Source organism: Lysinibacillus sp. 10T31, from assembly GCF_056394365.1.
Map to the genome: position 1 here is coordinate 1 of NZ_JBFTHS010000009.1, position 57671 is coordinate 57671.

At 36.5% G+C, this 57671-nt stretch carries 61 protein-coding genes and 2 pseudogenes (1 of these 63 running past the window's edge); 24 read left to right on the forward strand and 39 right to left on the reverse strand.

The window, feature by feature from the left end:
* The 10 genes from AC1DCY_RS06990 to AC1DCY_RS07035 all read right to left on the reverse strand — a co-directional run.
* Positions 1 to 1267, reverse strand: a 1267-nt coding sequence (locus AC1DCY_RS06990; RefSeq protein ID WP_477348669.1) for a methyl-accepting chemotaxis protein, incomplete at its 3' end; no start/stop codon positions are given.
* A 284-nt stretch (positions 1268 to 1551) separates the two neighbouring features.
* Positions 1552 to 3231 (reverse strand): methyl-accepting chemotaxis protein, encoded by a 1680-nt coding sequence (locus AC1DCY_RS06995; RefSeq protein ID WP_477348671.1) that lies wholly within the window; start codon positions 3229 to 3231, stop codon positions 1552 to 1554.
* Between the two features lie 465 nt (positions 3232 to 3696).
* Positions 3697 to 4236 carry a DUF1572 family protein gene (locus tag AC1DCY_RS07000; RefSeq protein WP_477348673.1) on the reverse strand — a complete coding sequence of 180 codons (540 nt, stop codon included), beginning with the start codon at positions 4234 to 4236 and terminating at the stop codon, positions 3697 to 3699.
* A 127-nt stretch (positions 4237 to 4363) separates the two neighbouring features.
* A complete protein-coding gene (locus AC1DCY_RS07005) occupies positions 4364 to 5278 on the reverse strand; it encodes a hypothetical protein (RefSeq protein ID WP_477348675.1) in 915 nt (304 codons plus the stop codon).
* On the reverse strand, positions 5271 to 5456 hold the full coding sequence (locus AC1DCY_RS07010) for an RNA polymerase sigma factor (protein ID WP_477348677.1): 186 nt from the start codon (positions 5454 to 5456) through the stop codon (positions 5271 to 5273). The genes AC1DCY_RS07005 and AC1DCY_RS07010 overlap by 8 nt, the downstream gene beginning before the upstream one ends.
* Positions 5457 to 5463: 7 nt before the next feature.
* The gene (locus AC1DCY_RS07015; protein WP_477348679.1) at positions 5464 to 5790 is read right to left on the reverse strand and encodes an RNA polymerase sigma factor; all 327 of its coding nucleotides are present in this window, start codon (positions 5788 to 5790) and stop codon (positions 5464 to 5466) included.
* Positions 5791 to 5899: 109 nt separating this feature from the next.
* Complete coding sequence (locus AC1DCY_RS07020; protein WP_477348681.1) at positions 5900 to 6508, reverse strand: SCO family protein; 609 nt, start codon at positions 6506 to 6508, stop codon at positions 5900 to 5902.
* Positions 6509 to 6612: 104 nt separating this feature from the next.
* The gene (locus tag AC1DCY_RS07025; RefSeq protein ID WP_082337366.1) at positions 6613 to 6735 is read right to left on the reverse strand and encodes a YvrJ family protein; all 123 of its coding nucleotides are present in this window, start codon (positions 6733 to 6735) and stop codon (positions 6613 to 6615) included.
* 85 nt (positions 6736 to 6820) lie between these two features.
* Positions 6821 to 7045, reverse strand: a complete 225-nt coding sequence (locus tag AC1DCY_RS07030; protein ID WP_477348683.1) for a DUF2922 domain-containing protein — start codon at positions 7043 to 7045, stop codon at positions 6821 to 6823.
* Positions 7046 to 7057: 12 nt separating this feature from the next.
* Positions 7058 to 7273 (reverse strand): DUF1659 domain-containing protein, encoded by a 216-nt coding sequence (locus AC1DCY_RS07035; RefSeq protein ID WP_477348685.1) that lies wholly within the window; start codon positions 7271 to 7273, stop codon positions 7058 to 7060.
* A gap of 121 nt (positions 7274 to 7394) precedes the next feature.
* Here AC1DCY_RS07035 and AC1DCY_RS07040 point away from each other — a divergent pair, with 121 nt between their 5' ends.
* The 3 genes from AC1DCY_RS07040 (at position 7395) to AC1DCY_RS07050 (ending at position 8617) form a co-directional block, all read left to right on the forward strand.
* Positions 7395 to 7823: a DUF2621 domain-containing protein gene (locus tag AC1DCY_RS07040; protein ID WP_427424667.1), complete on the forward strand. Its 429-nt coding sequence runs from the start codon at positions 7395 to 7397 to the stop codon at positions 7821 to 7823.
* Positions 7824 to 7944: 121 nt separating this feature from the next.
* A complete protein-coding gene (locus AC1DCY_RS07045) occupies positions 7945 to 8217 on the forward strand; it encodes a hypothetical protein (RefSeq protein WP_477348687.1) in 273 nt (90 codons plus the stop codon).
* Between the two features lie 97 nt (positions 8218 to 8314).
* Positions 8315 to 8617 carry a hypothetical protein gene (locus tag AC1DCY_RS07050; protein WP_477348689.1) on the forward strand — a complete coding sequence of 101 codons (303 nt, stop codon included), beginning with the start codon at positions 8315 to 8317 and terminating at the stop codon, positions 8615 to 8617.
* A gap of 24 nt (positions 8618 to 8641) precedes the next feature.
* On the opposite strand, the gene AC1DCY_RS07055 is transcribed toward AC1DCY_RS07050, so the two are convergent.
* Genes AC1DCY_RS07055 through AC1DCY_RS07065 form a run of 3 tightly spaced genes read right to left on the reverse strand, consistent with a single transcriptional unit; the run spans position 8642 to position 10295 of the window.
* Positions 8642 to 9139, reverse strand: coding sequence for a CcdC family protein (locus tag AC1DCY_RS07055; RefSeq protein WP_477348690.1), 498 nt, complete (start codon positions 9137 to 9139; stop codon positions 8642 to 8644).
* Between the two features lie 23 nt (positions 9140 to 9162).
* Complete coding sequence (locus AC1DCY_RS07060; protein ID WP_477348691.1) at positions 9163 to 9549, reverse strand: response regulator; 387 nt, start codon at positions 9547 to 9549, stop codon at positions 9163 to 9165.
* Positions 9550 to 9584: 35 nt separating this feature from the next.
* Positions 9585 to 10295, reverse strand: coding sequence for a cytochrome c biogenesis CcdA family protein (locus AC1DCY_RS07065; protein WP_477348693.1), 711 nt, complete (start codon positions 10293 to 10295; stop codon positions 9585 to 9587).
* Positions 10296 to 10724: 429 nt separating this feature from the next.
* On the opposite strand from AC1DCY_RS07065, the gene AC1DCY_RS07070 reads away from it, so the two are divergent.
* From AC1DCY_RS07070 to AC1DCY_RS07085, 4 genes are all read left to right on the forward strand, one after another.
* Complete coding sequence (locus tag AC1DCY_RS07070) at positions 10725 to 11453, forward strand: FadR/GntR family transcriptional regulator (RefSeq protein ID WP_477348694.1); 729 nt, start codon at positions 10725 to 10727, stop codon at positions 11451 to 11453.
* Between the two features lie 181 nt (positions 11454 to 11634).
* The gene (locus AC1DCY_RS07075) at positions 11635 to 12351 is read left to right on the forward strand and encodes a (Fe-S)-binding protein (protein ID WP_477348695.1); all 717 of its coding nucleotides are present in this window, start codon (positions 11635 to 11637) and stop codon (positions 12349 to 12351) included.
* Positions 12352 to 12366: 15 nt separating this feature from the next.
* A complete protein-coding gene (locus AC1DCY_RS07080) occupies positions 12367 to 13794 on the forward strand; it encodes a LutB/LldF family L-lactate oxidation iron-sulfur protein (protein ID WP_477348697.1) in 1428 nt (475 codons plus the stop codon).
* Complete coding sequence (locus AC1DCY_RS07085) at positions 13794 to 14510, forward strand: LutC/YkgG family protein (protein WP_477348698.1); 717 nt, start codon at positions 13794 to 13796, stop codon at positions 14508 to 14510. Before AC1DCY_RS07080 ends, AC1DCY_RS07085 begins: the two co-directional genes overlap by 1 nt.
* 57 nt (positions 14511 to 14567) lie before the next feature.
* Here the strand turns inward: AC1DCY_RS07085 and AC1DCY_RS07090 are convergent, their stop codons facing one another.
* Positions 14568 to 15854 carry an MFS transporter gene (locus tag AC1DCY_RS07090; RefSeq protein WP_477348700.1) on the reverse strand — a complete coding sequence of 429 codons (1287 nt, stop codon included), beginning with the start codon at positions 15852 to 15854 and terminating at the stop codon, positions 14568 to 14570.
* Positions 15855 to 15993: 139 nt separating this feature from the next.
* Here AC1DCY_RS07090 and AC1DCY_RS07095 point away from each other — a divergent pair, with 139 nt between their 5' ends.
* Complete coding sequence (locus AC1DCY_RS07095; RefSeq protein WP_477348702.1) at positions 15994 to 17244, forward strand: helix-turn-helix domain-containing protein; 1251 nt, start codon at positions 15994 to 15996, stop codon at positions 17242 to 17244.
* Between the two features lie 38 nt (positions 17245 to 17282).
* Here the strand turns inward: AC1DCY_RS07095 and AC1DCY_RS07100 are convergent.
* From AC1DCY_RS07100 to AC1DCY_RS07120, 5 genes and pseudogenes are all read right to left on the reverse strand, one after another.
* Positions 17283 to 19186, reverse strand: a pseudogene (locus AC1DCY_RS07100) (endonuclease MutS2).
* A 740-nt stretch (positions 19187 to 19926) separates the two neighbouring features.
* A complete protein-coding gene (rarD, locus tag AC1DCY_RS07105) occupies positions 19927 to 20832 on the reverse strand; it encodes an EamA family transporter RarD (RefSeq protein WP_477348703.1) in 906 nt (301 codons plus the stop codon).
* A gap of 119 nt (positions 20833 to 20951) precedes the next feature.
* Positions 20952 to 21485 (reverse strand): hypothetical protein, encoded by a 534-nt coding sequence (locus tag AC1DCY_RS07110; RefSeq protein WP_477348705.1) that lies wholly within the window; start codon positions 21483 to 21485, stop codon positions 20952 to 20954.
* 168 nt (positions 21486 to 21653) lie between these two features.
* Positions 21654 to 22826 carry a toxic anion resistance protein gene (locus AC1DCY_RS07115; RefSeq protein ID WP_477348706.1) on the reverse strand — a complete coding sequence of 391 codons (1173 nt, stop codon included), beginning with the start codon at positions 22824 to 22826 and terminating at the stop codon, positions 21654 to 21656.
* 373 nt (positions 22827 to 23199) lie between these two features.
* Positions 23200 to 23892 carry a stalk domain-containing protein gene (locus AC1DCY_RS07120; RefSeq protein ID WP_477348707.1) on the reverse strand — a complete coding sequence of 231 codons (693 nt, stop codon included), beginning with the start codon at positions 23890 to 23892 and terminating at the stop codon, positions 23200 to 23202.
* Positions 23893 to 24045: 153 nt separating this feature from the next.
* Between AC1DCY_RS07120 and AC1DCY_RS07125 the strand changes: the two are divergent.
* Positions 24046 to 24132 (forward strand): annotated as a pseudogene (locus AC1DCY_RS07125) (VOC family protein); the annotation flags it as partial.
* A gap of 291 nt (positions 24133 to 24423) precedes the next feature.
* On the opposite strand, the gene AC1DCY_RS07130 reads toward AC1DCY_RS07125, so the two are convergent.
* The 5 genes from AC1DCY_RS07130 to AC1DCY_RS07150 form a co-directional block, all read right to left on the reverse strand.
* On the reverse strand, positions 24424 to 25665 hold the full coding sequence (locus AC1DCY_RS07130; protein WP_477348710.1) for an ABC transporter permease: 1242 nt from the start codon (positions 25663 to 25665) through the stop codon (positions 24424 to 24426).
* Positions 25652 to 26557, reverse strand: coding sequence for an ABC transporter ATP-binding protein (locus tag AC1DCY_RS07135; protein WP_477348711.1), 906 nt, complete (start codon positions 26555 to 26557; stop codon positions 25652 to 25654). Before AC1DCY_RS07135 ends, AC1DCY_RS07130 begins: the two co-directional genes overlap by 14 nt.
* An 11-nt stretch (positions 26558 to 26568) precedes the next feature.
* Entirely contained in the window at positions 26569 to 27099 is a 531-nt protein-coding gene (locus tag AC1DCY_RS07140; RefSeq protein ID WP_477348713.1) for a DUF2812 domain-containing protein, read from the reverse strand.
* A gap of 222 nt (positions 27100 to 27321) precedes the next feature.
* The gene (locus tag AC1DCY_RS07145) at positions 27322 to 27858 is read right to left on the reverse strand and encodes a DUF2812 domain-containing protein (protein WP_477348714.1); all 537 of its coding nucleotides are present in this window, start codon (positions 27856 to 27858) and stop codon (positions 27322 to 27324) included.
* Positions 27851 to 28174 carry a PadR family transcriptional regulator gene (locus AC1DCY_RS07150; RefSeq protein WP_477348716.1) on the reverse strand — a complete coding sequence of 108 codons (324 nt, stop codon included), beginning with the start codon at positions 28172 to 28174 and terminating at the stop codon, positions 27851 to 27853. The genes AC1DCY_RS07145 and AC1DCY_RS07150 overlap by 8 nt, the downstream gene beginning before the upstream one ends.
* Before the next feature lie 320 nt (positions 28175 to 28494).
* Between AC1DCY_RS07150 and AC1DCY_RS07155 the strand changes: the two genes are divergently transcribed.
* From AC1DCY_RS07155 to AC1DCY_RS07165, 3 genes are all read left to right on the forward strand, one after another.
* On the forward strand, positions 28495 to 29076 hold the full coding sequence (locus AC1DCY_RS07155) for a TetR/AcrR family transcriptional regulator (RefSeq protein ID WP_477348718.1): 582 nt from the start codon (positions 28495 to 28497) through the stop codon (positions 29074 to 29076).
* Between the two features lie 54 nt (positions 29077 to 29130).
* Positions 29131 to 30336 carry a YhgE/Pip domain-containing protein gene (locus tag AC1DCY_RS07160; protein WP_477348720.1) on the forward strand — a complete coding sequence of 402 codons (1206 nt, stop codon included), beginning with the start codon at positions 29131 to 29133 and terminating at the stop codon, positions 30334 to 30336.
* A gap of 114 nt (positions 30337 to 30450) precedes the next feature.
* Positions 30451 to 31014 (forward strand): cupin domain-containing protein, encoded by a 564-nt coding sequence (locus AC1DCY_RS07165; protein ID WP_477348722.1) that lies wholly within the window; start codon positions 30451 to 30453, stop codon positions 31012 to 31014.
* Between the two features lie 164 nt (positions 31015 to 31178).
* Here AC1DCY_RS07165 and AC1DCY_RS07170 read toward each other — a convergent pair whose 3' ends face one another.
* Positions 31179 to 31745: a TetR/AcrR family transcriptional regulator gene (locus AC1DCY_RS07170; protein WP_477348723.1), complete on the reverse strand. Its 567-nt coding sequence runs from the start codon at positions 31743 to 31745 to the stop codon at positions 31179 to 31181.
* A gap of 197 nt (positions 31746 to 31942) precedes the next feature.
* Between AC1DCY_RS07170 and AC1DCY_RS07175 the strand changes: the two genes are divergently transcribed.
* Entirely contained in the window at positions 31943 to 32701 is a 759-nt protein-coding gene (locus AC1DCY_RS07175) for an SDR family oxidoreductase (RefSeq protein WP_477348725.1), read from the forward strand.
* 50 nt (positions 32702 to 32751) lie between these two features.
* Here the strand turns inward: AC1DCY_RS07175 and brnQ are convergent, their stop codons facing one another.
* Entirely contained in the window at positions 32752 to 34110 is a 1359-nt protein-coding gene (gene brnQ / locus AC1DCY_RS07180) for a branched-chain amino acid transport system II carrier protein (protein ID WP_477348727.1), read from the reverse strand.
* 183 nt (positions 34111 to 34293) lie between these two features.
* A complete protein-coding gene (locus AC1DCY_RS07185) occupies positions 34294 to 35046 on the reverse strand; it encodes an alpha/beta hydrolase (RefSeq protein ID WP_477348728.1) in 753 nt (250 codons plus the stop codon).
* A gap of 440 nt (positions 35047 to 35486) precedes the next feature.
* Here AC1DCY_RS07185 and AC1DCY_RS07190 point away from each other — a divergent pair, with 440 nt between their 5' ends.
* Both AC1DCY_RS07190 and AC1DCY_RS07195 read left to right on the forward strand, forming a co-directional pair.
* Entirely contained in the window at positions 35487 to 36368 is an 882-nt protein-coding gene (locus AC1DCY_RS07190) for a LysR family transcriptional regulator (protein ID WP_477348731.1), read from the forward strand.
* Positions 36369 to 36684: 316 nt separating this feature from the next.
* Positions 36685 to 36846, forward strand: coding sequence for a hypothetical protein (locus tag AC1DCY_RS07195; RefSeq protein WP_477348733.1), 162 nt, complete (start codon positions 36685 to 36687; stop codon positions 36844 to 36846).
* On the opposite strand, the gene AC1DCY_RS07200 is transcribed toward AC1DCY_RS07195, so the two are convergent.
* The 5 genes from AC1DCY_RS07200 to AC1DCY_RS07220 all read right to left on the reverse strand — a co-directional run bounded on the left by AC1DCY_RS07200 (position 36818) and on the right by AC1DCY_RS07220 (position 41151).
* Positions 36818 to 38176, reverse strand: coding sequence for a sensor histidine kinase (locus AC1DCY_RS07200; protein WP_477348735.1), 1359 nt, complete (start codon positions 38174 to 38176; stop codon positions 36818 to 36820). The two genes, AC1DCY_RS07195 and AC1DCY_RS07200, sit on opposite strands and share 29 nt — an antisense overlap.
* Positions 38173 to 38844, reverse strand: coding sequence for a response regulator transcription factor (locus AC1DCY_RS07205; RefSeq protein WP_477348737.1), 672 nt, complete (start codon positions 38842 to 38844; stop codon positions 38173 to 38175). The genes AC1DCY_RS07200 and AC1DCY_RS07205 overlap by 4 nt, the downstream gene beginning before the upstream one ends.
* Before the next feature lie 276 nt (positions 38845 to 39120).
* Positions 39121 to 39507, reverse strand: a complete 387-nt coding sequence (locus AC1DCY_RS07210; RefSeq protein WP_370043619.1) for a PepSY domain-containing protein — start codon at positions 39505 to 39507, stop codon at positions 39121 to 39123.
* Between the two features lie 208 nt (positions 39508 to 39715).
* Positions 39716 to 40513 (reverse strand): DUF1835 domain-containing protein, encoded by a 798-nt coding sequence (locus AC1DCY_RS07215; RefSeq protein ID WP_477348739.1) that lies wholly within the window; start codon positions 40511 to 40513, stop codon positions 39716 to 39718.
* A 14-nt stretch (positions 40514 to 40527) separates the two neighbouring features.
* On the reverse strand, positions 40528 to 41151 hold the full coding sequence (locus AC1DCY_RS07220) for a LysE family translocator (protein ID WP_477348741.1): 624 nt from the start codon (positions 41149 to 41151) through the stop codon (positions 40528 to 40530).
* A gap of 479 nt (positions 41152 to 41630) precedes the next feature.
* Here AC1DCY_RS07220 and AC1DCY_RS07225 point away from each other — a divergent pair, with 479 nt between their 5' ends.
* The 7 genes from AC1DCY_RS07225 to AC1DCY_RS07255 all read left to right on the forward strand — a co-directional run bounded on the left by AC1DCY_RS07225 (position 41631) and on the right by AC1DCY_RS07255 (position 48191).
* Positions 41631 to 42014, forward strand: coding sequence for a sodium:proton antiporter (locus AC1DCY_RS07225; RefSeq protein ID WP_477348743.1), 384 nt, complete (start codon positions 41631 to 41633; stop codon positions 42012 to 42014).
* 478 nt (positions 42015 to 42492) lie between these two features.
* Positions 42493 to 43578, forward strand: coding sequence for a glutamate 5-kinase (gene proB / locus AC1DCY_RS07230; RefSeq protein WP_477348744.1), 1086 nt, complete (start codon positions 42493 to 42495; stop codon positions 43576 to 43578).
* Positions 43579 to 43599: 21 nt separating this feature from the next.
* Complete coding sequence (locus AC1DCY_RS07235) at positions 43600 to 44850, forward strand: glutamate-5-semialdehyde dehydrogenase (RefSeq protein WP_477348746.1); 1251 nt, start codon at positions 43600 to 43602, stop codon at positions 44848 to 44850.
* A 218-nt stretch (positions 44851 to 45068) separates the two neighbouring features.
* Positions 45069 to 45947: a DMT family transporter gene (locus AC1DCY_RS07240; RefSeq protein ID WP_477348748.1), complete on the forward strand. Its 879-nt coding sequence runs from the start codon at positions 45069 to 45071 to the stop codon at positions 45945 to 45947.
* An 18-nt stretch (positions 45948 to 45965) separates the two neighbouring features.
* Positions 45966 to 46940: a carbohydrate kinase family protein gene (locus tag AC1DCY_RS07245; protein ID WP_477348750.1), complete on the forward strand. Its 975-nt coding sequence runs from the start codon at positions 45966 to 45968 to the stop codon at positions 46938 to 46940.
* A gap of 34 nt (positions 46941 to 46974) precedes the next feature.
* Positions 46975 to 47364 (forward strand): RDD family protein, encoded by a 390-nt coding sequence (locus AC1DCY_RS07250; RefSeq protein WP_477348751.1) that lies wholly within the window; start codon positions 46975 to 46977, stop codon positions 47362 to 47364.
* A gap of 59 nt (positions 47365 to 47423) precedes the next feature.
* Complete coding sequence (locus AC1DCY_RS07255; RefSeq protein ID WP_477348753.1) at positions 47424 to 48191, forward strand: aminoglycoside 6-adenylyltransferase; 768 nt, start codon at positions 47424 to 47426, stop codon at positions 48189 to 48191.
* A 64-nt stretch (positions 48192 to 48255) separates the two neighbouring features.
* Here AC1DCY_RS07255 and AC1DCY_RS07260 read toward each other — a convergent pair whose 3' ends face one another.
* Positions 48256 to 48696 (reverse strand): GNAT family N-acetyltransferase, encoded by a 441-nt coding sequence (locus AC1DCY_RS07260; RefSeq protein ID WP_477348755.1) that lies wholly within the window; start codon positions 48694 to 48696, stop codon positions 48256 to 48258.
* A 253-nt stretch (positions 48697 to 48949) separates the two neighbouring features.
* Here AC1DCY_RS07260 and AC1DCY_RS07265 point away from each other — a divergent pair, with 253 nt between their 5' ends.
* Together AC1DCY_RS07265 and AC1DCY_RS07270 are read left to right on the forward strand one after the other, a co-directional pair.
* Positions 48950 to 49402 (forward strand): MarR family winged helix-turn-helix transcriptional regulator, encoded by a 453-nt coding sequence (locus AC1DCY_RS07265; RefSeq protein WP_477348757.1) that lies wholly within the window; start codon positions 48950 to 48952, stop codon positions 49400 to 49402.
* Between the two features lie 302 nt (positions 49403 to 49704).
* On the forward strand, positions 49705 to 51342 hold the full coding sequence (locus AC1DCY_RS07270; RefSeq protein ID WP_477348759.1) for a PucR family transcriptional regulator: 1638 nt from the start codon (positions 49705 to 49707) through the stop codon (positions 51340 to 51342).
* Here the strand turns inward: AC1DCY_RS07270 and AC1DCY_RS07275 are convergent.
* The 6 genes in view from AC1DCY_RS07275 to AC1DCY_RS07300 are tightly spaced (at most 37 nt apart) and all read right to left on the reverse strand, a layout consistent with a single transcriptional unit that may run on beyond the window.
* Positions 51331 to 52158, reverse strand: a complete 828-nt coding sequence (locus AC1DCY_RS07275) for an ABC transporter permease (RefSeq protein ID WP_477348761.1) — start codon at positions 52156 to 52158, stop codon at positions 51331 to 51333. The two genes, AC1DCY_RS07270 and AC1DCY_RS07275, sit on opposite strands and share 12 nt — an antisense overlap.
* 12 nt (positions 52159 to 52170) lie before the next feature.
* Positions 52171 to 53112, reverse strand: a complete 942-nt coding sequence (locus tag AC1DCY_RS07280) for an ABC transporter permease (RefSeq protein WP_477348763.1) — start codon at positions 53110 to 53112, stop codon at positions 52171 to 52173.
* Between the two features lie 17 nt (positions 53113 to 53129).
* Entirely contained in the window at positions 53130 to 54677 is a 1548-nt protein-coding gene (locus AC1DCY_RS07285; protein WP_477348765.1) for an ABC transporter substrate-binding protein, read from the reverse strand.
* A gap of 18 nt (positions 54678 to 54695) precedes the next feature.
* Positions 54696 to 55667 (reverse strand): P1 family peptidase, encoded by a 972-nt coding sequence (locus AC1DCY_RS07290; protein WP_477348766.1) that lies wholly within the window; start codon positions 55665 to 55667, stop codon positions 54696 to 54698.
* Positions 55668 to 55704: 37 nt separating this feature from the next.
* Positions 55705 to 56682, reverse strand: a complete 978-nt coding sequence (locus tag AC1DCY_RS07295; protein ID WP_477348768.1) for an ABC transporter ATP-binding protein — start codon at positions 56680 to 56682, stop codon at positions 55705 to 55707.
* On the reverse strand, positions 56657 to 57671 hold the 3' portion of the coding sequence (locus AC1DCY_RS07300; protein ID WP_477348770.1) for an ABC transporter ATP-binding protein. It continues 14 nt past the right edge of the window; the window shows 1015 of its 1029 coding nt (coding positions 15-1029); its start codon lies beyond the right edge, outside the window; the stop codon is at positions 56657 to 56659. Before AC1DCY_RS07300 ends, AC1DCY_RS07295 begins: the two co-directional genes overlap by 26 nt.

A 57671-nucleotide genomic window follows, 5' to 3' on the forward strand; every position in this document is an offset into this window, starting at 1 on the left:
GATCCGTCACTGTTGAAGAAATCTCCGCGATATGAAGAATAACCTTGGAAAGCTCCTGTAACGATTCTGCATTCTTATTCGCACTCGTTGTTTGTGTGTCTGCGCTCGAAGCAACATCTTGAATCGAAATGGCCACCTTTTCTGTAGCCATGCTTGTTTGAGTGGCATTGGCTGTAAGCTCTTCCGCTGACGAAGCTACCTCTTCAGCATTTTGTTCTATTTTTTGAATCAGTGTCCTTAGACTGTCTTGCATATCGTTAAAGGCTTGCCCTAGCTGTCCAATCTCGTCTTGAGAAGTGATTATCACTTGCTCTGTTAAATCACCTTTACTAATGGTTACTGCACTATCTTTGAGCGATTTAATCGGTTTTATAATTCCCCTAATAACAAAGTAGAAAACAATTGCACTTATGACAATCGCAATAATTAACACGAGTAAAGTATTAAATAAAATGGGTGATGCTGATTCATCAATTTCTTTTGCAAAAATTGTGCCGGTAATTTTCCAATTCGTCAATTCATTCGTTGTATAGAACAAAATACGGTCTTCACCTTCAAAGACATATTCAAACGTTCCGGATTTACTGTCATATATCTTGTCGATGAAGCTTTCTTTTATTTCGCTACCCGGTTCTATAGTCGGGTGAGAAATGACCATTTTATCTTCACCAAAAATAGAAGGATACCCCTCTTTTCCGATACTAATAGAGTCCGAGACTTTTTGAAGGTTTGTCAATTTTATATCAATTGCTAATACCGCAGATTTATCTTTTACCTGACGAGCAACTGTTACGACCATATCTCCTGTCGCTACATCTTTATAAGGTTTCGTTATTAACGTTTCTCCCTTCAAAGCCGTAGCTTCTTTATACCAATCTCTTTCCAAAGGATTATAATCCGCGCTATTCGATTTTGGTTCTACAAATACCGCTCCTTCACTTGTTCCCATATAAATAGTTAGTACATCTGGATGTAGCTTTATATATTGCTGAAATTTTGTATCTAACGCCATTTCATGCTCTTTATACATTGATGAATCTATTTCCTTGCTGAGGACATTAATGTCATTCATTTTTTCACTAATGGTATTATCTATTAACGTATTTAATATTTTTACACTTTGATCTGCACTATAAAGTATTTCTTCTTTTATCGAATTCTTTGCTGAAAGATACGATAAGCTTCCTACAGAAATAACTGGGATTAGTAAGATAAGAGCAAATAATATGTAGAGCTTACCCTTAAAGCTTCCAAGTATTCGTTTCATGCGACCGCTCTCCTTTTGTCTTCACTTGATCTTAAAATGTGTTTTATACAATTTTGTGGTTCTTTTTGGACTCCAAATAGAATGCGCCCAGCTCACAACCTCCCCTTCTTTTTTCGAATAAATTTTCTTCTTAAGTTTTTATCGGTCGAAATACTTAAATTCAAACACCTTTTTTCATTTTTTTGATTTTCTCGACATAAGTCGAGAAACTCTTTGCTACAATCTACTAAACATAGAACCCCTATGTATCATGCTTTAGCTATGATGCATAGGGGCTCTTGTTGTTAGTATTTAAATGCCTGAATTGATTCTTGTAAGTCAATCGCCATTTTCGCCAAATGTGTAGAGGCTGCTGCTACTTCTTCCATCGCTGCATTTTGTTCCTCAGAGGATGCCGCAACACTTTGAACATTACTACTCGATTTCATAGATACTTCACTAATGTGGTCGATCTCTATTACAAGTTTTTCAATATCTTGATGAATTGTTCGAATTGCGGCTGTAACTGATTCAGTTTGTGCTTGCACGTCATTAATGGCATCGTCAATTTGTATGAAATCATCTCTTGCCACATTTACTTTTTCACGACCAACTTTCACTGAATCATTACTATTGATCATGTCTTCCTCAATAATTCTTGTATCCTCAGTAATTTGCTTAACGATCTTTTCGATATCTACTGCTGCTAAGTTCGATTCATCCGCTAGCTTTCGTACCTCTTCTGCTACTACGGCAAAGCCCTTGCCATGCTCACCGCTTCGTGCTGCTTCTATTGAGGCGTTAATAGCCAATAGATTTGTTTGGGTAGCAATATTTTTAATAACATTGACTGCTGAGACGATTGCTGCTGTATTTTCATCTAAGTCTTTAACACGTGTACTTAACTCTGCTGTATTATCCGTAATTTCATTCATCTGATCAATGACATTACGAACTGAGGAACGTCCTATGCTAGCCATATTTTTAGTGTCTACAGTTGCATCGTTAACATTATCAATACTCGTAGATATATCATTCATTTTTTTCAAAATGTGTGAGGATAAGTTTCGTACATCACCTGTCAATGTATCCTGTTCTTCAATACCATGGGCAATATCTTGGATCGATTCTGAGACAATTTCTGTTGCCTGTGTCACTTCCATACTACTCGCTGTCAGCTGCTCGGAACTTGCTGCTACCTGCTCAGATGAATTCGCGACATGCTTCATAGTATGTCTAAGCTTTGCTGACATCGAATTAAAGGAAGCTGCCAGCTGTGCAAACTCATCTTTTGTTTTAAATTGCAGGTGCGTTTGTAAATTGCCATTTGAAAATTTGTCCATTTCTACTACAGTTTGTTGAATATTTTTCGCTACTCTTCGCCCAAAAACTGTCGCAATAATAATGCTTATAATAAAGGAAACTATTGCTAGTACAGCAATTTCTTTGCCACTTCTGTCGCCTTTTTGTTTCGTAGCCTCTATACTCGCCTGCATTTCGTCTTGCTGAGCCGTTGCCATCGTTTTCCCAAACTCAACAAGCTTGAGAGAACCTTTCCCTAAAATCGGTAATGCCAACTGCTGTGCTTGCTGTTTTTCACCACTTTGAAAAAGTGGCACAATTTGTTCATCTATAGGTTTTTCCCATTCCTCTAACTGCTTTAAAAATTGTTCAAAATCTGCATTTTTATGTCCGAGTTCTTCAATACGATGAATAGATTTATGTAAAGTATCTCGTATTTCGAGATGATTACTGAGCATGTCTTCTTTACCATATAACATATACCCCCGGATGGCAGCATTTGCCCGAACCGTTTGGAAGGAAATATCATTATATAAGTTGATTAATTCCGTCTTTTTTTCGATTTCCGCAAGTGTGTGTTTATTATCATTTAAAAAGTACATAGCAATACTAGTAATTAGTAATAAAAATACTAACACTATACCAAAAGAAAATTGTAGTTTACGTTCTACCGTTGATTTCATACGACTCCCTCTATTCCCCTATAACTTTATCATCTTGAGTATAGACTAAATATCCCTATCACCCTATAAGAAATGAGCCTTTTATCATGAATTAACACAAAAATTTTACAAAAATAAAACACATCACCAAATGTCTTGACTTCTCTAAATTCTATACAGCAAGTCTCTCAACCAAAATATTCCTGCTATTCATTTAGGTCCAAGACTAAAGCGAGTTGATCTCCGTTCAATCTATTTATTGGATATGTAAAAAATATCATCTGAAATTTAACTGATATAAAAAAAATCCCATTAATAAATAGTAGGCATGCTTTTTATACGAAATCACTGCTAATGAGCGAACACAGCTGGAAGCCTTTGAACACGCAAAATCGATTGACGAAGAAACTTCGATGTATCAGCTTTATTTTGCGTAGAAGGCAAATTCAAAAAAAATCGTAGCCTATGCTACGATTTTAGATTTGCTTATTTATGTTGATGTTTCTTTAACAAAGACTCTGTAAAAGCCTGAGATTGCCCCTTTGGAATACTTAATGTTTCCCAATCAGAGCCCTTTAGTTGCTTAGCGATGTAAACAATTTGACCGACATGCTGAGAGTAGTGAGACATTTGTCTTTCGATAGCATCTATCACGGAATGCCGTTCTCCCCTGATCGTTACAAACCCTTGTAAATCAGCTTCCGTTAATCCTTGTAAAGCGTCTAAAAATACTTGCCAGCCCTTTTCCCACACTCTCATAACCTCTTCTTTTGTCTGAAGGCTAGCAGTAAATTCATCATCACGATTTCTCGTTGCTTTCTCACCATCTGTCGTTAGAAAGTCAGTCCATCTCGATATCATATTTCCACTAACATGTTTCACAATCACTGCGATACTGTTTGAATCTTCATTATACGCCCAGTGCAATTGTGCCTCTTCCAGTTGGTCGAGTGTTTTATCGCCTTGTTCTTTCACACTTTTAAATCTTTTTTGAATAACATTTAAATAAGTCTGCCCAAAGCTCATTCATAAACGCCCCCATCATTCGATTATTTTACATCAAATTTCTTGGCCACCGAAAACATTGTCTCTCCCTAAATCTAGGATTAATTTTAAAAAATAGTCTAATAAGATTGTGAAGAGAACTATCACTTTACAAATCGTTACCCAATATAAATTCTTTTACAAGCTCAATCATTTTCTTTTGCATACCTTCCTGATCTGCATGTTCTAATTTATATCCGACATGAAAAACATAGCCATTATAATAAGTGTAAAGCTCATTTGCTAAGGTACTAGTTAGACGAACCTTCTTATTTTTTATATCATAATTATAGTAAAAATAAGCCAATCCACCCTTTTCTTTCGTGATGTTTCGATGAAATAATGGACTCTCTCCGATCAATCCCTCATTCTTAATAATATTGCCCATCTCATCATTTCTATCATGAGTAATATCATAGTTTGCTAATGGATTATTATCTACATTTGTGACTGTAAAAATAGCAAATTGTTGATCTTTACCATTTAATGCTTTTTGTAAATAAGTAAATTGCAATTGATTTTGCAAGCGACCATTAGTCATTTCTGAAGTTACAGCATAAACTTCCTGTATATTGGCCTCAAAAGGCAGTTTCTTAGGATCAATCGGATGAACGCTATTCCCCAATACTGTGGCTACCTCTTGCATTGCTTCAAAACCTTTCACAGGCTCGTAAAATTTGGGGTTTTTACGGTCATTGAGACGATCAGCTGTTTGAAAATACTGACTATAAGTTACCATAGTTCCTTTGACCTCGGTGTTAAATAGATCTGTTAATTGTTTAGAAACTTCCTTCCCTTCTAGTTGCGAAGTATCAGTTGTCATTTGTAAATTATCATATTTTGTTAGCTGTAATGCGACGAACAATAAAATGGAACACGTAATGGTCAATGTGACAATACGATAGGACCAATGTTGTCTCTTTGGTGAAGGTTGTTCTTCATTAATTTTTATTTTTACATTTCGAATAATTGCCTCTTTATGCACAGATATATCCTTTAACTCTCTTAATGTATGCTTATCCATTTAACAGTACCTCCCATTCGATATCCTGAAGATCAATTTTTAATAGCTCTTTACCTTTTTTCATACGTGATTTGACCGTACCTTCTGGGATTTCGAGTAGTTTCGCAATTTCTTTAATCGACATATCCTCTAAATAAAAATACACAATAGGTTCTCGTTGCTTTAACGGTAATTTCAAAATTGCTTCATCTAAAAATCGTTTGTTCATCCTGTTGAATAAGCGTATCTTTTTGAACGGATTTTTGCTTAGGGAAAAGCTTGTGCTGAACTGAAATTTTCCGATAAGCCCAGCTTTTTAAATAATCTTTACATTTATTTATGGTCATACGTGCTAGATAAGCTCTCATCTCTCCCTTTTCTTCATAATGCTTTTGATGATGATAAAATTTAATAAACACATCTTGAACAATATCCTCTGCTATTTGTAGATCTTTCGTATAGTAGTAAGCGATTCGAAATAAATGTTCTGTATGTAGTTCCATTAGTTGCTCTAAATATTCTGTATCAGTCAAAATCTTTCCCTCCTTCTACACTATAAACGAGGCTAAAGTTATAAAAGATTAAATTTCAACAATAAAAACCGTCTCTTAGTTTATCCTTGAGACGGTTTCCTTCTATCCATTATAAATTTTCATCAATATATGTTTCTATATCTGATACAATTGTGTCAATAGGGACATCCTCGGCATTCTCTGCATATCCAGAATACATTTTTACGATTTTGCCATCTTTATCAACTAAGAAAAATTGATTTCCGTGTATCACTTGATCGCTGTTAGGATCATCTTTTACCATTATTTTAGTTGATTTGACAGCGAACTGCTCGATATACTTTTGTGAATATCCAGTTAGAAGATTCCATTTTGATTCATCTGGAACATTATATTTGCCCAAATAATTAGCTAATATGTCTGGCTTATCAACATCAGGATCAATTGAAAACGCAACAATATTATAATTTTCTACACCTTTTTTCTTCAGCTTTTCCTGCACTTGCGTCATATTAAAGGTCATTGGTGGGCAAATTGATGTACAGTTCGTGAAAATATACATACCAATCCATGGTTTTCCTTTTAAACTTTCTAAAGAAACTTTTTCTCCACGTTGATTGACATGTTCAAAATCTGGTAACTCCAAGCTATAATCTGCTTTAAATTTTGTATTTCCACACGCACTGAGCACTGCAGCAAATGCAAAAAGTAGAACAAGCCCAATTATTTTATTTCTCATCTTTAACACTCTCCCTACCTACACTACCATCATCCTATCGTAGGATGTAAATATTGACAAGGATACTCAAGTGACAGCTTTCGTACATCTTTGTGAAATCGATTTCACTTTAAGGAAACAAGCGCATCATGAATTGCATCTAATTTAACTTCTACTCGGTGCAGTAAATAAAACGACACTAAGATAGGAAAACCGATATCCGATATCATGTTTAACCACTGTTCCATGTTGGCCCCTCCTTCACTAAGTTTTGACAAATACTATTTGCTGAAAATGGTCCTTGCAGAAAATTCTGCAAAGACCATTTCGTGACTATTCGACCCCTAATTCAAATTCTCTTACTTGTCGATCAACGATTCGAGCCCCACTCATTGCAACCAGAGCACTAGCTTGTCCTTCAAAAACATTTTTAGCGATGATTGTTTGCATGACCTGTTGAATTTCCTCTACTGTTACATTTGGCTTCGGTGCATCAATAGCAATCGTTGTCGTTTTCCCTACTGCTGTCTCAAATTGCAGCTCTAAAACTTGTGTCATAGTTTTCCCTCCTTAGGATAAATCTGTTGTTTCTTGTTTTACAATGCTGTCTAGTGCATGTGAAGATAGACTTGCTATGGCATATGCTACCTTTACTAAATCCTCTGCCGTATGCGAGTTGTTTAAATTGCGATACGTTTTTGTTGTGAACATGGGCTCGTTTTGTGCATTGTGTCCAGCAACATACTTTAAGCGCAGTGTAGCACTGACAAAATTGACTTTTGCCATGAGGCTCACCTCCTTTCTTTCACAATATATACAGACTTATTGCTAAAAAAGGGACATTTAGGATGAATTTTTTAATGTAAGCTTTTATAATAGAGTGAGAGAAGGCAAAGAGGTGAACGATTTGTTAAGTGGTTGGTTTTTATGGTTTATCCTATTTTGGGTAGTTGTACTCATTTCATTTATGGCGATAGGCGGATTTTTCATGTTCCGCAAATTTTTAAAGGCTTTACCGAAGCAGGACGGTAAATCTGATTTAGATTGGCAAGAGTATTATTTAGATAAAACCATTCATTTATGGGGACAACCTGAGAAAGAACTTTTATATGAACTTGTAAGCCCTGTACCCGAGCTATTTAGACAAGTAGCAAAGGAAAAAATAGCAGGAAAAATTGGCGAGCTTGCTTTAGAAGAAAAAGCACCTGCCATTAACCATGATTTGATTATACGTGGCTATATCCAAGCAACACCTAAGCGCGACCATAAATTTTTACGCAAAAAATTAGATGAAATGCAAATTGACATCGCCCCATATGAACATCTATTTGATTGATGGTACGCTGCACACTGATTTGTGCAGCGTTTTTACTACCTTTACATAATTTTCGTCATATTTTTTTTGAATAAGTTTTTCCTAAAGTCTATCCGCCAGTATCTAACTTCTATCCTTCACTTTGACTCTTTCATCCGTCGCTTGGTCGATCCTTTCCGTCGCTCTGATTTCCATCCGTCACTTTGGCTCTTTCATCCGTCGTTTCTGTCTTTCTTTCCGTCGCTTGAACGAGTCTATCCGTCTCTCTGGCGGTTCTATCCGTCGCTCTGGCGGTTCTATCCGTCGCTCTGATTTATATCCATCACTTTGGCTCTTCTTTCCGTCGCTTTGGCTCTCCTATCCGTCGTTCGGTCGATTCTTTCCGTCACTTCGGCAATCCTATCCGTCGTTCTGATTTCCATCCGTCGTTTCTGTCTTTCTTTCCGTCGTTTGGACGGTTCTATCCGTCGCTCTGGCGGTTCTATCCGTCGCTCAGATTTATATCCATCACTTTGGCTCTTCTTTCCTTCGCTTGGGCTCTCCCATCCGTCGTTTGGTCGATTCTTTCCGTCACTTCGGCAATCCTATCCGTCGTTTCTGTCTTTCTTTCCGTCGCTTGGACGAGTCTATCCGTCGCTCTGATTTATATCCATCACTTTGGCTCTTCTTTCCGTCGCTTCGCCAATCCTATCTGTCGTTCTGATTTCCATCCGTCGTYCGAACTGCACTATCCATCACTTCGCCAAATCTATCCGTCGCTCAAACCGCTCTACCCATCAGCCAAAATGCGTTCAAAAAAAAACTACACTAGATAAATTCTCTAGTGTAGTTTTTCCATTTTAAATATTCTTCAGCGGAATAGTTTTTTTGATTTTTATAAATTGAACAAGCATTGCAATTCGCCAAGGGAGTAACATAGCGAACGCTAAAATCCAAAACATTCCTGCTAATTCTCCAACGTCAATGGAGCTACTTAATATCATTTTTGCAATTATACGGAACACTAACAGTCCGATTAGTATAAAAGCGAATGCTTTCGAACGTTTTAAATAAATATCTTGACCTTTTACTTCAAATTTAGAAGTGGCGATTAAGATTGTTGAGAACACCACGCCAACTGCTGCCGCTTCAAGGATTTGCATGGGTGGTACTCGAAATTGTTCAAATAAAAACATTACCGCACCTGAAGACATTGCAATAGGTGGAATGATAATTTTCTTCTCATTTGTCGGTTTCTTTGATGCTCGCATACGTAAAACCATGACAAAGGTACCCATAAAAATGGCCATTATGGTCGAACCTATTACATAATATTGAGAAGGGATATTGCTAAACATAAAAATTCCTCCTCTAATTGTCATTAACAATTTTGTCCAAGTATTTGATCAACTACAGCTTTTAATCTTTCTGGCTCGAAAGGCTTTGTCATAAAATCCTTTGCACCACTTTCAATTGCTTCCACGATTAACTTCTGTTGTCCTAAAGCTGTAATCATAATTATTTTTGCATCTGGAAATTCGGGGATGATTTCTTTTACTGCTGCGATACCTGTCATAACGGGCATTGTTACATCCATCGTTACAAGATCTGGTTGTAACTCACGATACATCGCCACAGCTTCTTTACCATTTGCTGCCTTGCCGACTACCTCATATCCCCATTCAGTAAACATATTACTTATTGCAACACGCATAAAGAGCGTATCATCCACTACTAAAACTGTAGGCACATGTTCATCTCCCTCCACGTTAAAGTACGGTATGGCCTTTTTAGTTTAGCAGATTAGAAGCCTGTAAATCCACCAAAAATAGGCTGTAAAATGCGTGTTAAATACGATAATCCGTCAAAGAATAACAATACACCAACGACAATCATAATATAACCGCCGATTTTCACAATTTTTTGGCTGTGTGTACGAATCCAAGTCATACGTGCTATAAAGAAAGATAACACGAAAAACGGAATCGCAAAGCCTAAATAATAAGCTAACATATAGCTAAATCCTGCGCCTGGATTTGCACCAGCTAATGAAATAATCGATGCTAAAATCGGACCTGTACAAGGCGTCCAACCAGCCGCAAAGGCTATTCCTATTAATACTGATCCCAAATAACCAGATGGTCGGTTTTTAAATTGGAATTTTCGATCCTTCATTAAAAAGTCAACTTGTAGTAATCCCACAATCATTAAACCAAATACAACGATTAAGATGGCACCAACCTGACGTAATAATGTGTGATAATTAAGGAAGAACTCTGCTGCTAATGATGTGCCTAGTCCAATCATAATAAAGATAATTGAAAATCCTAGTAAAAAGAAGAGGGTATGCAAAATTGCACGCTTTTGCATCATACCTCGTTCCGATTTCAGCTCATCTAATGACATACCTGTTATGTATGATAAAAATGCTGGATATAGCGGTAGGGTACATGGTGAAATGAAGCTTAAAAACCCTGCACCTAAAGCTAAAAATAGGTTAATATCAGTTTCCATATTTTCTCACTCGCTCCTTACAGTTACTGTCTCCATCGTACCAAAAATCACTGTAAATTGCGCCCTTCCTGTTTGTGAACGTTTCATGGCAAAAAGATGTTAAAAAAGTGAAGTTCCATCATATTATCATACAAATTTTTTTCAGACCTTATTACATCAATTTGTATTTGTTAATGTACTTTTGCATTATGCGCTCCCCTTATATTATCTGTCAACAAAATACGTCATAATTCTACATATCAAGTTATGGTGAGGATGCATTTATTAATATAACCTGTTTTAAAGCTGTTACCTGCCGCTTATTTTTAGTGTTGAAATACCCTTTTTATTGACATAAAGTATTTACTGTTAAATAGTGAGTAAATTATTTTTCTTCATGTATAATAAAAAACAATAGAGCAATTGATCGAGATAAATGAGGTGTAGTCCTTGGAATTAAGAAAAATTAAACCTAAAAAAATATATGAGGAAGTATCTGAAATCCTCTATGAAAAAATTAGAGCTGGCGAACTGAAGCCGGGTGACCGACTTGATTCAGTAGAACAACTTGCCGAACAATTACAAGTAAGCAGATCAGCCATCCGAGAAGCTCTTTCCGCTTTAAAAGCAATGGGACTTATTGATATTAAACAAGGTTCAGGTACATTTGTAAAAAATAATCAATCCAACCAGCTCGATTTTCCCTTATCAACTGCCATTTTAACAAATAAGCAAGATATCTCACATTTGTTAGAAGTACGTAAAATTATCGAAGTAGGCGCTGCGGCTAGCGCGGCCGTTCATCGATCTGAAGAAGACATACAGTCAATGATGCAAATTTTAGATGAGATGAAACGAGTACAAGGAGATGGAGAGTTGGGAGAAAAAGTGGACTTTCAATTTCACGCTGCCATTTCTGCAGCATCTCAAAACCCCCTACTTACAACTCTATTAGACCAGGTTTCGGGTTTAATGATTGAAACGATGAAAGAGACACGTCGAATTTGGTTGTACTCAAAAAAAATTACAAGCGAAAAGCTGTATGATGAACATATGCAAATTTTCCTCGCAATTAAGCAGCAAAATGAAGAGCTCGCAAAACATGCTATGGCTTCACATTTAAGTAATGTGGAAAAGGTCTTAATGCAATATTTTGAAACAACTGAATCTATGAAATAACAGCAGCTGCCTAGTTTTTACTATAGGCAGCTTTCGAATTTTTTGAAAATTAACAACAAACTCCTTTTATTCACCTGAACAGTTGTAGTATTATAAAAACAATATATTTATTCACTAAGTCATCAGATGACCTGTTGATTTGTTATTCGAGGAGTAATAGAGACAAAAAGGAGCGAATCTCATGAAAGTAACACTTTTTGCGACTTGTTTAGTTGATATGTTTCAAGGTGATGTTGGAAAAGCAGTTGTTGAAGTTCTTGAAAGGCTTGGCTGCGACCTAGACTTTCCTGAAAATCAAATTTGCTGTGGGCAGCCTGCCTACAATAGTGGCTATGTAAAAGACTCTAAAAATGCTATAAAAAAAATGATCACGGCTTTTGAACATGCCGAATACGTTGTCTCCCCTTCTGGTTCCTGCGCTTATATGTTTAAGGAATATCCAGAAGTGTTTAAGGGAGATCCTGTTTGGGAGCCAAAAGCACAAGCATTGGCAAATAAAACATATGAATTTACAGAGTTTATCGTAGATGTATTAAAAGTCGAGGATGTAGGTGCACATTTAGAGGGCAAGGCGACTTATCATACCTCCTGTCATATGACACGTCTACTCGGTGTAACAGATGCACCGTTTAAATTATTAAATCAAGTTAAAGGCTTACAGTATATAGAACTCCCAGGAAAAGATCGATGTTGTGGATTTGGCGGAACATTTTCAGTAAAAATGGGCAATATTTCAGGAGAAATGGTCAATGAGAAAGTACAGAATGTTGAAGAAACAGGGGCAGATATTTTAATCGGTGCCGATGCTGGTTGCTTAATGAATATTGGTGGCCGAATTAATCGACAAGGTAAGCCTATTAAAGTTATGCATATTGCGGAAGTATTAAATTGCCGCTAAGAGGGGGGAAAAGAAATGTCCATGAAAACAAGTGATGAACGCTTTAATCATCGAGTAGCGAAAGAGTTAGAAAATACGTTTATGCGCGGAGCTGTGTCAAGCGCACAGGAGCGCTTACAAACACGTCGACTAAAACAAGCTGATGAGCTTGGACATTGGGAGGAATGGCGCTCTCACGGAGAAGAAATTCGAAAGCATGTGCTGGCGAACTTAGATTATTACTTATATCAGCTAAGCGAAAACGTCTCTAAAAGAGGTGGCCATGTTTTCTTTGCGCAAACAGCGAAAGAAGCGACAGACTACATTCAAAATATCGCGAAAAAGAAAAATGCTACTAAAATCGTGAAATCAAAATCGATGGTGACGGAGGAAATTGATTTAAACGCCGCTTTAGAAAGGCTTGGGTGTGAAGTCATTGAAACAGATCTTGGAGAGTACATTTTACAAGTAGATGATCACGAGCCACCCTCTCATATCATTGCCCCAGCTTTGCATAAAAATAAGGAGCAGATTCGTGATATTTTTAAAGAAAAACAGGGCTATGAGAAAACCGAAAAGCCTGAAGAACTCGCTCTTTATGTACGTGAAAAATTAAGGAATGAATATTTAACAGCAGACATTGGCATTACAGGCTGTAACTTTGCTATTGCAGAGAGCGGCTCGATTACACTCGTAACAAATGAAGGAAACGCAGATTTAGTTACAGCCTTGCCGAAAACACAAATTACGGTAATGGGAATGGAAAGAATTGTTCCTACATTTGAAGAGATGGAAGTACTAGTAAGCTTATTAACAAGAAGCGCAGTTGGGCAAAAGCTAACAAGCTATATTACCACATTAACGGGGATCAAAGATGAAGGTGACACAGATGGACCAGAGGAATTCCATTTAGTAATTGTTGATAATGGACGTTCTGATATTTTAGGCAGTGAATTCCAGCCTATTTTACAATGTATTCGCTGTGCAGCTTGTGTTAACGCTTGTCCTGTTTATCGACATGTTGGTGGGCATGCTTATGGTTCTATCTATTCTGGGCCAGTAGGTGTCGTTCTTTCACCATTATTAGGCGGCTATGAGGATTTTAAAGAGTTACCATATGCATCCACATTATGCGGTGCCTGCACAGATGCTTGTCCTGTCAAAATACCATTACATCAACTTATTCATAGACATCGCCAAGTAATTGTCGAAAACGAAGGAAAGGCACCTGTATCGGAAAAGCTATTAATGAAGGCCTTTGGTCTAGGTGCTTCCTCCCCTACCCTATATAAAATGGCGACAAAAATGGCTTCACCAGCGATGGCTCCATTTACTAAAGATCAGAAAATTTCTAAAGGCCCAGGCCCACTAAAAGCATGGACGGAAGCAAGGGATTTTCCAGCCCCCAATAAAGATAATTTCCGTGACTGGTTCAAACACCGCCAAAAAGGAGGCGATGAATAATGACAGGTACTATTGAAAATAGAGATGTATTTTTAGCAAACATTGCGAAACAGCTTGGACGTGCACCAAAAACAGAAATCGTTCGACCTGCATGGCAATATAACCCTCAAGATCGCGTCCTAAATGAAGCAACAAAAGATGAGTTACTAGAGGTTTTAGTTGAACAATGCAAAAATATTCATACGGATATTGTCATTACAAATACAGCTAATCTTGCTGCAGATTTACAAAAAGTAGTTGGAAATTATGGAGGTCAATCTGTTATAACATGGAAAGATGAGCGTTTCCAAAACTATGGCCTATCATCATTGATGAGCGAGCAATGGACGCAAGAAAATATTCAGCTGTACGAATGGGATTCGGAGCAGCCAGAGGAAAATATTCGACAGGCTGAAAAAGCGAACATTGGCATTACAATTAGTGAAATAACATTAGCAGAATCAGGAACTTCTGTACTTTTTAGTAGTAAAGATAAAGGTAGATCTGTCAGCTTTTTACCCGAGAAGTCTATTATTTTAATTCCTAAAAGTACTATCGTTCCACGAATGACACAAGCAGCCCGTTGGATTAGCGAAAAAGTTAGAAATGGCGAACAAATTGCATCCTGCATCAACTTTATAACAGGACCAAGTAATTCGGCAGATATCGAAATGATTCTTATTGTTGGTGTACACGGACCAATTAAGGCAACTTATATTGTGATTGAGGATCAGTAATACAAAACGAGGCATGTATTCATACTAGCATGCCTCGTTTTGTTTATAAGAATAAATTTAATTGGCCACAGTCTCTGTCATGACCTCTTTATTATAAAACTCTGGATGAGCTTCTTTTAAGATAGATGTCCGTAGCAAGACTAGTGAGAGCGTAATAATAATCGCACTTGTTACCGGCAAAATAACAATCGCTGGTAATGTATCATATAACATGCCATAAACTATCATACCAATTGGCATCATCGACATAGCCATCGTTTCCATTAGCCCAAAGACACGCCCACGGTATTCTTCGGTAATATTTTTTTGCATATACACCCCGATTGGCATATTAATACCCATTTCAAAAATAGCGAAAATAAAATAAATGATTAAGTAAAAGATAACAATTGCTACATATGAAAAATCCGTTACTAATGGAATCACTGCTAGCCCAACACTACCAGCCAATAGCAGTAAGCTAATTTTTGAGAAACGTAATGGTGCCTTCACCTCTGATCTTGTCGCAAAATAAAGGGAAGCCGCTAGCATACCCGCTGCACCCGAAGCCTCAATAAAGCCAAAATGCGTGGACTTTACTTTGAGCAATTCAATAATAATATACGTTCCTCCAACAGCAATTGCTGAGAAGAATAAGTTAATCCATAAGGCAACCCACATAATCGTTTTAATGACTTTTTGTTGTTTTATATAATGAAAGCCACCCTTAAGCCCTTCCCACATTTTTTCTTTTTTCACATCTTCCCCTCTTGTACTATAGAGGTTAAAATTCATCGTTGCTTCTAAGCAAAAGGCAATGGCATAAGCCACCATATTGACCATTAAAAATGCGTCCATCTCAAAGAAGCCGTACATCATTCCCCCAATTACTGGTCCCCCGATCATAGCTACAGACGTCGACAATTGGTTAAATGACATGGCACGCTGTAAACGCTCTGGATTAACAAGCGTTGCAATCGCAGATGAAAACGTTACCCCAGAAAAAGCAGAGCAAATTGTATTGAATACAGTAGCCGTATAAACCGCATACACCGATAAGCCTACCGTTTCTGTGTAAAGCAATAAGCCCCCTACTGTCAAAATGGTACCGGCTTGTGCAAGTAGAATTGTACGCTTTTTCGAAAAATTATCAGCCACATAACCTGCTAATGGAGCTACAAGTGCACGTGGTAACACTGAACAAATCATATTGGTCGCAAAGCTCATCGCCGAACCCGTCATAGCTAAAATATACAAACTAATTCCAAAAGCCATCACATGAGATCCTAACATGGCAATCATTTTACTAGCAGTAAATGTCCATAAATGATATGTCGCCTTTTTATATTTTTGCTCTTCATTCATCTAAAATCCCTCCACATTTTTAATTATGTTAAAAAGTTTAATTTAATTAAACAAAATATAACACAGCTTACACTTCCCACGCAAGAAAAAGTTTAATATAATTAAACAAAGGGCACGTCAATAAAAAGGAGGCGAGGCAATGAACTCTTTAGGTACAAGAATTCGCAAATTAAGGAAGGAACGTAAGTTAACGTTAGAGGAACTTGCTGGTGATCGTCTAACAAAAGGTATGTTAAGTCAAATTGAAAATGATAAGGCCAAGCCTTCGATGGAAAGTCTTGATTATATAGCGGAACGTTTAGGTGTAAAAGCAAGTGAATTACTTGAACAAGTAACCCCATCTTCGCTACGTCAACTTTTAGAGCAGGTAGAAATTTTGTTTACGGAATTAAAACTTGGTGATACAGATAATGCACAGCAAATCGTCGAGATGATTAAGCCTTATGTAGAAGAGCTTCCGCTTAGTTATGAAGGAGGTCGTTTACTGTATATATACGCTGCAGCACAATATTATGCGGGATTAACGACATGGGAGTCACCGCTTCAAGAATCACGTATTATGTTTAAAGAAATTAATTTACTAAGTCACTGGTTTGAAACTTATATATTACAGTTGGGTATATTATCAGAAAATCGAAAATACAAAATGGCTTATTCTTGTATTTTACAGGCGAAAGAAGAGGCTGAGCAGGAAAATTACCAATTAGATTCGCGAGATGCAGGGAAAATGGCTTATTATATTTGCGTTTTTCAGGTAGCAATTGGCGAAATTGAAGCAGGTAAACAGCTCATTAACGAGACCATTACCAATGCACATAAAAATCAATTTTACTCTTATATAGATGATATGTATCGTATTGGGGCGTTTTGCGCTATGATTGACAATGATTTCGAGCAAGTAGAGCATATGCTGAAGAAGCTTGAACAGTATCGGATTTTTGCTGAACAAGTGAGTGTAGATGCTTTTATTTTCATATTAAGAGCGCATTATTATAACAATTACACGCACGATTATCAGCAGGCACTAGAGGAAATAGAGCGTTTTGGTGCGCTTAAGCATGATGGCTCGATTATACTCGAAAAAAACCTTTACTATGCAGAAAAAGGAAAATCCTTATATTTACTAGGTCAATATGAAGAAGCTAAAGAAGCATTTGAACATCTTACAAACGTTCCCCCTTTCATCTTACATCCATTTGACATATTAAGTTTAAATGAGTGCTTTTCCTATAAAGCACTTTGCTATGCACATTTCGGTGAGTTAACAACTGCCTACGAAATTGCCAAAATGGCCTATTTGGATTCTCAAGATTTAATCGATCTACCTTATAAACAAAAAATTGAAGAAACTTATTTTTCAATTAAAGCGCAAATTAATTCGGTTCAATAGATATTAAAGGGATTGCACAATGTGCAATCCCTTTTATTTTAGCTCAATTTATCTCTCTTTATTTCCTTCTGAATCTTGCGAAGTGCTTTTTTCGAACCGCGCTCTATATCATGCTGAAGCTTTCGATCTTTATAATCCACAAACAATGTCTCTACATCATATCCTTCTGGGTATAATTCTGTTGCCTGCAGCTCTAATGCCAATCGCTTAACATTTACCTTTATGAATTCTCTCTCATAGAACACGACAACTTTATAGAAATTATCCATTTCTTGATAAACGATTCCAACGTCATCATGATCTAACAGCTTCACACGGTCGCCCTTTTTAAATTCATACTGTACTTTTGTTCTCTCTTGCTCAATTTTAGGCTTCCTGATTTTACTGTCATTTACTCGTTCTAGATGATATTCCTTATTGTCAATATAGCCCTTCGCTCTTTGTAATACGGTTTCACGTATATTCATTTTCTTAGAAATCCATAGGGCATTACTTTCTCCCGATGTTCCGATAACTAATTTATATAACGGTTCTAATGTTTCACTATTAAAACGCATAGCCGCATTCATAAAATCACTATGCATTTCAGAGAAACGCTTAATTTCGCCATAATGAGTAGTTGCCACTGTCAAACAGCCCATATGATAGAACTCCTCTAAAATGGATATCGCCAGAGCTGCTCCTTCATTTGGTTCCGTACCGCTTCCTATTTCATCAAATAGCAAAAGCGTATTATTATTGGATGCCCTCATAATATCGAAAGATTTTTCATATGGGATGAAAACGTACTAAGTGCATTTTCAATACTTTGATTATCACCAATGTCTACAAAAATATGATCAAATACAGCTATTTCAGTACCTTTATCTGCAACAATATGGAAGCCTGACATAGTAGCCAATGTTAACAAGCCAATAGTTTTTAGGACAACGGTTTTACCACCTGCATTCGGTCCTGTAATGATTAAGCTGCGATAGTCTTTACCAATTTCAAAATGGAGTGGCACCGCCTTACCTGTTAACAGTGGATGCTTACAATTAACAAGCTTAATATAGCCATAATCATTTAAGCTCGGTTCAATACCTCCAATGTGCTTGCTAAACTTGGCTTTGGCAAACACCATATCATATTGGCTAATTAACTCCATGTTAATATTGATTTCACGAATATTTTCCATCAGAAGCCCAGATAATGTCGCCAAAATTTGATATTCCTCCACTGCTTCCTCTGCTTTTAAAGTGGCTAATTCCACATTTAGTTTAGCTACTGTACTTGGTTCCATAAAGACCGTTGCACCTTTAGATGAAACCTCTACAATTGTCCCTTGCACATGATTTTTATAGGAAGCTTTAATCGGAATCGTGTATCGATCATCCTTTTTACTAATAAAAAATTCCTGGATATAAGTTTTATTGGCACTATTATTTAAAAATTTAGTTAAGCGGTCTTTAATTTTTTCCTCTGTTGTTTCGATATGATTTCGGATACGTTTTAACTCTCTACTAGCAGCCGAATCAACACGATTTGCTTTAATTGCAAAGTTAATCTCCTCTTCCACACTTTTAAATTCAGACATCGAATTAGCATAGGATGCAAGAACTGGCGCAAAAAATTCCTTTTCCAGCATAAACTTTTTAATTTTTCTACAGCCTCTTAAAAAGTCTGAAATGCTAACTAATTCACTAGGGTCTAAAATAATCCCCTTTTCAAGTTTTTTAATGGTATTGTCAATATTCGATACCCCTAAAAACGGGACATGACCTTCTGCATCTAAAATCGCTCGTGCCTCAGTTGTTTCATTCAAACGATTTTTAACAACTGTCAAATTTGAGCTCGGCGTTAATTTATCTAATAACTGTTTACCTAATCCACTGACACAGTATGATTTAACGATTTCCTTCAATTCATTGTATTGTAACTTCTCAAAAGTAGTATGATTCATTGTTAATTTCTCCTCACTATGATTTTCTTGAATCATTCATGAAGATACCTACTCATTAGATATCAATGATTTTTATTCAAATCAATTATGCCTCGGCATAATTGCGTCCGGAGTCGGCTTTGTGCATGCACAAAGAACTCCTCTCCGATTCTGTGACATTCGCCGGAGACTTTAGGCCAACACGATGTTGGTCACTCAGTCGTTGCCACAGGACGTGGCGTTCTTTAGAGGGTGTTTGGACACCCTCTGAAAGAAGTTAAAAAAGACAAAAAAAGCTGTGGGAGAACCCACAGCTTTTACATTACAAGGCATGTGTAAAAAGCATCGTGAAAAAGACTTCATCTACATGAAGTTTAGTCAGTGCATTACAAGCTTTATAAAGTATTGTAGGTATCTTCATAGGTATCGAAATAAATCCACGACTAAATAAAGGGTGACATACTGACATAAATCCCCTGACGTCATTAAATTTATTTCTTTAAGTTGTTCCTATTTAGAACCTACCGCACTCATCAAAAGCACCTCTCAATAATTATCATTGTTATCTAATTTGTCATTATCTTACTATATGCTGGTAAAAAAGTAAAGGTGCTTATGTTTGATACGATTTTAAACTTAGGGGCAACAAAAAAATTTTGTAAGAAATAGTGAAAAATTGAGGTGACAAGATTTTTCAAAAAACACAAAAAAGTAGTACAAACCAAAGGCATGGTTCGTACTACTAATATTAGTATATTCACTTATGCTGATTTATGATGGGCTCTTCTCACTTCAATGATTTTCGAGCCTGAAAACAGTAGTAAGGCTGCCCAAATAATGCTAAATGCCAAAAACTCTATTTGACTAAACGGTTCCTTATAAAGGACGATCCCTATAACTAACGTAATCGTTGGCGATACGTATTGAATAAAGCCTAATAAATAGAGTGGAATATTTTGTGCACCTTTCGCAAATAAAATTAACGGTACTGCTGTCACGATACCACTTACAATCATGAGGATGTCTGTTTTCACATCAACATGTAAAAATGATGCTTGATTCGTTGTAAAAAGATAAATATAGTAGCCTAATGCAAACGGTAAAATAAATAACGTTTCAATGGCTAGACCTCTTGTCGCATCAAGCTTAATTTTCTTTTTCAGAACACCATAAATAGCGAAGGATATAGCAATAAGAAGTGCTACCCATGGGATTGATCCATAATTTATCGTTAAAATAATAACAGCAATAAAGGCAATTCCGGTAGCCACCCATTGCGCACGACTAAGTGCTTCTTTAAAGAAAATTACCCCTAAAATAACTGACAGTAAAGGATTAATATAATAGCCTAAGCTCGTTTCAATTAAGTGGTTATGGTTAACTGCCCAAATATATAAATACCAGTTCATCGAAATAACAAATGAAGCTCCAGCAAGCTGCCAAAATTGCTTTTGGTGAGACCATAAATATTTTAAATCTGCGAGAAGTTCCTTGCGCATTCCAAATACTATTACTGCTAGTACTGTAAAGACAAAGGACCAAATGACACGCGATAGTAAAATTTCCAAACTCGGCACATGCTCAAGCATTTTCCAATAAAGCGGAAATGCACCCCAAAAAGCATAGGCAAAAAATGCTGCCAAAACCCCTTTTTTCTCATTTGACATTGCCTCTAACTCTCCTACTCTGTTTTGAATCTATACGACTTCGCAATCGCAATATTACCATTTAAAAGAATAGACTTATTATAGGACTTTGATTGGAAACTGTAAATGAAAACTTGTCATTACTCTTTATTTTCAGATTCAAGCTCAGAAATATATTTACGCACCATACTATAGCTAATATCAGGATTAATTTGGCGTTTAATGCGAATGTGAATTTCTTTTATACCAACACCCTGCTCTCGCATATCGCGAATCATAGATTTTAACGGACCTGACAGTGATTCCTTAGATAATGCAGTATGTTTACTTAATTCGATTAATAGCTCTGTATTTTGTCGGCGAATGTCCTTCAGCTCTTCTACAACACAATTATATTCCATTAGCTTTTTTTGCAAGACTGCATTTTGCTGCTTCATTTTTTGCATATCATCCATAAGCTGTATATTTTGTTTCTTTAAATTTTTTCGCTCCTGCTCCTGAACATGATGCTTTTCATCTAAATCTTTATGTAAAGCATTATATAGCTCTTCTATCTGTGTCAATTCTTGATAGCGACTTTGCGATAGCAGCATCAGTGTTTCTGTTATATCAATAGTAAGTGTTCCATCTTTTAACGTTGCACACGATAATGTAGTTGGATTTATTTTGTTCATCGACTTTTCTTCACTCCATCACTAATTAGTTCGTGTAATGGCATAGCTTTGTTTAACATTTTTCCGCTTCCTTTGAAAAAATTTTTCATTGGTCTAATTATCGTATTAATTTCTATTTTGTCAATATAATAAAGCTTCTTGCAAAGAGAGCTGCAAGAAGCTTTACGATTACATTTTTTTCAGTTTTTCGTATTCTAGCTGCAGACGTTCAATACGTTTACGGCCTTCCTCACGATTTTTAGCTGTTTCTGCTTGAATTTGCTTCGTTTCTTGAATACCAGACATAATTGTTTGCCATGTCGTTTCAATTGTTTCGATTTTAATGCTTGGGCTACCAGCCGCACGCGCGATATTTACACTATTTTTACTAATATTTTCTGCATTACGTACAAGCATTTCATTCGTACGACGATCTAATTCAATCATTGAATCAGAAATAAGCTTTTGGCGCTTTAACGTCACAGCATGAATAAGGCCTTGCTTGAAAATAGGAATTGTCGTTACAAACGCAGAGTTAATTTTAGCAATTAAATGGTTATTACCTTGCTGCATTAATCGAATTTGTGGAGCAGACTGGAATGAAACTTGTTGTGCCATTTCTAAATCATAACGACGTTGTTCTAGCAAATCAACGGCACGAAGCATCGTTTCATATTCCATTGCAGCTATTTGATCACCAGTTTGTGCTTTTTGTTCAAGCGCTGGTAATGATGAACGTACTTCATCTGTTTTCACTTCAATTGCTGCAATAAATTTACTTAAAGTTTGGAAGTAATTTAAGTTTTGATCATATAAGTTTTCAAGATCAACTGTATTACGTTTCATTTCACCTTCGTATTTTTGAACCTCATGGAAAATGACATCCACTTCTTTGTTCATGCTGTCATATTTAGATAGAAACTTTTCTAATTGTTCCTTTCCTTTACTAAATAGCTTAGTAAGGAAACCACCTTTTTTATCCTCCGCAAAATCTTGAGGATCAAATTTATCCATAATTCTATTTAAATTATTTAATAATACACTTGATTCCTCAAGCTTACTTGTTTTCATCGTTGCTAGCATTTTATCTGAAAAAGTAGAAATACCATTCGCTGTTTCTTTTCCAAGCTCCAGCATGGCAATTTGATCTTTCACATCAATTTTTTGTGCTAATGCATGGACCTCAGGATCTTGCTTTAATGCAAGTTGATTTTGAGCAATTTGTGATAGCTCTTGCTCAGAAACAAGTACTGGTTTTTTTGGCTCTTGCTCCACCTGTAATAATGGATTAGGCTGTAATAATGGATTTTCTGATGCGAATGGATCCTTCGATTTTAATAGGTCGTTGTCAAATTCAGACATAAAGTTTTACCCCCTGCAATTTATCTCTTATATTACATACGATTCCAAGCTGAAAAAGTTTCATTTTAGTGATGCCTTACAAAATAAGAGTCACACCATATATCGAGTGTATAGATTAACCATTGTTATCTACCAAAATTCATTAGAAGACACTGATTTCCACTACGGGCTACTCGCTCTCCTGCGGGAAGCTTTGCTCTGCGGCGAAAGCGAAGCGACAGGAGCACTCGAGTAGCTCTCCTACAATCAATTAAAAATAGGCATACACTTGCAAAATATCAACATCTGTTTTTGAAAAAAGTTGAATCATATAAGGAACTTCCTTATAAAAACTTCTTTTTGGTTTTAGATTCTTCTTATTTACTTTGTTAAATTATTGAATAAATTTAGGATCTAATATACCTAAACCACTGCCTTCAATTTCAAACTTCACTTTTGAAGCAACGTCTAAATTAACATTAACCTTTACCTTGTCTTTTATCGATCCACTATCATAAATCAATTTATTATCTGCGTAAATTTTCATAGAACCTATGCCGAAAGAGCCCGCCACTAACTTTTTAACTGGTGCTAAATACGTTTCGAATCCTTTGTAATTTCCATTAGCTAAGTATTCAACTGTATGATCTTGTACAGCCCCTCCACCATGATATCCACCAAGTTGATAGGATTGTTCAAACTTTTCTCCAGTACTAATAACAATCGAGCTAGGGTAATGGAAGAAGTGGTCTTCATCACTGCCAATAGGTTTTACATCTTTTAAAGAGATGAATTTCGGAACATCACCAATATAAACGGATTTTGATTTTCCATCCCATGTCACTTTTTCCCCTAAAGATTCAGCAATAAAACGTATTGGAACATAAGTAGTACCTTCATAAATAAAGCCAGATTTACCCTCTTGTGTTTTTTTTCCAACCTTATCTACATAGTAATTGATTGTATCTTGAAATACGCTAATCTTTTTCATATCGTTTGCTGCTTCCGTTGTTGAGAGGTAAGTAAATGTTAATCCTCCTAAAATAAAAAAGACTAAATAACTTGTTACTATAAGTAGTTTTTTCATATAGTCACTCCTTAATACATATAGTTATATGTAATTATACCAAAAATTACATACTATATTTCAAGATATTGTTCAAAGACTTGAATTCGCCATTTCTTTGATTGCTTTTGCATATTCAGGATTAGCATAAGCTAAGCCACTCGCTAACCACTAAAGCATCCCTTTGCAGGAGGGGAAGAACACTATGCAGTTTATTTTGAAGACCCAGACAGAATTAAAGTTGAATTAGTAGCACCCTGACCTCTATATTTAGAGGTCTTTTATTATGTAGTTGGAAATTTGACACGCTGAAATAAGCATTTGTTCTACTCGAATATCTAAATATGAAGTAGTAAAACTTTTATCAATTCTACCTAAATAATCAGGTAATTGTAAAATGTATATCCCTTTAATAAATCATTCAAAATAAAAAAAACACATTACTAATTTTTTCGTAATGTGTTTTTAGAAATGTATAACATTTTATTTAAATGATAAATTCAATGTACAATTACTTGTACTTAATCTTACTGAACGTAGCTGCTTACATCATCATGTCGTCACTTTTAGCACAGTTTTAATTTTCTTAATAACGCCACCTGAACTATATGTTAGCACACTGCGTTTATAGAATGATATGCTGAATAAGTAAGCAACAATAATTGTCGCTATTAAAGTACCTAACGATATAAGTGGTACCATTACACCGATATCAGTAGCCCCGATACGCATCGGCATGATCATTCCAGACGTAAATGGAATATAAGAGAATACTTTTATGATGAGTGTATCTGGATTGCCAATACCTGAGATCATAACATAGAAACCTATTAATGTAATCATCATGGCTGGCATTAATACTTGACCTGCTTCTTCAACTTTAGACACTAAAGAACCGAATAATGCCCCAACAATTAAATAAAGAATAATTGTTAATAGCAGGAATAGAATTGCATAGATCACGTAACTTATCGATAATTCTTTAACAATGCTTGCTGCCATATCCCACATAAAGCCGTTCTTCGCAAATTTTGCATAGCTTAGGAAAACAACTGCAATAATACCCATCTGTGTTAATGCGAGCAATAGTACACCAGCAATTTTTGCTTTAAAATGGGTAGCTGGCTTTACACTTACTAGTAGCATTTCCATTGCACGTGAACCTTTTTCAGATGCAATTTCCGTTGTAATCATAGACAGGAATGTAGAAATAAAGAAATAGATTAAAATACCAACTGCATACGATACCCATAATCCTGATTGTTTTTCTTCTTCGCTCTTACCGTCAGTAGATTTTTCATTTAAGTTTTTATTCGAGATAATCGTTTTTGCACCAATAATTTGCGCTGCTTGGTCTGGTGTTAGTGATAGCTGTTGTACGGTATAATTTTGGCCAGCCAGTTGCAGTACCGAATTTAACGCAGCTTGATCATTTAATTTCAACGGCGTGAATGTGGCAATTTCAGCATGTAGTTGACCATTTTGATCTGTTATTTTAATGATTGCATCTAGCTTTTCGTCCTTCGCCTTTTTCTCTAACGCCGATATATTTGACTCATTTTGTATAAATTTCATATCGCCATTTGAAACAAAGAGACCGCTTAAATCGGCTGTTGTTTCATTAACAATTGCAATTTGTTGCGCATGATCACTACCTGTAAAAAGCTCTTTAATATCCGACCAGAAAATTGCGACAGACATCCCCAGTATATAAATGCATGTCATTACAACAAAGGATCTTGATTTTAATTTTGATTTGTAAAGTTGTTTCACTAATAAATTAAACTTCGACAATGTTGCCACCTACCTTATCTTTAAAGATCTCATCTAACGATAAGTAATCTAAACTAAATTTTTCAATATATTTACCATTTGAAAGCTTTTCGAAAATGCTTTGTGCAAAGCTCTCATCCTCCAGAATGAGTACTGTTTGCTCTTTCTCTTCTCGAACATCCTTGACACCTTCTAGTGCCAATAATTGAGTTGTCGACCACTCTGTACGTACTGCTAATCTTGTTTTTCCGTATTGTTTCTTTAAATCTACTAGACTACCTGAGAATAACGAGACTCCACGTTTTAATAGACAAAGATGATCGCATAGTTCCTCTACGTTATCCATTTGGTGACTAGAGAACAAAATCGTCGTACCCTGTTCTTTTAAAAGCAATATGGCATCCTTTAGTAAATCTTTATTCACGGGATCAAGTCCACTGAATGGTTCGTCTAGAATTAAAAACTGCGGTTTATGAATAAAGCTAGCAATTAGTTGTACTTTTTGCTGATTCCCTTTTGATAAAGTTTCAGCCTTATCTTTCCGTCTATCTTCGAGTTCAAATCTGCTAATCCAAAAGTCAATGTCCTTCTTTAACTGCGACTTCTTCATGCCACGTAGCTCACCAAAAAAGTAAAGCTGATCCTCTACCTTCATCGTTGGAAAAATGCCTCGTTCCTCTGGTAAATAACCAAGTACATCGCGGTTTATAGCATTAACCGGCTTGCCATCCCATGTAATCGTACCGGCTGTCGTTTCCTGTAAATCTAAAATCATACGAAACGTTGTTGTTTTTCCTGCTCCGTTTTGTCCAATCAGTCCAAAAATCTCCCCTTTTTCAATGGTGAAATTTAAGTTGTCGACCGCTGTGAAATCTTTGTATTTCTTCGTGACATGCTCTAATTGTAATGTCATCTTTTTTCCTCCTACGCTTCAAATATATGTAATTCTCGTTGTAGTCCTTTTTTACGTCTTTCAACCTTCAAAATTTGCATACACATTATTATTACGACTACAAAATTCAAGAATGATAATCCCGTGTTTAAAAATCTTTCTGTTGATTCGCCAAGTCCAATATAAAGATTGATAAATCCAATCAAAAGATTTAACAACGTTACTGAAATAAAGAGACGGCTTATTGATTTTAAGTACTTTATTTTCGAAGAACTATCTGAAAATAATACAAATGGACCTTCTGATTTCTTTTTGCGGTAATAAGCCCATCCTCCAAATTTTGAAACAAACTCAATATTCATCGTCTCTAAAAAATCATAGTAGTCCTGATTTTTACCTTTGACTAGTTCATTGCGATAAATGTATTGACCAGGTTCCCCTTTTTCAAAACTAAAGTATCCCACCATTGTACGCTTTAGATACCAACCTTGTTCCGCCAACTCATTAACCCATGCTTCTTCCTTTTCGTAATCAAGAAAAAAACGATACACTCTTTTTTTCATAAAGTCCCACCTCCAATCTATTAATCTTATAAAACTGATGTGAACTCCTGGTTAAATATGCGACTTAATAGTAGTCATAATAACGTAGCATTTTCTCTGTTAAATTATTTGATTTTTCTGATTTCCCGGAAAATAATTTTGAAGCAAATATCATCCCATACTTACGAAGCTTTTGATCGAACTTGGCAAATAGGCAACCAGCCTTATTAGCTATCTCCTATACTAATCTGTAAACAGATCCAAATCCTTCTTCAATTTATAGCGCACACGCACAAGTTTTAATAATGGTATAGAAAATAACACGCCCACAAGTAAATTGCTGATATTCATTAATACTTTAATCCAGTCTATTGCCTGTGCTGAAAAAATCCCACTCAGACCAATTACACCTATAATCAAATTTAGAAGGATGAGTGATAGTAGCAGTGAAATTTTCTGAGACAGCTTACTAATTTTATTTTTCTTATCAGAATAAAGTTCAAAAGGTCCATCATTTGCTGGCTTTCTAAAGAATACGAAATTGCCAGAACGATCTACCTGTTCAATTCCCGAGGAATTTAGAAATTCTAAGTAATCGTCTTCATATGAGGCACCAAATCGCTCCAATTCATCATGGCGATAAATATAGCTACCAGGCTCCCCACGTTCGAACGTAAAACGTATCCAAGTGAACTTTTTTAAATGCCAACCTTGGCTTGCCATATCATTGACCCATTTCTCTATATCATATGGGTTGACGACTAATCGATATTTATCCATTTGTTCCATCCTCCTCTGTTATACGGATGCCATTGTCAAAAAGTTCCCTTAATCTCAAAATTTCGTATTTAATGACTTCTTTTCCATTTTCAGTAATAATGTATTCCTTTTTTCGTCCATCACCATCTAGCGCCTCAATCCATCCTCGCTCGAGTAATGTTTTAATTGCTCCATAAATCGTCCCCGCTCCAAGCCGAACACGACCATTACTCATTTCCTCTACTAGTTGCATGATGCCGTAACCATGCCTTGCATCAAATAAAGCTAATAAAATATAATAAACGCCTTCTGTTAATGGCGGATGTTCTTGAGTCATACAAATCCCCCTTTTTATATCGACTAACAATATATCGTCCGACGATATAAATAAAATATATCAGCAGACGATATAGTTGTCAACGCGTTTTTTCCATAAAAAGTTATTATAACTTTTCATACTAGCAGTGTATCACTAGGTTGTTGTTTTGATTCACCTTAGATGATTTTCCTGGCTATCCGTGCTATTCCGGTCTTACCTGAGCTTTATTTTGTTACTCAAGCGTTATTTCTTTCCATTGTCTGTAAATATTTTTATTGCCTAAGAACTTGCTCTATGCTAGCATGTAAGTAATCACTTGCACGAAAGGAAGAATTCTATTGTCAACAAAAGGTACCGCAGAACGAATCATAGATGCAGCTTTACAACTCGTTAGTGAGAAGGGCTATACTGCGGCAACAACTAAAGCAATTGCTGAATTAGCGGGGGTCAATGAAGTAACAATTTTTCGCCATTTCGGAAATAAGCGTGGCATTTTAAAGGCCATTATTGAGCAATTTTCCTATTTTCCTCTTTTACAGGAAGAAATCAATAAAAATGTTACATGGGATTTGGAAACGGATTTAGTAAATTTCTCTGTAAAGCATTTTAACTTTTTAATGTCTATTAAAGACTTTGTAATGATTGGCTTTAAGGAAGCTATGCAGTTTCCAGAAATTAATGAAGAGATTGCTCATATCCCTCTTCATATAAAAAATGAGCTAACTCATTATTTTCAGAAAATGCATGAAAGAGGCAAAATTCGAGAGATTGATTTTGAAGCAGCAGCGTTATCCCTTATCGCTATTAATTTTGGTCATTTCATTTCGCGGGCACGTTTAGGAACAATCGTTTCCGATATGCCAACTGAAACATTGTTAAAAACGAGTGTTTCAATTTTTTCTAGGGGTTTGGCTCCCTAGAAAAAATTTTTTCTTTCAATGCAAGTAAGTACTTACTTTAAAGGAGGTTTTTATATGAAAGGTTTACAAGCTTTATTTAAAATTCGAGAAACTTATATTGGCATTGTCATTACAATTGCATTCCAGGTAATTTTCTTTTCCGTATGGATGACTGCCTATGATGGTGTAAATGACAGAACAAAAAATTTGAAAATTGGACTAATTAGCGAAGATACTGAGATGGGGCAACAAGTAGTAAATGAAATAAAAGGAAAACTACCTTTTACAATTGAAAATTACACCTCTCTAGACAAAGGTGAGCAAGCATTAAATCAACGTGATATCCATATGATTATTCATATTCCAAGCAATTTTACGAGTCAATTACAAGCAGGTAAAGAGGCTGAAATTATTTACTCTATTAATCAAGCAAATGCAAGCATCGCAAAAAATATGATGGACGGAGTAGCCAAACAAGTAACTGAGGAAATTAATCATAATTTTTATCCTATACAGCAGGGTAAAACCATTGAAGCATTTACTCAAAAGTTCTCACAGCTTCCATTGGAGCAAAATACAGTACAACAAATTAACGAAGCCGTTGCTACAACAATTAGAAGTGTAAAGGACCATACGGTAGGTTCTACTATTAATAAAACGAATAATATTGAAGAGTTTGCCGCGAATTTTGTACCATTGATGGTTATTATTTCGTCGTTTGTTGGTGCAATGGTAATGATTATGCAGCATCAGCAGGCTGCACAACTTGTCCAAGATAAAGTTTCGAAATGGCAATTGTTCCTAGCAAGACAGCTCATTAATATTGGGGTAGCCTTCGCTCTTCCACTATTAACTATTGGTTTAATGCATCTATTTAATATTTCTAGTCAAGCAAATTTTTTAACAGTATATCTTTTTCAAGCATTAATGTTTTGGGCTTTCCTCTGCTTGGCACAAGCCTTTATTATAGTTTTTGGTAACTTGGGTATGATTTTTAATATTTGCGCTCTTTCGATTCAGCTTGTTACTTCAGGTGTGCTTGTTCCACAAGAAATGCTATCTGATTTTTACAATAAACTAGCGTCACTTCTCCCGGCTACTTATGGAGCTGATGGCTATTTCACCATTATTTTTGGTGGAAGCACTGATAATTTAATGAGTGATTGTAGCTCGTTAGGAATTATCATAGCTGTAACACTGGGCATTTCTGCTATGGTCGTTGCTTTAAGAAGATCAAACATAAGCAATGACAGTGAAGAAAGTGTTTCCACTACAATTTAATAATTTTATTTTGAAAAATTTGAAAGCAATTAAATAACAAAAGTATATCTTCAGACAAAAGTCTAAATTACAATTCAAAAGAAAAGTAATACATTCTTTGTAGGAGGTATTAATATGAAGATTATTCAACTTAGTGATCTAATAAATTCAGACAAAAAGTTTGGAAAATTATGGGAAAGTTCATGTCTCAATCACCGGATTTTATATTTCCAAATTGACGAAGATGATGAAGGAATTGCTGCACATTTTCATCCATATGGAGAAGACAGTGCAATTATTTTGCAAGGAGAACTCATTTATGATGTAAGTTTCGAACAACAATTGAAAGCATATGAAAATGAAATCGTTTTTGGATGGACTAATTATGTCCATGGTTATCATAATCAAAATTCAAGTCCATTGCATATTATTATATTTGCAACCCCTGAACAAAATAGGAGCGTATATGATAAAGATAGTTTACCAGCGAAAGAATATTCTGCAATTCGGTCAGCAAAACTTTCACCATCTATGCAGGAAATAAGTTCAATACGTACGGTATTTTCTACAAGTATTATGGAAAACTACAAAAACAATACGTTGAGTTATAATTGGAAAACAAAAGAATTAAGAGAACTTAATTGCAATGATAGTTATCCGATATTCGACCCTGATACTTTATTTGTTCAATTCAAATAAATTTTTAGAGGACTATCTCTTTCATTAATGATTATTATCTAATGAAACAAAATAGTCCTCTGTACGTTTAGAGAACCATCGCACGCAAAAAATTCAGCTTCGTTTTCTAATTAATTTTACAACCTCATTATTTCATTACTTTGATTAATTAAACGACTAATTAATTAATCACCAATTCGCAAAATAGCCGCAAGTTGTTTATTCAAGGTACCTACGCTATCCACAAAATCTTGACGATACCATTGAATGATTAGGCCAATGATTGCGTTTGCTTGATACGCACTATAATACTCAATGGATATCTCATCATGTACTTTATTATGGAGTGTGATATCTCTTTTTAGCAGAGCGAAAATTCCATCAAATAACATGTAATAGTATGTCAGCGGCACATTTTTGGAAAAAACAATACGATAGAACATTTTAAAGCGCTCAATATGATGAAATATACGAATAGTATTTGGATCTATTTGGTTTTTATCCAATGTTGTTACTGCACGGTACGGTTCCTCATAGGAATTATTTAAATCCTCCATAATTTCCTGAAAGTATTCCTCAAATAGCCCTTCCTTTTGCTCATAGTGCAAGTAGAAGGTACCCCTATTCACCTTCGCCTCCCGGCAAATTTCTGCGATTGTAATGTTTTCTAAAGGCTTCTCACTCAATAACGTTAGTAAAGCATTATGTAATGCTTGCTTTGTTTTAACAACTCTTAAATCGTTAGTGCTCAAATTTTTTCCCCCTTACTAAACAGATTTATATATATGTGTTGATTACTGAACAGTTCTTAGTATTTTGCGCATTGAAATCGCTTACAAAATCATTATATTATTTTAATGAACACATGTTCAATATCTAACATTTAATATCCTCAAAATCACTGGAACAAACTCTGGTGAAAGAACATAAATTATAGGAGGTTTTTGTGATGAGATTAGAAGGTAAAGTAGCCATCGTAACAGGTGCAGCGTCAGGTATGGGTAAAGCAATTGCAGAAGGTTATGCCAAAGAAGGAGCAAAGGTCGTAGTTTCTGACTTAAATTTAGAAGGTGCACAAGCTGTTGTTGAAGGTATTCAAGCAGCTGGTGGCTCAGCGATCGCCATTCAAACAAATGTTGCATCAACAGAAGATTTACAGCGCTTATTTGATGTAACAATAAATGCTTTCGGCAACTTAGATATTTTAGTAAATAATGCTGGTATTATGGATGGCATGGAGCCTGTCGGTGAAGTTTCTGATGAACGATGGGACAAAGTATTCGCGGTAAATACAACTGCAGTAATGCGTTCGATGCGTATGGCATCAGAGATTTTCCTTGCTCAAGGACATGGTGTCTTTGTAAACAATATTTCTGCTGGTGGTCTATATGGCGCTCGTGCTGGGGCTGCCTACACTGCTTCTAAGCATGCTGTTGTTGGTCTAACAAAAAATACAGCATTTATGTATGCAGATAAAAATATTCGCTGTAATGGTATCGCTCCAGGTGCAGTGATAACAAACATTGCTTCTTCTATGACAAATGTGAGTCAAACAGGTGCAGCTCGCCAAGCACTAGGTTTAGCTATTAACCCACGTGCAGGACAACCTGAAGAAATTGCTCAGCTCGCTATATTCCTTGGCTCAGATGAAGCGAGTTTTGTCAACGGACAAGTAATTGCTGTTGATGGTGGCTGGACAGCTTACTAAGCTTCAACATAGAAAAAAGCACGCACATGAAACATTGTGCGTGCTTTTGATTATTTAATATTCAAATTTTCCCCTGCTGTTTTTGCTGGGAATAAACATCCTATAAAAGCACCAATTAACGCTGGTAATATCCATCCTAAGCCTATGTCGTAAAAAGGTAAAAAGTTCGAATAAGCTTTTTCAACCGCATCAAAAATACCTAGTTTCGCCGCAGGAATGCTGTCCACTAACGCTTTATAACCATCAATGATACTAATAAAAATTGTAAAAATCATAGCAATCGCATAGACCGTTTGCTTATTTTTAAATAGTGACGAGCATAATGCAAGAACAATTAAGACAATTGCTAGTGGATATAAGAACATCAGCACTGGAATGGCGAACTTAATAATATTCGTTAATCCGAAGTTGGCAATTGTAAATGACACAACGCACAATAAGAAAACAAACCATTTATAGCTTATTTTCGGGAACACTTCGTGGAAGAATTCACTACAAGATGTGATTAAGCCAATACTTGTCTTTAAACAAGCTAGGACAATAATAACTGCCAGTAAAATAGCCCCGTATGACCCAAAATAATGATCTGCCACCGCGGCAAAAATTAAGCCACCGTTATCAAATGTACCAACAGCATCAATACTCGATGCCCCCATATACGTTATTAAGCCGTATATTAACGTCATTAATGCCATGGCAAAAATACCAGATTTCCACGTTGCTTTAGCAATTTCTTTTCTATCAGATATTCCTGCGCTTTTAATCGCATTAATAACGACAATACCAAAAGCTAATGAGGCTAACGCATCCATTGTGTTATAGCCTTCTTTAAAGCCTGTCATAAATGCTGAATCAATATAATCTCCCATAGGTTGTTGGAAATGCCCCATCGGTTTTACAATACTAATAATTATTAAAATAAATAACACAATCAAAAATGCTGGTGTTAAATATTTTCCGATATAATCCATAATTTTCGCTGGATTCAATGAGAAATAAAAAACGATGGCAAAAAATACGAAGCTAAATAAAGCAAGTAAAAGTGTTGTATGTTCCGCTTGTATATATGGTTCAAAGCCAACAACAAACGGAACTGTCGCTGTACGTGGAATCGCAAAAAAGGGACCGATCGTTAAATAGAGAGCTAATGAAAAGATGACACCGAATAACGGGTGAACGCGGCTCGCTAAGTCACGCAAACCGTTACTTCCTGATAAACCGATAGCTAAAATACCTAGAAACGGTAAACCGATAGCTGTTACTAAAAATCCAATTAGGCCAAACCAAAAGTTGGTCCCTGCTAATTGTCCAAGCTGAATTGGAAAAATAAGATTCCCTGCTCCAAAATACAGTCCGAAAAGCATTGTACCAATGACTGCATATGTTGAAAAAGGTATTTTCTGTTGCATTTTGATGTACTCCTTAGATGTAATTAACTATTGCAAATAAATAAAAAGAGATTTCTTACTACAATTCCACTATGGTATCAATCATTTATTTTAAAAACAATAGTTTTTTCTTTTAAAATTGTTAATTGTACAGTTCCTAGCTTTATTTAGACAAAACTAAAAGAGCTGTCTGCTGACAGCTCTTTAGTTTGCTACAGACCAATCTATATGATCTAAAAACTTGTATACGTCCTCATACACTTTTTCGCGCTCTTTATCTAAAGTAATGATATGACCAGATTTTTCATACCAAATAATTTCTTTATCATCAGTTTCCACAGTATTTAAAATGAATGGTGCACTTTCTTGATAAAGTTCATCATCTAATGAACCTTGTAATACTAATGTAGGTGCTTTAATTGTAGATAAATCATCGCGTGTTTCTGTTGTTAAACGTGTTACACCATCTAATGAATCCTTAGGTGTAATGCGTAATTCATGTAATTCTGAAATAATTTGATCTTTTGATTTATTTTCAAAATGTTTATATAAACGAGCGTAATGATATAAACGTGTAAATAAGCCTTTTGAGTTATCGCGTGTGATTGGTGCACACATGGCAACACATGCTTTCACAGGAAACGTTTCTGCTACTTTTAACGAAAATACACCGCCAAGTGAAATTCCTACTACCGCGATTTCTTCATAGCCTCTACCTTTTAGGAAGTTATAACCTTCCACAACATCATTCCACCAGTCTTCTGGTTTTGTTTCAAGTAATGCTTCTGGTTCTACACCATGCCCACTATATATCGGTGCATGAACTGTATAACCACGTTTTGATAAAAATTCACCTAGCTTTTTCACATCTTTTGTGCTACCTGTGAATCCATGCAGTAATAGTACGGCTTTTTTGCCTCCCTCAATTGTTAGAGGTTGTGGCTTAGTTAAATTCATTTTATAGTATCCCCTTCACGGAAATTTGTAATTGTGTAATTTATGTGTCTATCTTAACACCCTTTATTCATAATGTACAATTTATAGTTTTTATCATATTAATGTGTTTCATGCATTAACGATGTGAGGTTAATGACTGTTATATAACGCTTTCTGTTACTTTTATTTTTACATTTCACTTTTTAAGTGCAAAGTTTTTAAAATCTTTTTTTCCAGCATTAACGGGTAGTAATTTATCTTTATCAAAAACGAAGCAAAATTCTACGAAAACAAAGAAGTTGGGCGGGAGATGAATTGACCGTAAATGCCTGATTGGTGAAGACTAATAATCAGTGGGAAACATCCCACTGATTAAAGTTTCACTTTATGTGCCTATACTTCCTACTCTTTTACCGTTATAATGCTGTTAACTCAAAAATAACGAGAATAGAGGTGAAATAATGGAATGGCAGCAATTGGAATATTTTGCAACAGTAGCAAAGCTTGAACATATGACTCGTGCCGCTGAAGCATTAACGATTTCTCAACCAGCATTAAGTCGTTCTATTTCAAAGCTTGAAGAGGAATTAGGCGTACCTTTATTCGACCGACAAGGACGTTCGATTATGCTCAACCGATATGGCGAGCTTTTTTTGTATCGTGTCCAACGCATGCGTAAAGAATATGAAAAGGCAGTTATAGAATTACAGGAGCTTAATAACCCCGAGCTAGGAGATGTATCACTCGGCTTTTTACATACTCTAGGGACTAGCATCGTACCTGACCTGATCCGCGCATTCCGTCAGAACCATCCGCATATACGCTTTCACTTTACACAAAATTACTCACACTCCCAGTTAAAGCAATTACTAGCAGGAGAGTTAGATCTTTGCCTACTTGCAGCGATTGACACGGAGCCACCCGTTTGTTGGAAGGAGCTGTGGCGAGATGAGCTTTATATTATGGTGCCGATTGACCATCACCTCGCCAACCGTAAAAGCATTAAAATGAAGGAACTTGAACACGAAAATTTTGTTTTGTTGAAAAAAGGTTACGCATTGCGCCGGACAGCTGATAGATTATTAAGTGCAGCAGGTATCAAACCGAAGATTACTTTTGAAGGTGATGAAGTATCAACAGTAGCTGGTTTTGTAAGTGCTGGCCTCGGCGTATCGTTACTGCCTGTTGACGAAGACTTGAATCCAAATAAATTGGCGAAAATTCGTGTAGAGGATATGGTTTGTGAACGAATTATAGGTATGGCTTGGATTGAAAATCGATATCTTCCACCATCAGCACGACAATTTCAGCAATTTGTATTCGATTATTACAAAGAAAAGTAATGGGAAGTCACTATCATTCATTAATAAACGAACTAAAACACAAAAGCGAGTAACAATTTCACCATTGTTACTCGCTTTTCTTTATCTTCATTCAGTAAATTGTTTTTGTACCGAAAGCTTAGCGACTGGTACATAAGACTCCCACCTCTTAATGTGGCGTGATGAATGCGGTTGTGGTTCCTTTTCAATAGGGTGTCCAAACACCTACTGAAATAGGGGTACTCAGTCTAAGAACGCCACGTCCTGTGGCAACGACTGAGTGACCAACATCACGTTGGGCTTAAGCCTCCGGCGGATGTCACGGATTTTCAAAGGAATGAATTGTGCGGGCAAAATTCAAAATCCGGACACATTGTTTATCTGCGCGAAAGCAAAGCGGCAGCGGCAAATGTTGTCTGTAGCGAAAGCGAAGCGGCAGCTACAATTACACCAAGGCGAAATTGATATGTTCAAATGGATTTTGGAAAAGTCAGTGTAACAGATGTTCCCTCATCTAATTGACTTTCAATAGATAATTTGCCTTGATAGTTGTCCATCAATTTTTGTGCAATGGATAACCCAATTCCATATCCCCCCTTTTTTCGATTACGTGATTTTTCCACTCGATAAAAACGATTTGTAACAAAAGGTATATCTTCTTTAGGAATACCGATTCCAAAATCTTGCACAGTCAACTCATGCTGATGATAATAGATGTTTACTTTTTTTTCATCATTTGAAAACTTAATAGCGTTATCGATTAATATTGTAAGTAGTTGTTCAAGATGCCCTTCTGTTATTGTCAATGCTTCACCTTTAGTTATTTGAAGCGAAAAAGAGAAATCTGGATGGGTAATATGAAAATCATTGATAACTTTTTCAATAATATATTGAGGATTCTCCAATAAAATTGAGACATTCTTGATTTTTTCTGAATCTAGTCTAGATAATTCTAATAAATCCTTTACCAGTTTTTCCATTCGATTTACTTCTTTTAAAGATGAATTCAATGATTTATCTAACACTTCAGGATCATTTTTTCCCCAACGATTTAACATCATTAAGTTTCCATTCAACACCGAAATCGGCGTTCTTAATTCATGTGAAGCATCTTCCACGAACTGTTTTTGTTGATTAAATGAAGTTTCTAATTGATCCATCAGTTCATTAAAGTGATTTGCTAATTCTGCAATTTCATCTTGTGCAGGCTGTACTTGCACCCTTTCTTTTAAACCAAACTTTTTAATTTTAGTAAGTGTTTGGGAAATATCCTGTATCGGCCTAACGATTTGTTTAGAAATGAATAGCGCACCTACTAAACTTAAAAAGACTGCACCAATCCCTGACAAAAACATAACTAGCCCAAATTGTCCTAATAAATTATCGAAGATCTCCATATTACGAATAATTTCAACTTCGAAATTTGTACCATTTAATGGTTCTCGATACACTAACAGTCGGTCGTCACCTGTTTTGATTAGTTCAAATTGTCCGTTTTGAACTGAGTGAGAAGGTACTTGCAATAATTCTTCTTCACTAACAGCGATAATACTTTCTCCATTTTCATCCAATATACGAATGGTCTCTGATTTTTCATTAATGGAATGAATAAACGATTTATTTTCTTTAATAAACTGGCTAGATAGATTTTGGTTACCATAAAGATTTTGTATAGATAACATTTTATTTTCAACCGACTGTTCTTCATAATGAATCATCCAACTGTTCATCACAAAATATTGCAATATATTATAAGAAACGAATAAGCCAATCATCATTACCGTTGTCCATAAAACAACTTTTGTTTTTAGCTTCAACGATTTCATCATTTCATTACATACCCGACGCCACGAACCGAATGAATATAATGATCTTCATCATTTTGAAGTTTATTGCGCAAATATCTAACATAGACATCTACTACATTCGTTTCCACTTCCGTCTCATATCCCCAGATTTTTTCCAATATCAATTCCCGAGAAAGTACGCGATTTACATTTTGTAAAAATATTAAGAGGAGTTCATATTCTCTTTTTGTCAAAGGTATTTCTTCATTCTCTTTCATAACCGTTCGAGACATCGTATCAACTTGTATTTCTTTAAATTTCAAATGCTTGATAACATTCTTTTCATATCGTTCATTTCGACGAAAAATCACACGCATTCTTGCTAACAATTCTTCAATTGAAAAAGGCTTAGACATATAATCATCAGCTCCCACATCCAAACCCATCACACGATCCATAATGCTATCTCTCGCAGTAAGCATAATTATTGGCGTTTCTTTTACAAGTCGAATTCTTCTACAAATTTCTGTACCGTTTAAATGAGGTAGCATTAAATCTAAGAGAATAAGGTCGAAATGTTGATTCAGTGCTGTTTCCAGTCCTTCACGTCCATCATGGACAATCGCCACATCGAAGCCTTCGTGTGTAAGTTCTAATTCTAAAAATTCCGTAATTCTTTCCTCGTCCTCTATGATTAATACTTTCTTCAAATGCGAGCCCTCCTAAGATTTATACTATTCCCATGTTACCGGATTATAGAAAAACTAACAATTCACTTGAAGTTCTGTGTTGCATACATTTGGTGACTTGGATCATTTTCCATTACCTCTTGCGAGTAGACTAACTGGTTGCATAATAAATAGAGAAGAAGTTCATCTATTTTTTATCCTATAATCTCCATTTTAATGAGAAATTATTGCAACTACCTACAAAAAGTGACAATAGAAAAAAGGAAGGGTTTTCACCCATTCCTTTAATTAATACAATTAATCGTTTTCTTCTGCTCCATCATCTTCATTTTCCGCTTCCACTTTCACTACTTTACCTGAAGCAGCATCGATTTTTACATCTTTCACATCGCCAGATGAAGTTTTAATTTCAAAACCGTAGACCACAACACCGTCTTCATCTTCTAATTCAGATTTTTGCACTGTTCCTGTAACATTTTCAAGAGCAATCTCTTGGGCTTTTTCTACTGATAATTTCGCTTTTGCTTGCAGTTCAGCAATGTTATCGTCATCCTTTTCAGTTTCTACCTGACTAGTCTCCACTTTATCGCTGCTAGCAAATGCAGATGTGATAACATAATTACCTGCAAACGCGCCTCCAATAAATGTTGCTGCTAAAACTGGGATCATTAATTTCTTTATCATTTTGAGTTCCTCCTAAAAATTATTGTAAAGTTTTCTTACAGTCCCTATTCTGACAGGTCATTATGAAACGTTTAGGAGAATGTTTTAAGAGTTCAATAAATTTTTAATGAGTACTTTCTCATTTTGAGGTTCACTACAAGATAATTTTCTTCAACATCAAAAACCACCTTCTCCATAAGAAAGGTGGTTGCTGTAAAGAAATTTATTATTACTTTCCTACATATTTTATTTGATACGAATACATATCTGTTGTATCTCCATCAATTTCAAAAAGTCCCTGCTTCGCTAGGGTCATTAGGCGTTTCTCCACAAACTCTTCACTTAAATAGTCATCTATTGCACCAATTGTTTCACCGATGATACGCATCGGAATAAGCCATTCCTCATTTAGTTCGGCATGGGCTCTTTCCGCATATTCCAGTATGATTGGATCCAATGCATTTTCCGCTACATGTACTATTCCATCTTTCCAAACTCGCAGTGTACTAGGGTTTTGTTTCAGCTCTTTCCATTCCATTGCAAGTTGCTGACACTCATCAATAGAAAAGCGCTTTGCCTCAGAACGTAGCTTCATTAGCAAATCCGATGAAAGTTCACCTGTTTGACGAATCCTCATGTTTGGATGTACACGCTTTAAGCCCTCTGTAGCATCAATGCCATATACCATACTACATTTATTGATCAACTCGCTCATGACAAAACGTAACCCAATCTCTTCATGAGTACTTTGGCTGTACCAAACCCAGACATCAACATCACACGGTAAACCGGCAATTTTTTTCTTCCATGCTTGTTGAAGATCCTCGTACAATTCACGTTCTTCATTGTCCCTAAAGATATGAGCTTCTAACCAGCTTTTTCTTTCTTCTGCGCTGCTTAGTGGACCAAACGAGAAAATCTCATTGACACAAAGCACTGACTCATCTCGTTGTAAATGATGCTGTCGTATTGCATGTTTTATCGAACCTTGTGTAGATAAGCTAAACGTTATATGTAAAATTGCCATGAAAATCCTCCATTTTACTGTTTACTCAGCGCTATTTGTATTCCAATAAAAGTGAAAAGTACCCCTTGAATCATATTCAATCGTTTAGCAATTGCAGGCTTCCCAATAATTACTTTTCTTACTTTACCTGCAAAAATACTAAATAATGAAAATAGTATAAGCGCTTGTACTAAAAATACAATACCCAAAATTAACATCTGCAAACCTACATGACCATTAGAAGGATTTACAAACTGTGGCAATAGTGCTAAGAAAAATAATGAAACTTTTGGATTTAAAATATTCATTAAAATACCTTTTCGATATAACGTCACATAGGCTTGTTTATTTTGCTGTTCCAGCGTGAATGGATCCCCTTTTGCGCGAAATGATTGCCAAGCTAAATACAATAAATACGCTGCTCCTGCAAACTTAACAATAGAAAAAATAACTGTTGATTGATAAATAATAGCTGAGATTCCGAGAACAGCCGCTCCTATATGAACGAGCAAACCTGTACACAGACCAAGTGATGTCGCGATACCCGCCTTTTTATCCTGTGTAATGCTTTGTGCAAGAACAAATAAATTATCTGGTCCTGGCATTAATGTTAAAATAATTGCTGCTCCTAAAAATGCCAATAACGTTGAAATTGCCAATACTACCCCTTCTTTCTATTAATTTTAGAAAAATGCGCATTATATCGTTGGATTGATTTCCGTTCCGACTGGGCTCTTTCCTAGGAGCGTCGGGGCAACTAATGTGTGAAACAGCAGCGGCAGCAACATGTGTGAAAGCGTAGTGCATACGCAACGGCAGGATGTTGGTCATCTGTGACGCTGATCCCCAAGAAACCCCCAGTCTCTACCTTCAATCACCTTATTCACATGACATACTTTTTAAGAAAATGTCATGTCATACTCTACTTTCGGTAATGAACAATTACTTTTAGAAAAGAACCATTATTAAATGGAATTATTTCCATTATACTATACGATAACGTGGACTTCTAAATTTTTACAAAAAAATATTCAGTTTAATTATGCTCGCTTAAGCGACACTTTTCTTTTTAATACATTATAATGAATATTAGTAAAACGTAAAAGTAGTATTGTTTTGAAGAAAGAGGTGTTTGTCGATGGCAGTAAGTGATATTGTAAAACAATATGAAGACGAGCAAGGAAATGTCTATTATAAAATGAAAACACATGATATCAAGGTACAGGCTACGCAAAATTCAGGGTTAGCACCAGTTATTACTTATTGGATGGGTGAAAAAGAGATTACTGACGATATTCGAAGTTTACGCTTTAGTCCTCGTCCTCCCTCAAGTTATATTCAAGATTACGATGAATTTCAAACAATGCTTTACGCAAAAGAACAACGTGCCATCAACCAACTCTATGAACAAATGACTTTAAAACCGAAAAATATGTCTTCAGGAAAACAAATAGTATGGAGTTTTTTCGTGATTGTTTTAGCGATGCTCCCACTGTTAGTCGCAATCTGGTGGTACAAATAAACAAAGTGGTGTTTCCCCTCACACTTTACCCTCGATTGTTCAGTATTACCTACTTTTTTTAAAACTTACTATTAACATTCCTAATCAGCTTGACAGACTTGCTAAAGTAGTGCATTCTTTATTCAATTACTTTTTGAGGAATGAGACATCATTCAAAAAAGATATTCAATTATAAAAATAAAAGCGACGAAGACTAGTACTTAGAAACTGCTTGATCAGAGAGCGATGCCCATCGGCTGTAAGGCATTGTACAAGAAAGACTAAAGAACCTACTTCGTAAAACGTCCTAGCTAAACTAGGCGCAGTCTCAAGCGTTATGAGGTAAAGTGGAATGTCAATGACATTCAATGTAGGTGGTACCACGGAAAGCAAGCTTTTTCGTCCTAATTTATTAGGATGAAAGGGCTTTTTTTATTTTTTAATTTTTACCAGCCTGCTAAAGTTTAAATCACATCAATGGCGAATTGGAGGTATTACTATGGAAAGAAAAAGAATCGTCGTCAAAATTGGGAGTAGTTCCTTAACAAATGCAAAAGGTGAAATTGATAAAATACGTTTAATGGACCATGTTCAAGCGATAGCTGAATTAAAAAAATACGGTCATGAAGTATTGCTTGTTTCATCAGGTGCAGTTGCAGCAGGCTTTAAACAGCTAGGGTACCCTTCTCGTCCCGTTACAGTAAAAGGAAAGCAGGCAGCAGCGGCAGTTGGGCAAAGTTTACTTATTCAAACCTATAATGCTCTATTTAGCATTTATGATATTGTGCCTGCACAAATTTTACTAACACGCACTGATTTTTCAAAAAAAGAGCGCTATAAAAACGCATATGCAACATTTGAAGAATTACTAGAGCGCTCCATATTGCCAATCATTAACGAAAACGATACGGTATCTGTCAGCGAATTAACCTTTGGAGATAACGACATGTTATCAGCACTAGTAAGTGGTCTTGTTCATGCCGATCAGCTCATTATCTTAACAGACATCAATGGTTTGTATAACGCCAATCCAAATAAAAACCCAGACGCCAAACGTATTGATCGTTTAACAGAGGTATCTGATGAAATGCTAGGTTTTGCAGACGGTGCAGGCTCGAAGGTCGGTACAGGTGGTATGGAATCTAAATTACTGGCAGCTAGAGCAGCTTTAAATGCAGGTGTCAAAGTGTTTATCGGAACTGGTCACGGCGCTAATAAGCTTGTCGACATCGTAGAAGGCCGTGGTGATGGTACGTATGTTGAGCATGATGCGCTTGCTGTTTTAACTAATAATAAACAGTGGATTGCACTCACGGAAGTATCTGGTAAAATTTTTATAGATAGCGGTGCTGAGCATGCATTATTGGCAAATGGGAAAAGCTTGTTGCCTGCTGGTGTTTGTCGTGTCGAAGGTGATTTTGCAAATGGAGACGTTGTCGAGGTCTATAGTGACAAGAGACTGCTTGGCCGTGGTGAGGTCTTATATTCTTCCCTAGAGTTAGCACATGCGATGGGAAAACGTACAGATGAGTTAGCGAACTATCCTATTGAGGTCATTCACCGAGATAAATGGCTTAAAATTTAAACAAATTAAGGAGGAATTCACATGACAAGTGAAGTTCAACAAAAAGGAAAGCTAGCAAAGGCTGCCAGCTATATTTTAAATATTAAAACAACTTGCGAAAAAAATGAGGCTCTCACAAAAATTGCTGAGCAATTAATCATCGACCAAGATATTATCATTGCTGAAAATGCAAAGGATTTAGCTAATGGCGAAAAACAAGGAATGCCCGCTTCTACACTTGATCGCATCATGCTAAATAAAGAACGGGTAGAAGCTATGTCAAGTGCTATTCAGTTGCTTGTTGAATTAAATGATCCAGTAGGCAGTCTCTTAGAGCGAATAGAAAAAGATAATGGATTACTGATTGAAAAGCGTCTAGTACCAATTGGTGTTATCGGAATGATTTACGAGGCGCGACCTAATGTAACAGTAGATGCGGCAACATTATCATTGAAAACAGGTAATGCAGTCATTCTACGTGGTAGCTCTTCAGCCAAATTTTCTAATGTAGCACTTGTGGCAAGTATTCATCGTGCACTTAGTAAAACGTCTATCTCTGTGGGCGCAGTACAATTAATCGAGGATACAAATCGTGAAACTGTTAAAGAATTATTCCATTTAAAAGAATACTTAGATGTATTAATTCCTCGTGGCGGAAAAGCACTTATTGACTTAGTAGTAAATGAAGCTACTGTACCAGTACTAGAGACAGGTGCTGGCAACTGTCATATTTATGTGGACCATACGGCCGATTACATAAAAACAGAACAGATTTGTATCAACGCGAAAACACAGCGTCCTTCGGTTTGTAATGCAGCAGAAAGCTTACTTATTCATCCTGATTGGTTTAAAGAGCACGGCAAACAGCTACTAAGTGCGATGCATCAAGCCGGTGTGACAATTATCGGTGATGAAACCGTGTGTCAAGCTCTTGAATTCGCTCAACTAGCAACAGCTGAAGACTATGCAACTGAATATTTAGATTTAAAAATCAGCGTTAAAATTGTGGAAAACGTTTATGAAGCAATCGAACACATTAATAAATACGGCACGAATCACTCTGAAGCCATCATTACTGAGGATCAGTTAGTAGCAGATACTTTCTTAAATAGTGTTGATGCTGCAGCTGTTTATCACAATGCCTCAACTCGCTTCACAGACGGCTTTGAATTTGGCTACGGTGCAGAAATCGGCATTAGTACGCAAAAATTACACGCTCGGGGACCAATGGGTTTACCAGCGTTAACATCTACAAAGTATTACATTCACGGTAACGGCCAAATCCGAGAATAATTGCAGAACTATTATTGAAGAGCCGACAGTCTGATATACCTGTCGGCTTTACCTCCCTATTTTTTCCACATTAAGTATTGCAAGATTTGTAGAGGAGCCGAGCAATTCCAACATCTACGTGTGCGAAGAACTTTGATAACGGAGCGGAATAACATTAAGCCTCCCCTACTTTCACAAGCATCAAAAATTATAAAAATTTTATAGAAAGAAGGTTTTGGATGAACATTTCAGCGATTATCAAACTAACTGTTTCAATGGCCCTTTTTGGCTCTATTGGATTTTTTACCGTTCATACTGGCGTACCTGCTATCGAGCTAGTATTTGTTAGATGTATTTGCGCTACCCTCTTTCTAGGAGGAATGTGGCTTATAACAGGTGGCCATAAAACGGAGAAATGGGATAAAAAAGAAATATTACGTACACTTCTATGCGGTGTCTTTATTGTCTTAAACTGGGTATTTTTATTTAAAGCATTTGAAGAAATGTCGATTTCCATTGCCATTTCTATCTATAATTTAGCACCAATATTCGTCTTAATATTTGGCGCATTGTTTTTAAAAGAAAAGATGACTATTCAAGCATTGCTAGCAACAGTAACTTGCTTTATCGGCAGTATGCTCATTATTGGTTTAAATAATTTTATGTCACTCTCTGAATTTATGAAATCCGGTTTTATTTGGGCATTACTGTCTGCATTGTTTTACGCATTTACGATGCTCACAAGTAAAACAATCACAAAGCTTAGCTCCTATGCCTTAACATATATCCAAACTGCAGTCGGAATTATCATACTATTGCCATTTGTTAATTTTTCATTATTTGATGGCTTAACGACAACAAACTGGCTATATATTTTAGGAACAGGCTTTATTCATACAGGATTTGTTTATTATTTATTTTTTGATAGTATTCGTAGCCTCTCTACTATTCTAGTTTCAGTATTGGTATTTGTAGACCCGGTTGTGGCTATATTGCTTGATATGCTGTTGCTTGATTTTATACCGAGCTTTATGCAAACAGTTGGTATTGTATTAATTTTTGGTGGCATTTTTTACACAATTTACGTTCCAAAGAAAAAGCGTGTGCCTCAGACATAATGTAAAGGAGATTTTTCTGTGAGTAAACTATATGCAATTGGTGAATTATTAATTGATTTTACACCTACTGAACAAAATGCCTCCCTTGCTACAGTTGAGCAATTTACTAAAAATGCCGGTGGCGCCCCTGCTAATGTTGCAGCTGTTTGTGCAAAGCTTGGGCAACAAGCTGCTCTCATTACACAAGTCGGTCGGGATGCTTTTGGAGATTTTCTAGTAGAAACATTAAAAAAAGCCGAAGTCGATACGAAACATATTGTTCAAACTGTTGAGGGTGAAACAAGTCTAGCTTTTGTTTCTCTGACAAGCGATGGAGGTCGTGATTTCTTATTTTATCGTCGCCACGCAGCAGATTTACTTTACAGCAAAGAACAACTCCCACCTAATCTAATAACAGATAAAGATATTGTTCATTTTTGCTCAGTTAATTTAGTCGAAAGCCCAATGAAATATGCACATATAGCCCTGATTGAACAGGCTCATCAGGCAGGTAGTCTTGTGTCTTTTGATCCCAATGTTCGCTTGCCTCTATGGAATGATGAGAAGGCATGTCGTCAAACTATTTTAGAATTTTTACCAGAGGCCCATATCGTTAAATTGTCCGAGGAGGAGCTTTTATTTTTAACAGCGATTGAGGATGAGGAAACAGCTGTCCATTCATTATTTCAAGGGAAAGTACAATTACTCATTATTACTCGTGGCGCAGAAGGTGCAAGCCTTTATACTAAAAAGCTTCATGTCAAAGTGCCAGCTGACAAGGTTCATGCAATTGATACAACCGGAGCGGGCGATGCCTTCATTGGAGCATTGTTAGCTATTCTCCTTAGCAAGCAAATTACAGCGATTAATTTAGTCGACTTTTGTAAGGAGCAGGCAATTCCCCTCGTAACATTCGCGAATCGCTATGCAGGAGCTTCGACCGAAAAACATGGTGCCATTGCATCTTACCTTACTAAGCGTGAATTGGCATTTAAAGATAATATGCTCTTTTAACTATTTTGCAACTTATTACGAGGAGGAGATTTTCGTGAAATCTATTTCAAAAAAACGAACAAAAGCATTTCTAATCGATATAGCTATTTCGTCGGCTGTCACAGCTGGCGTGGAGTATATCCTACGAAAAAAGATAAAAAACGAGGCGATTCATGCCATCGTTACACCGACAGTCGTTATGTGGTCACTTGAATTAGCACAATTTCGTAAAAAGGGGCAAACAGTTGGCTACAAAAAAATGGGACTAGTTCTTGAAAATGAAAATGGGACTAGGCTGACTTCCTCTCAAATTATAAAACGCATGGCTTACCGTGACTCAATTAGCATATTCGATTACTTGAAAAATCCAAAAGCATTCGAACAACAAAACGGACAACTTCTTCCTCACGATAGCATCTCAGGTACTGTTGTTAAGGAAATCTAGCAAAACAGGCTACTCAAAAGTAACTTGGGTAGCCGTTTTATTAGAAGGAGAGAATACACTTGAAATTAGATCTTGTAGTTGAGGTTTTACTTGAAAGTTTAAAAGATGATCAATATATTGAAGCTGTATTTTTAAGAGGATCAATGGCTCGAGAGGAGCATGACGAATTTTCAGATATTGATATTTATTGTGTTGTGAATAAAGAAAATGTCGAAGCTTTTTTACCCAATCGCAATCAACATATTGAAGCTTATAAGAAAACCATTTTTGTAGATGATATCTATATTATTGCTCCTCAGCTATTAGTCATATATGAAGATTTGATTCATATCGATTTATTTACAGTAACTCCCTCTGAAATAAGTGAACACGATGCGATTAAAATATTATTTGATCCAAATGGGATCCTTACAGTAAAACAAAAGAAAACTACTTTGTCATTAACTCCACTCGAATTTCAAGATGCAGTAGATGATACTGTCTGGTATTTGTATCAATATTATTGGAGTGCTCAACGTGGAAATGAGATTTGGAGTGTTCATTTACTGCGGAATAGTTTAGAACACTTCGCAAAAGTACTACTGCATAAGTATTGTCCTGAGCGGGCTTTACTTGGACTTAAAACGTTGTCTAATTCATTACCCACTGACCCATTACATGAAACAGTCGATATCATGAATTGTATGAGCCTTGTAACTCATGAGATGGCAGTAAAGAAATTAGTGAACGCCTTCAACAATGAATCAGATTGGATTTTTGAAAATGTGCCGAATAAAGAAAAAATTAAGCCATTATGGGGGAAAATAAAAGAGCTAACTATTGCATAAAAATAAAATAGCAAACTAACATTAAGTATAGTTTGCTATTTTTTAGAATGTTTTATGACAACCTCTACAGCCTATTAAAATGTTTTTTCATTAAAATATGTGGGATGCCACAATCCATAAATTCTTCACCTTCACGCTTATAGCCTAATTTTTCATAAAAGCCTTCTGCATAGGATTGTGCATTTAATTTAGATTTTGTTAAACCTTTTTCAATTGCTAGTTCCTCTAAACTTTGGATAATCACTTTACCTAAACCAAATTTGCGGAATTCTATTAATATACATATACGCTCTAGTTTGCCATAGCCATCAACAACTCGCAGTCTGCCAGTGCCAACGGGTTGTTCGTTATAGTACACAAGAATATGATCACATGCTGCATCTAGTGTGTCGAATTCATCAAATTCTTCTCCCTCAGGCACCTCTTGCTCCTCTATAAAAACTTTTTGACGAATGGCAAATGCTGTTTGTAAATCCTGTTCATCTGTAATTTTTTTCGTGTTCATCTTTATACTCCTCCTCGTTTTTTGCTGTTAGGAGCGGACTCTCCGTTGGTAGAATTTTGTTTTCCGCTGGTAGAACATCCACTTCGCCGCTAAAACTTTTTTTCCAGCCAGTAAACCCATCAATTGCGCCGCTAGTGCCGCTTTGCTAGAATCTCCACCTGTAGATATAAAGTGAAATTTCCTTGCATGGATGATAATATATAGTATAGAGCATTTTTTATTGCAAATACAATAAATTTTTCGGAGGCAATCAATGAAGGAAATTTTGCGAGATATTGGTGCGATTGCAAGGGCACTTGATTCCATTAGTAATATTGAGTTTAAAGAACTCGATTTGACAAAGGGACAGTATTTGTATGTCACCCGCATCTGTGAAAACCCTGGTATTATTCAGGAAAAGGTTGCTGAACTATTGAAGGTAGATCGTACAACCGCCTCCCGAGCGATTCAAAAGTTGGAGACAAAAGGCTTTGTAGAAAAACGTAATGAAATTGGTAACAAGAAAAACAAACAGCTTTTCCCGACAGACAAAAGTCTCAAGATTTATCCATTGTTAAAGCGAGAAGGAGACTATTCGAATGCTAGAGCATTAGATGGATTTTCTCCTAAAGAAATTGACAGTATTCACGACTTATTAATTCGTATTCGTCAAAACATTGAAACCGATTGGGAATATGTAAAGAAAGGTCATACACGTAATTATTAAAGGCGATTCCATGCGCTTCTGAGCATTTGGAATCGCCTTTCTTTGCGAAAAATATCATTTTAAATACAGCTATAAATAAATGTCAAAGTGTGCTCCCTTCCCTTCACCATTTTTATGATAGCAAGCTTACTTTCATAGCCGTTATCTGCAATACGATCACTCCACGCCTTATATATGACCTTCGTCCGTTTCTAAACCCGTGAACCCTTAATTCACCGACTTTACTCTATTATTCTAGTTAACATTGAAATTTTCTGATTAATCAAACATAATTATTGTACATTGAAGGGTAGGTGCTTATTATGTCGAAACATCCTCTGCTTGTACGTGATGTATTAAAGAGAAAGCATTTTGAATCTGCCAAGCTAATCGCAGGACAACAAGGCCTAAATCGACAAGTACTATGGACACATATATTAGAAATAAAAGATTTTGATACTTTAATAAATGGCGGTGAGCTCATTTTAACAACTGGTGTAGGTTTACAGTTAGAGCGTGAAACGCAAATTGCTTATTTACAAAACCTTATTCGTAACGGTGCTGCAGCTCTTTGTATTGAGATTGGTGATTATTTTGATTATGTCCCTGTAGAACTGGTTGCAATGGCTAATGCTCATGATTTTCCTATCATCATTTTTGAAGAGGTTTTAAGATTTATCGATATTACGCAGGATCTACATACGTATATTATTAATCAGCATCAGCAAGCATTGACACAGCTAGATACAATATCAAAGACTTTTATGGAATTGTCATTAATGCCAAATGGAATTTTAAAAATTTTACAGGTGCTTCATCAAGATACCGATGCATTATTTTTATTTGTCTCTGAAGATACAAAAAGCTTTTATTATCCAATGGAAGCCAAAAAGTATTTACACCTTATGGAGGACCACTGTCAACAACTTGAAATACAAGAACCCATTCAACAACTATCCATCGACAAAGATTATTTCGTTATCATTCCAGTCAATGGACTTGGACAAGTATGGGGCTATTTATGTATGCATTCTGCACTGCCGAAGCCAAGTGATTATACATTGTTAAATCTTGAACGTGCAACGATGTCGATCGCCCAAATTTTGATGCGTAATCGAATGCTACAGGAACGGCAGCAAAGTCGTGAGGATGAATTTATCCTCGCCTTAATACAAGGGGAACCAATTGATCTTCAGTATTATCAAAGTTATTTGCCGATGGAAAATCGCAACTTATTTTATCGTGTAGTCGTGTTCAATATGCTTGATTATGCCAATACCTTTTCAGAGGAAGATTGGCAAGAAATACAGCTACAAAACGTCATGTTTGTTCGCTCCATCCTAAAAAAACTTGGCTTTTTCCCTACCGTTTCGGTTCGACAGCATGAAATTATTATCCTTGCATTTTACATTGCAGCAGATAAAACGGAGGAAAGTCGTGTCTCTTTTAATCAAGCTTTACAGCAGATTATTGCTCGAAAAACACCGCAGCTTTTCGAGCAAATAACCCTTACCTTTGGCATTAGCAATGTTTATCAATCCATTAACAACGTACAGCAAGGCTATAAAGAGGCAAAAACAACCATTCAGATGCAACACAATGAACTTGCCTCTTCTATTTACTACAAGGATTTAGGTGTTTACAGATTGTTATTACATCAGGACCATGCTGCCCTTTTGCAATACGTTAAAGATTATTTACAAGAAATATTGTTGATTGATCAAAAGAATGGTAACGACCTGTATCAAACACTCTGTGTTTATTTAGCATGCAATGGTGCCAAAAATGATACTGCTGAACAATTATTTATTGTCCGTCAAACACTCTATAAACGGATTGAACGACTAGAAAATATTTTAGGTGCTGATTTTTTACAGGCTCCACATCGGCTTAATATAGAAATAGCGGTAAAGGCCTATGAATTATTGAAAAAAACAGCACCTGATATTTTACGCTTTTGAACGTGGATCCATAAAATCGCGTAACGCATTGCTAAGCATATACAAACCTAATACAAGTACTGTAATGGCTCCACCTGGCGCGTAAGTGTACCAAGGGGCTCCAACTAAATAAGCTTGTGAATCTTTTAACATTCGTCCCCAACTAGGGTTTGGTGGCTGCACGCCAAGCCCTAAATAACTCAGTGCTGCCTCCGCAAGCATCGCAGTCGCAAAAGTTACAGTTGCGGCGACGATAATCTGCGATGAAATATTGGGTAATATATGGCGAAACATAATGCTATAAGGTTTTACGCCGATTAACTTTGCTGCTAAGACATATTCGTTGTCACGGTGTTGGACGAAACCACTACGTGTAATTCTGGCAATGGCCGGTATGGCAATAATGCCTAATGCAATAGCTGTATTCACAATTCCTGGTCCAAATACCGCAACGAGCATTAAAGCTAATATTATTCCAGGAAAAGCCATTAATGCATCCATCATGCGCATAAAAATTTCATCGATCCAGCCACCTACATACCCCGCTATACCACCAATTAAAATACCAAAAATAGTTCCGATAAAGACCGTTAGTAGACCGACTGCAAAGGCCGTTTGTGTTCCTTTCATAATCCGGCTAAAAATATCACGACCAAATTCATCCGTACCAAAAAGATAATCACTACTTGGGCTTCGTAATTTTTGAGGTATATTCATCGAGTTCACATCATGTGGTGTATAAAAAAAGCTGGTAATCATTACGATTAGAAAACCGACAATGACTAGTAGACCAATGATTAAATTGATATTTTTCATGTACCTTTGAATATTTTTCATCGTATCCACCTCTCATCGTAATCGGATTCTAGGATCTAATACAGAATATAAAATATCGACTATAAAATTGATCATGACCACCGCAACCGTAATATACATAACAATTCCCTGTACTAATGGAAAGTCACGATTACTAATAGCCGTGATAAGGAGCTGGCCGACACCCGGTAGCGAAAATACTTGCTCCACTATAATTGTTCCAGCTACAACTTCAGCCATGATCAATCCAAATACCGTTAATATTGGAATCATCGAATTTTTTAAGACATGCTTATACATAACATTTTGCTCAGACATCCCTTTACTACGAATCGTACGCACATAATCGAGCTGAACTTGCTCTAAAATAGCCGTACGAACATAGCGGAAATTGACTGCTATTTGTGGAATCGCAATTGTTAACGCTGGCAGAACGAGCGTACTTAACGCTCCTGCTACACTTTGCGTCCACGGAATATACCCACTTATTTTAAAGAAGCTGAACTGCATGCCAATATATAAAATGAGTATCATGCCAAGCCAGAAAGAAGGAATGGCCATGCCAACTTGCGTTACTGTCGACAACGACACATCACTGAACTTATTTTGTCTTCTCGCTGCAAACATACCCAATGGTAAGGACATGAGTAGCACAATTAAAAGTGTGAGCCCAGCTAATGACATCGTTACAGGTAGTCTGTCAAACAGTAAATCTTTTACTGGCATTGAAAAACGAATGGAATTCCCTAATTCCCCTGTCAATAATCCCTTCATCCAGTCTGCATATTGCTCATAAAGGGGGCGATTCAAGCCAAGCTCTGATCGCAAATTTTCAATTTGTGTGGGATCCGCTTCAGTACCTAACATTGTCCGAACCGGATCTCCAGGTAAAATTTGAAAAACACCGAATGTAATTATCGACACTAGAAGGATGGTTGTTATTAACAGGATGAATCGACGTATTATATACATCATCTAGCACTCATCCCTTTCTAGTTGGAGAATTTAACCTCAGACATATCATGGAACCAGAATGGATAGCTCTTTAACCCAGTAATTTTCTTATTAGAGCCCCAAACAATTTGATAATCTGCGATATACACCGCCGTTGCCTGCTCAGCTAAAATTTCCTGTGCACGATGGTAATAGTCAATTTGTTTTGCCTGATCTCTTTCCTTTAAAACGTCTGCCATAATTTTGTCGTATTCATCATTTTTAAATTTAAAGAAGTTTTCACTATCATTTGTTGAAATGTAATCATTTAAAATTTCATAGGCAGAAGCACGACCTGTTAAATCGATCGTTGTCATTTGATAGTCGCGACCAAAGTAAACTCGATCTAGCCAAATTCCCCATTCTACAACCTCAATCTCCACATCAATACCAATTTCCTTTAAATTTGCCGCTACGATTTGCGCGATATTTGAATACATATCATTATGCGAAGACACTGTAATTTTTGTTTTAAAGCCATCAGGATAGCCCGCTTCTGCTAATAGTGCTTTGGCTTTTTCTACATCGCGGTTATACATTTCTTCTAAGCCTTTCTTTTGATAGTCCCCCATCGCTGGACTCATATTTGAACCAAGTGGTACAGCATAGCCTGCAAACACTGAGTCAATAATATCAGACTTACTAATAGCGTAGTTCATTGCTTGACGGACCTTAACATTATCAAAAGGGGCTTTAGTTTCATTAAATGTCACGATTAATGATGAGTTATTATTTTGATGAGATAAGTTATAGTTATCTCCTACTTCACTTACGCGCTGCCAAGGAACACTCGTTAAATCGACTTCATTGGCCATTAAACTCATAATCGCTGCTTGATCATCCGATTGGAAGGTAAACGTCACTTTGTTCAAGTATGGTAACCCTTTCTTCCAGTAGTTTTCATTTTTCTTCAATTCTAAATTAGTACCTGGAGAGTATTTTACATAAGCAAATGGTCCAGTACCTATCGGGTTTTCATTATGCTTTCCATCATTGCTTTTTGGTAAGATAGCTGATTGTCGAGCGGTTAATGAATATAAGAAGTTAGAGTTCGGCTCTTTTAGCTTTATCACAAATGTATTGGCATCTGGTGCTTCTGTTGACGCAACATTATCAAAGCTGTTTGACATCTTTTCGCCACCGTTTTTCCCCATTAAACGATCAAATGAATACTGAATATCCTCAACAGTTAAATCCTCACCATTATGAAATTTCACACCCGGACGAATATTGAATGTATATGTTAAACCATCTTCAGATATTGCATAGCTTTCCGCTAACCCTTCTATTAAAGTTCCATCTGTTTGCGGTGCCATTAGTCCTTCAAAAATATTAAGAATCATTTGGTACGAAATAGATGCTGTTGCCTTATGCGGATCTAAAAAATCTGGATCATCGTTTATGCGTACTACGATGTCTTGAGGTAAATCTGCTACTTTCTTTCCTCCAGAACTTTCATCTTTTTTGTCATCACTTGAACAGGCACTAATTAGTAAAACTACTATCAATGTCAATAACAACATCAACCAATTGTTCTTCAGCCTCATGTCATTTCCCCCTATTCCCTATGTGCTCATTATTTGAATGCTTTTATAGCTTTCTACTTCAGCTAATTTATCAGCAGCTGTAATGCCAGAAATGATTGCTTCCTCCATAGCTCTTGTAGCCAAATGGCCCAAATAGTCAACTGGGAATCTTTTATCTCCCGTGCCAAGCACAAAAATCGTATCTCCATCCAGCATTGTGTGTACAGGATAAATTGTTCGTGCGAGAGCATTTTGTGTAAGCTGGGCTATTTTTTTTGCCTCTGCTTTTGTCAGCCTGGCATTCACTGCAATAACGCCGATTGTCGTATTCGTACCAGATAATCCTTCCGATTGCATTTGCTCTTCTAAATAAGTACAGCAATCAAGCCATTCCCCTGTTTGTGGGTTCCTTGCACCTGCTAGCGTCTCTCTTGTATTAGGATCTTTTACATCCCCAACAGCGTTAACAGCCACAATGGCACCAACTACAACACCCTCTTTACCAGCTATAGAGGCGCTGCCTAGTCCACCTTTCATACAATATTGAGGACCTGCCAATTTCCCTACAGTCGCACCATAACCCGCTCCTGAATTACCATTTGCAAATGGACCAACAACCGCACTCTTTGCCGCTTGATAGCCCATTGCAGCAGTAGGTCTTGTCTTAGGATCACCGATAAATAAATCGAACAGCACTGCACTAGGAACAATTGGAATTGTTGCAACACCTGCATCTACGCCAACACCCTGCTCCTCTAAATATTGCATTACTCCTGTCGCAGCATCCAATCCGAATGCACTTCCACCTGACAAGCAAATCCCATGAACATGATCAATTTCGTTAATAGGATCAAGTGCATCAGTCTCTCGAGTGCCTGGCGCTGATCCTCTTACATCGACACCGCAAACTGCACCGTTTTCCACTAAGATCGCCGTACAGCCTGTAATGCCTTCACTATTTTCTGCATGCCCAACTTTAACTCCAGGCACATCTGTAATATTTCCAAACACAACACACACCTCACGTTATAAAAACTAAATTTTCAGTTTATTTTTCGTATAAAAAGCACGCTACCCGTTGATGTTTATTTTCTTCCTGAAGCTCAGGCCGTTCCTGATGGCATCTTTCCATCACATATGGACAACGTGTATGAAACACACAGCCTACAGGAGGATTCATAGGACTTGGTAATTCACCTTGTAAAGGTATTTCTTGTTTAGGTTGATCAAAATTAATAACAGGAATGGCTGATAGCAATGCCTGCGTATATGGATGCAGAGGATTTGCATATAATTCTTTCTTCGCGCCAATTTCCACTACCCTCCCCAAATACAACACAGCCACTCGATCGCTAATATGCTTCACAACACTTAAATCATGAGAAATAAATAAATAGGTCAAATGAAATTCATCCTGTAAATCCATCATTAAGTTCAAGACCTGCGACTGTACCGAAACATCTAGGGCAGATACAGGCTCGTCCGCAATAATGAATTCTGGATGAATAGCAAGAGCCCGCGCAATACCAATTCGTTGTCTTTGACCTCCGGAAAATTCATGCGGGAACTTTTGCATAGCATCTTCTGGTAGACCTACCTTTTGTAAAAGCTCCTTTACACGTTCTTTGCGTTGCTCTTTCGTTAATGTTAATTGCAATTTCATCGGCTCTTCGATAATGGTACCTATGCGCATACGAGGATTGAGTGACGCAAAAGGATCTTGAAAAATCATTTGCATTTGATTGCGATAGGTTTGCAGCTTACTACCCTTCAACTGCTGAATAGGCTGTCCTTTATAGAAAATTTCTCCCTCTGTCGGTTCGACGAGTTTTAAAATAGTTCGGCCAAACGTCGATTTTCCGGAGCCGGATTCTCCTACAATACCAAGCGTCTCACCACGGAAAATTTCAAGCGAAATATCATCAACTGCTTTAATGACCTTTTTCTCTTCCTTCATCGACTTACGTTTTACAGGAAAGTAGGCTTTTAAATGATTAATTTCAAGCAAAACTTCTTTCTTCGTCATGATCAAGCGCCCCCTCCTCATTAAATAAATGACAGCGCACTTTATGTTCGTCTTGAATATGGATTACCTCTGGTAGCACCTTATGGCATTGTTCCATCGCAAATGGACAGCGTGGTGCAAAACGACAGCCCTCTGGTAACGCATAAGCTGGTGGAACAGTGCCAGGGATTGACGGCAACCTTTTAACATCTGTGTCCAGATTAGGCATTGTTTTTAAAAGAGCAGTTGTATACGGGTGTTTTGGATTCGTAAAAAGCTCTCGCACTGGTGCTTCTTCCACGATTTGTCCTGCATACATGACCATTACTCGGTCTGCCGTTTCTGCTACAACGCTCATATCATGCGTAATAAACAATATAGACGAGTGATGCTCTTCCTTCATCTTCATCATAAGCTTTAAAATTTGTGCCTGTACGGTTACATCAAGTGCCGTTGTTGGCTCATCCGCAATCAGCAACTGAGGGTTATTGGACATTGCAATCGCAATCATGACACGCTGGCGCATACCACCTGATAATTGATGCGGATATTCAGCAATAACTTTTTCCGCATTGGCAATACCAACTTCTTTTAAAAGCTGTAAAGATTTCTCCCACGCCTCTTTTTTTGATATCCTTTGATGTCTACGAATTCCTTCCACCATTTGATTACCGATTGTGAAAACTGGATCTAATGACGTCATCGGCTCTTGAAAAATCATACTAATTTCATTGCCTCTTATAGTGCTCATTTCTTTATTTTTATAGTCTAAGAGATTTTTACCATTCAATTTAATAGTATCAGCTGTAATTTCTCCTGGTGGTATGGGCAGTAATCGCATAATTGATAACGATGTAATACTTTTACCGCTTCCAGACTCACCTACAAGCGCAACGGTTTCTCCTTTACGGATCGTAAAGCTTACATCATCAACCACTTTTGCCTGCTTACCATTTTTTAAATGGAATTTAATTTTTAAATGATTTACCTCTAGTAGCACTTGATTTTCT

Coding starts and splice junctions, on each gene's coding strand:
- AC1DCY_RS06995 (WP_477348671.1), bottom strand. CDS start 3,231: ATGAAATCAACGGTAGAACGTAAACTACAATTTTCTTTTGGTATAGTG.
- AC1DCY_RS07000 (WP_477348673.1), bottom strand. CDS start 4,236: ATGAGCTTTGGGCAGACTTATTTAAATGTTATTCAAAAAAGATTTAAA.
- AC1DCY_RS07005 (WP_477348675.1), bottom strand. CDS start 5,278: ATGGATAAGCATACATTAAGAGAGTTAAAGGATATATCTGTGCATAAA.
- AC1DCY_RS07020 (WP_477348681.1), bottom strand. CDS start 6,508: ATGAGAAATAAAATAATTGGGCTTGTTCTACTTTTTGCATTTGCTGCA.
- AC1DCY_RS07025 (WP_082337366.1), bottom strand. CDS start 6,735: ATGGAACAGTGGTTAAACATGATATCGGATATCGGTTTTCCTATCTTA.
- AC1DCY_RS07030 (WP_477348683.1), bottom strand. CDS start 7,045: ATGACACAAGTTTTAGAGCTGCAATTTGAGACAGCAGTAGGGAAAACG.
- AC1DCY_RS07035 (WP_477348685.1), bottom strand. CDS start 7,273: ATGGCAAAAGTCAATTTTGTCAGTGCTACACTGCGCTTAAAGTATGTT.
- AC1DCY_RS07055 (WP_477348690.1), bottom strand. CDS start 9,139: ATGTTTAGCAATATCCCTTCTCAATATTATGTAATAGGTTCGACCATA.
- AC1DCY_RS07065 (WP_477348693.1), bottom strand. CDS start 10,295: ATGGAAACTGATATTAACCTATTTTTAGCTTTAGGTGCAGGGTTTTTA.
- AC1DCY_RS07075 (WP_477348695.1), top strand. CDS start 11,635: ATGAAAGTAACACTTTTTGCGACTTGTTTAGTTGATATGTTTCAAGGT.
- AC1DCY_RS07080 (WP_477348697.1), top strand. CDS start 12,367: ATGTCCATGAAAACAAGTGATGAACGCTTTAATCATCGAGTAGCGAAA.
- AC1DCY_RS07085 (WP_477348698.1), top strand. CDS start 13,794: ATGACAGGTACTATTGAAAATAGAGATGTATTTTTAGCAAACATTGCG.
- AC1DCY_RS07090 (WP_477348700.1), bottom strand. CDS start 15,854: ATGAATGAAGAGCAAAAATATAAAAAGGCGACATATCATTTATGGACA.
- AC1DCY_RS07095 (WP_477348702.1), top strand. CDS start 15,994: ATGAACTCTTTAGGTACAAGAATTCGCAAATTAAGGAAGGAACGTAAG.
- rarD (WP_477348703.1), bottom strand. CDS start 20,832: ATGTCAAATGAGAAAAAAGGGGTTTTGGCAGCATTTTTTGCCTATGCT.
- AC1DCY_RS07110 (WP_477348705.1), bottom strand. CDS start 21,485: ATGAACAAAATAAATCCAACTACATTATCGTGTGCAACGTTAAAAGAT.
- AC1DCY_RS07115 (WP_477348706.1), bottom strand. CDS start 22,826: ATGTCTGAATTTGACAACGACCTATTAAAATCGAAGGATCCATTCGCA.
- AC1DCY_RS07120 (WP_477348707.1), bottom strand. CDS start 23,892: ATGAAAAAACTACTTATAGTAACAAGTTATTTAGTCTTTTTTATTTTA.
- AC1DCY_RS07135 (WP_477348711.1), bottom strand. CDS start 26,557: ATGACATTACAATTAGAGCATGTCACGAAGAAATACAAAGATTTCACA.
- AC1DCY_RS07140 (WP_477348713.1), bottom strand. CDS start 27,099: ATGAAAAAAAGAGTGTATCGTTTTTTTCTTGATTACGAAAAGGAAGAA.
- AC1DCY_RS07145 (WP_477348714.1), bottom strand. CDS start 27,858: ATGGATAAATATCGATTAGTCGTCAACCCATATGATATAGAGAAATGG.
- AC1DCY_RS07150 (WP_477348716.1), bottom strand. CDS start 28,174: ATGACTCAAGAACATCCGCCATTAACAGAAGGCGTTTATTATATTTTA.
- AC1DCY_RS07160 (WP_477348720.1), top strand. CDS start 29,131: ATGAAAGGTTTACAAGCTTTATTTAAAATTCGAGAAACTTATATTGGC.
- AC1DCY_RS07165 (WP_477348722.1), top strand. CDS start 30,451: ATGAAGATTATTCAACTTAGTGATCTAATAAATTCAGACAAAAAGTTT.
- AC1DCY_RS07175 (WP_477348725.1), top strand. CDS start 31,943: ATGAGATTAGAAGGTAAAGTAGCCATCGTAACAGGTGCAGCGTCAGGT.
- brnQ (WP_477348727.1), bottom strand. CDS start 34,110: ATGCAACAGAAAATACCTTTTTCAACATATGCAGTCATTGGTACAATG.
- AC1DCY_RS07185 (WP_477348728.1), bottom strand. CDS start 35,046: ATGAATTTAACTAAGCCACAACCTCTAACAATTGAGGGAGGCAAAAAA.
- AC1DCY_RS07190 (WP_477348731.1), top strand. CDS start 35,487: ATGGAATGGCAGCAATTGGAATATTTTGCAACAGTAGCAAAGCTTGAA.
- AC1DCY_RS07195 (WP_477348733.1), top strand. CDS start 36,685: ATGAATTGTGCGGGCAAAATTCAAAATCCGGACACATTGTTTATCTGC.
- AC1DCY_RS07200 (WP_477348735.1), bottom strand. CDS start 38,176: ATGATGAAATCGTTGAAGCTAAAAACAAAAGTTGTTTTATGGACAACG.
- AC1DCY_RS07210 (WP_370043619.1), bottom strand. CDS start 39,507: ATGATAAAGAAATTAATGATCCCAGTTTTAGCAGCAACATTTATTGGA.
- AC1DCY_RS07215 (WP_477348739.1), bottom strand. CDS start 40,513: ATGGCAATTTTACATATAACGTTTAGCTTATCTACACAAGGTTCGATA.
- AC1DCY_RS07225 (WP_477348743.1), top strand. CDS start 41,631: ATGGCAGTAAGTGATATTGTAAAACAATATGAAGACGAGCAAGGAAAT.
- proB (WP_477348744.1), top strand. CDS start 42,493: ATGGAAAGAAAAAGAATCGTCGTCAAAATTGGGAGTAGTTCCTTAACA.
- AC1DCY_RS07235 (WP_477348746.1), top strand. CDS start 43,600: ATGACAAGTGAAGTTCAACAAAAAGGAAAGCTAGCAAAGGCTGCCAGC.
- AC1DCY_RS07240 (WP_477348748.1), top strand. CDS start 45,069: ATGAACATTTCAGCGATTATCAAACTAACTGTTTCAATGGCCCTTTTT.
- AC1DCY_RS07260 (WP_477348755.1), bottom strand. CDS start 48,696: ATGAACACGAAAAAAATTACAGATGAACAGGATTTACAAACAGCATTT.
- AC1DCY_RS07265 (WP_477348757.1), top strand. CDS start 48,950: ATGAAGGAAATTTTGCGAGATATTGGTGCGATTGCAAGGGCACTTGAT.
- AC1DCY_RS07270 (WP_477348759.1), top strand. CDS start 49,705: ATGTCGAAACATCCTCTGCTTGTACGTGATGTATTAAAGAGAAAGCAT.
- AC1DCY_RS07275 (WP_477348761.1), bottom strand. CDS start 52,158: ATGAAAAATATTCAAAGGTACATGAAAAATATCAATTTAATCATTGGT.
- AC1DCY_RS07280 (WP_477348763.1), bottom strand. CDS start 53,112: ATGATGTATATAATACGTCGATTCATCCTGTTAATAACAACCATCCTT.
- AC1DCY_RS07285 (WP_477348765.1), bottom strand. CDS start 54,677: ATGAGGCTGAAGAACAATTGGTTGATGTTGTTATTGACATTGATAGTA.
- AC1DCY_RS07295 (WP_477348768.1), bottom strand. CDS start 56,682: ATGACGAAGAAAGAAGTTTTGCTTGAAATTAATCATTTAAAAGCCTAC.